The sequence below is a fragment of the Aquimonas voraii genome, from assembly GCF_900101825.1.
Lineage (GTDB): Bacteria > Pseudomonadota > Gammaproteobacteria > Xanthomonadales > Xanthomonadaceae > Aquimonas > Aquimonas voraii.
Map to the genome: position 1 here is coordinate 853,272 of NZ_FNAG01000001.1, position 57,671 is coordinate 910,942.

A 57,671-nucleotide genomic window follows, 5' to 3' on the forward strand; every position below is an offset into this window, starting at 1 on the left:
ACATCAAACTGCTCGCCCGCCTGCGGCACCCGCACATCGCAGCCGTACTGCTCGCCCAGACGCACCCGCAGGCCTTCGCGGGCTTCATCTTCGCCGTGGACCAGCAGCACCCGCGGATGCTGGGGGATTTGCCCGTACCACTGGCTGAGGCCGTTCTGGTCGGCGTGGGCCGAGAGGCCGCCGACGGTGTGCCGGCGGGCCTTGACGCGGATGCGCTCGCCAAAGATGTCGACGAAATCAGCACCATCAACCAGGCGCCGGCCGAGCGTGCCGCGGGCCTGGTAACCGACGAAGACGACATGTGCGTTCTCTCGCCACAGGTTGTGGCGCAGGTGGTGGCGGATGCGGCCGCCGTTGCACATGCCGCTGCCGGCGATGATCACGCAGCCGCCGCCACGCTGGTTGAGGGCCTGCGAATCCTGCACGCTGCTGACGAGACGCAGGTTGGGTAGGCCGAAGGGGTTGCCGCTGCCGTTCCAGGCGGCGCGGGCCGGCGCATCGAGCAGAGGCTTGTGGCGGGCATAGACCTCGGTGACCTTCAGCGCCATGGGCGAATCGAGATAGATCTGCCAGCGATCAAGGTGCCAGCGCTCGTAGTTCTCGGCCATCCAGTACAGAAGCTCCTGGCTGCGGCCCACGGCGAAGGCCGGGATCAGCACATTGCCGCGCTCGTGCGCCGCGATATCGAAGACTTCTCCAAGCTCATCAATGGTGGAATCGCGCGAACGGTGCAGACGATCGCCGTAGGTGCTCTCCAGCAGCACGAGATCGGCCCCGGGCACGGGCGCGGGGTCGCGCATGATCGGGGTGCCGCGCGGTCCGATGTCGCCGGAGAACACCAAGGTTCGCTTGCCCTTCGGAGTCTCGCCGGTCAGGCTGACCGAGGCCGAGCCAAGGATATGGCCGGCATCGCGCAGGGTCAGCGTGAGCCCGGGCAGGATCTCCGCGGGCTCGTCGTAGTCGAGCCCACGCAACAGGCGCAGCGCGTCGGCGACATCACCGAGCGAGTACAGCGGCTCGGCGTCGGGCTCTTCGCCCGCGCGCAGCTTGCGGCGGTTGTCGCGCTCCGCATCGGCCGCGGCGAGGGTCGCGGAGTCCTCCAGCATGATCCGCGCGAGATCGGCGGTGGCGCGGTGGGTGTAGACCGGGCCCGAATAGCCGCGCTTGACCAGCAGCGGCAGGCGCCCGAGGTGGTCGATATGGGCGTGGCTGATCACCACCGCATCCAGCTTGCGCAGGTCGAACGGGAACTCGTCGCGGTTGCGCTGGGTTTCCTCGTGCCCGCCCTGGATCATGCCCATGTCCAGAAGCACCTGCTGGTGGCCGAATTCGAGCAGATGGCAGGAGCCGGTGACTTCGCCGGCGGCGCCGTGGATGGTGATGCGCATATCGACCCCAGTGCGTGGAAACCCCGGCGATCATAGCGCCAGCGCCGCGGGTGCCGGGGCGCGGGGCCGCTACACTGTGCGCCCCCCGAAGTTCCCCCAGGTTGTTTCCGATGCTCCGCTCGCCCGCTCGTCTGTTGTCCACTGTGGCCTTCGTCCTGTGTGCTTTGCCGCTGGCTCACGCCGACAGTGCCCTGGACGCCCGCCACCGCGACGCCGCCACCGCGGCCTGCATGGATTTCTACCAGCACGCGAACGGCGGTTGGCTGGCAGCGACGCCGGTGCCGGCCGGCCAGGCCAGCATCGGCTACACCGACGAGCTCCGCGTCCTGCGTGCCGAGCAGCAGCGCGACCTGCTGAAGGGATTCGCCAATGCGCCGGCCAACGCGCTGGACGGCAGCATCGCCCGCCTGTACGCGCTCGGCATGGACACCGCGGCGATCGACGCGCTGGGCCTCGGCCCTGCGGCCCGCTTTCTGCAGCGCATCGATGGCCTTGAGAAGCCACGCGAGCTTCCGGCCCTGCTCGGCGAACTGCACGCCTGGGGGGCACCCATCCTGTTCGCCTTCTCGGTCGCCCCCGATCTCGACCGCCCCGAGCGTCTGATCGCTTATGCGAACCAGGGCGGACTGGGGTTGCCGGATCGCGACTACTACCTGCGCGAAGATGCGCCGGCACTGGAGTTGCGCGAGGCCTATCGGGCCTATGTCGAGCGCCTGCTTGGCCTGGCCGGCCGCGTCGATGCGGCCGCGGAATCGCAGCGGGTGCTGGCGATGGAAGCCGATCTGGCGAGCGCTTCGCTGTCGCTGGAGCAGCTGCGCGATCCCCGCAACAGCTACCGGCTGACGCGGGTGCGCGATCTCGAGCGCGCCCAGCCGGAGCTGCGTTGGCGCGATTACCTGAAGGCGCAGGGCCTGCGCAAGCTCGACGACATTTCGCTGGCCCACGCCAGCTTCTTCTCGGCATTGAACTCGCGCTTCACCACGCAGCCGCTGAGCGACTGGCAGGCCTACTTGCGTTTCCATGTACTGCATGCAGCCGCGCCCTACCTTGGGCAGCCCTTCGTCGAGGCGCATGATCGACTCTTCACCGAGACCCTGGGCGGCCAGGCGACTCCGAGCCGGGAGGCGCGGGTTCTGAACTTCCTGCAGACCAGCCTCGGCGAGGCCCTGGGCCAGCGCTACGCGCGCGCGCACTTCGACGCGCCGCGCCGTGAGGCGGTGCTGGCTCTGGCGGAAGGCCTGCGCGCGCAGCTGCGAGCGCTGGTCGAGGGGGCGACCTGGTTGCAGGCGGAAGGGCGCCAGGCGCTGCTGGCCGACATCGATCGCCTGAGCTTCGCGCTGGGCGGCCCCACTGAAACCGAGTGGGAGGGTTTCGAGCTGCAGGCGCAGAACTGGCCCGAGGCCGTGTTGGCGGTCAGTCGAGCCCGCCATCAGCGCGCGCTCGCCGCGCTGGGCGAGGCACCGCGCCGCGCTTGGCCGGTGTCGGCGTCGAGCCTGCAGGTCAGCTACCAGGCGGCGACGCACACGCTGTATGTGCCGGCTGCGGTGCTGCAGTCCCCGCTGTTCGAGCCCGCGGGCGATGTCGCACTCAATCACGGCGTCGCCGGCGTGCTGATCGCGCGCGGCCTGATGGGCGTGTTCGATCCGGCTTCGGGCGCGCGTCGAGGCCTGTTGAGCGACGGCGACCGCGCGGCCTACGCGGAACGCTCGCGAGGCTTGGTCGGCCAGTACTCGACCTTCACCGCCTTGGGCAACCTCAAGGTCGACGGCGCCGCCACCTGGAATGAGAACGTGCTCGACTTGGGCGCGCTGCAGCTGGCTTACACCGCCTTCCTCGCGGCCGGCGGCGAGGAAGGCGAGAGCCGCGACGGGCTGACGCCGGCGCAGCGCTTCTTCCATGCTTGGGCACGCCTCATGCGTCGCAACTACCAGGACGAGGCCCTGCGCCTCTTGCTGGTTGCCGACACCCGCGCGCCGGCGCGCTTCCGCGTCAACGGCCCGCTGCCGCATCTGCCCTCGTTCCAAGCCGCGTTCAGCTGCAAGGACGGTCAGACCCTGTATCTGCCGGAGCCGGCGCGGGCGAGGACGTTCTGAAGAGCCGGGAATCGGGAGTTGGGAGTTGGGAATCGGGAATCGTCAGAAGCCTTCGCGATCCTTCCCGTCATGGTGGGCCGCTGCACGGCGATCGCCGCGCTGTCATCGATTCCCGACTCCCCATTCCCGATTCCCGGCCCCTCATGACCACAGGCAGGGTGCCCGCTGCAGCACCCCGCCTATCATGCGCAGATGCTCGCCCGCCTGAATCCGATGCAGCTGCTGCGCTTCGCAGGCCTCTTCACCTGGGGCTGCATGGGCGTCCCGCTGCTGATCGATCTGTTTCAGCAGGACATCAGCGGCAGCGATCTGATCTGGTGGCGTTTCTGCTATCTCACCTTCGGCGTCTGCTACTGGCTGCTCACGCGCTCGCCGGGGCCGCGGCCGCGCGCCCGCTGGCTGCATCTGCTGCTGCTCGCCCTGCTGACCGTCTCGGCGATTGGCATTGGCCATTTCACCGAATCCGGCCTGTCCGGCGCCTTCCTGATCGTCATCGCCGGCCTGCTGCCCTGGTTCCTGTCGCTGGGCTGGGGCCTGGTCTGGCTGGTCGGCCAGCACAGCGCCCTGATCCCCGTGTTCCTGCAGATCGACGGGTTCGACTGGATCAGCGCGCCGCTGCAGGCCGTATTGCTGTTCGGCTATTCGAGCTTCGTGTTCCTGACCAGTGTGGTGGCGCGGCGGCAGATGGACGCCCGCGAGGAGCAGCGCCGGCTGAACTCCGAGTTGCGCGCCACCCGCGCCTTGCTGGCCGAGAGTTCGCGGCTCAACGAGCGCTCGCGCATCTCGCGCGAGCTGCACGACCTGCTGGGCCACCACCTCACCGCGCTCAGCCTGAACCTTGAAGTCGCCACCCACCTGTCGGACGGCAAGGCGCGCGAGCATGTGAAGCAGGCGCAGTCGCTGGCCAAGTTGCTGCTGTCGGATGTTCGCGAGGCGGTCAGCCAGCTGCGCCAGGACGACGCCATCGACCTGCGCGAGGCCCTGTTCAGCCTGGTCGATGGCGTGCCCTCGCTGGAGGTGCGGCTGGATGTGCCGGCCGACTTCCGCATCAGCGATCCGGGCCGCGCCCAGGTGCTGCTGCGCGCCACCCAGGAAATCATCACCAATGCCGCCCGCCATTCAGGTGCGCAGCGCCTCGACCTGCGCATCGCCAGCGATGCCGCGGGCGTTCGCCTCGAAGCGCGCGACGATGGCCGCGGCGCCGACGCGGTCAGCGCCGGCAATGGCCTGCGCGGCATGCGCGAGCGCGTGGCCGAGTTCGACGGCACACTTGAAATCGAAACCGCACCCGGCCAGGGCTTCGCCCTGCGCCTGCACCTTCCCGTGGAGACCCCCGCATGATCCGCGTCTGCCTGGTCGACGACCAAACCCTGGTGCGCCAGGGCATCCGCTCGCTGCTGGAGCTGTCCGACAACATCCGGGTGGTGGCCGAGGCCAGTGACGGCAAGCAGGGGCTGGAAAAAATCGACGAGGTCAAGCCCGACGTCGTGTTGCTGGACATGCGCATGCCGGTGATGTCCGGCATCGAGACCCTGCAGCACCTTAGCGAGCGCGGCTCGATGCCGGCGACGATCATCCTCACCACCTTCGATGACGACCAGCTGGTCCTGCAGGGCATCAAGCTGGGCGCTCGCGGCTACCTGCTGAAGGACGTCTCGCTGGAGCAGCTGGTCGACGCGGTGCAGACCGTCGCCGCCGGCGGCTCGCTGGTGCAGCCGGTGGTGACGCAGCGCCTCCTCTCGGGCCTGGAGCGCATGCAGAACGACTTCACCAGCCTTGATCGACCCGACCCGCTGACCGACCGTGAGACCGAGATCCTGCGGCTCATGGCGGGTGGCTACAGCAACAAGGAAATCGCCAACTCACTGGGCGTGGCCGAAGGCACGGTGAAGAACCACGTGTCCAACATCCTCAGCAAGCTCGGTGTGCGCGACCGCACGCGTGCGGTGCTGAAGGCGTTCGAGCTCAAGCTGGTGTGAGAGGGTGCGCGCGGCCGAACCTTGAGGCCTGCGCTCAGCCGATGTCCTTGGCCTCGCCCACGCCCGCGTTCTCGGCATGGGGGGGCTGGCGCGGGCGCCGCAGCAGGGGCTGCGCGAACACCGCCAGCAGCAGGATGGCGACACCGGCGTAGAAGCTGGCGTCCAGCTCGCGCTGTTCGTTGAACAGCAGCATCGCCAGCAGGATCGCGTAGACCGGTTCCAGGTTGATCGCCATCTGCGCTGAGAACGCGCTCATGTGACGCAGCGCGACCAGGCTCAGCGTGAAGGGCAGCAGGGTGCAGCCCAGCGCCAGCGCCAGCAGGAAGGCGAAGTCCTTGCCGTCGGGGATCAGGCCACCCTCGGCCGGCAGCGGAAACGCCAGCAGCAGCAGCGGCGCCAGCAGGGTCAGGGTGAGCGTGCCGGCGCCCAGCTCGATGGCGGTCACGGTCAGCGGCTCGCCGTCCTCGACGTAGCGTTTGTTGAGCGCCGAGAAGAAGGCGACGATGAACGCCGACAGCGCGCCCATGGCGATGCCCGCACGCATCTCGACAGGGACGCCGCCCACGACCAGCGCCACACCCGGCAGTACCGCGACACCCAGCGCCAGCTCGCCGCGCGAGAACGGCCTCTTGGCGATCCAGGGTTCGATGAAGGCCAGGAACACCGGCCCCAGGGCCATGCAGGTCGCGCCGACCGAGGCATTCGAAAGCTTGATCGAGCCATAGAAAGTGAGCCAGTGCAGGGCCACCAGCGCACCGATGCCGGCGTAGATCCAGATCTGTCGCGCGCGCATCCGGCGCAAGCTGCGCCAGACCGCCGGCACCAGCGCCAGCGCAGCCGTCACCAGCAGCATCCGCCACCAGACCAGCGGCAGCGCGGTCAGCGTGATCAGCTTGCCGAGGATGGCGGTAAACCCCCAGAGCATCACGCAGAAGTGGATCTGCAGCTGGGCGCGGGTTGCAGGGGTCAGGGCCACGGGAGGGGGAGATCGAGGGCCGCGGTCGCGGCGAAGCCGCATAGGCTGGGCATGCGCTGCAGGGCGCGCAATAGGTCCAAAGACAAAGGGCGACCGATGTCATGCACCGGCCGCCCTTTTCAGTGGATGAAGCGAGGGATCCCAGAGTTCCGAACCGCCGACGCTGGCCGCGCAAGCTGCTCCGAATCCCGAATCCCGAATCCCGAATCCCGAATCCCGAATCCCAGCCCTCACCCCATCTTGAAAACGCAGAGCTTGTTGCCGTCGAGGTCGCGGAAGTAGCCGGCGTAGAAGCCCGGGAAGCGCTCGCCAACGGCGCCCTCATCGGTACCGCCCAGCTCCAGTGCCTTGGCGTGAAGGGCGTTCACGGTTTCGCGGCTGTCCACCGCCAGCGCGGTCATGTTGCCGTTACCCGGGGTGGCGGGCTGGCCATCGAAGGGTTTGATCACGCCCACCGAGGGGCCGCGACCGGTGCTCCAAGAGATGAAGCGCGGCCCCTGCATGCCGCGCTTGGCGCCGATGCTGCCGAGCAGAGCGTCGTAGTAGGCCGCTGCGCGGTCGAGATCGTTGGTGCCTAGGGTGACGTAGCCGATCATGGAGCACTCCGGTGGGGGCGCCGCAGCCGCGGCGCGAGGTGGGAAAGGCCGCAAGTCTGCGGTCCCGCAGCATGGTGGAAGCGCGAAGGTCAGCGGAAGCGCGGATCCGGACCCGGGCCGGGTCGATTCCGCCATCTCCGCTGACACCCTGCGAACCCGTCAGATCTCGATGGTGGCGAGATCGCCCTTGGTTTCCAGCCAGGTCTTGCGGTCGGAGGCGCGCTTCTTCGACAGCAGCATGTCCATCAGGGCGCGGGTTTCCTCGGGCGCTTCGACGGTGAGCTGGACCAGACGGCGCGTGTCCGGGTGGATGGCCGATTCGCGCAGCTGCGAGGGGTTCATTTCGCCGAGACCCTTGAAGCGGGTGACGTTGACCTGGCCGCGGATCTTCTCGCGTTCGATCTTGTCGAGCAGCAGGCGCTTTTCCTCTTCGTCGAGCGCGTAGAAGACCTGCTTGCCGACGTCGACGCGGAACAGCGGCGGCATCGCCACGAACACATGGCCGGCGGCGACCAGCGCGGGGAAATGCTGCAGGAACAGGGCCGACAGCAGGGTGGCGATGTGCAGGCCGTCGGAGTCGGCGTCGGCCAGCACGATGATCTTGCCGTAGCGCAGCCCGCTGATGTCGGTGCTGCCCGGGTCGCAGCCGATGGCCACCGCAAGGTCGTGCACTTCCTGCGAGCCGAGCACCGCGCCGCTTTCGACTTCCCAGGTGTTCAGGATCTTGCCGCGCAGCGGCAGGATGGCCTGGAAGTCCTTGTCGCGGGCCTGCTTGGCGCTGCCGCCGGCGGAGTCGCCCTCGACCAGGAACAGCTCGGTGCGCGACAGGTCCTGGCTGGAGCAGTCGGCCAGCTTGCCGGGCAGGGCAGGGCCTTGCGTGATCTTCTTGCGGACGATCTGCTTCTCGGTCTTGAGTCGCGCCGACGCGCGCTCGATCGCCAGCTGGGCAATGCGCTCGCCCATCTCGACGTGCTGGTTCAGGAACAGCGAGAAGGCATCGTGGACCGCGTTCTCGACGAAGGCGGCAGCCTGGCGCGAGGACAGGCGCTCCTTGGTCTGGCCGGAGAACTGCGGGTCGGTGAGCTTCAGGCTCAGCACGCAGCAGACCCGGTCCCAGACGTCTTCGGGGGCGAGCTTGACGCCGCGCGGCAGCAGGTTGCGGAAGTCGCAGAACTCGCGCAGGGCTTCGGTGAGGCCCGAGCGCAGGCCATTGACGTGGGTGCCGCCCTGCGCGGTGGGAATGAGGTTGACGTAGCTCTCCTGCACCAGCTCACCTTCGGCGGCCCAGCACAGCGCCCAGTCGACGGCCTCGGTGTCGCGCTTCAGCGCGCCGACGAAGACTTCCGGCGGCAGGTACTCGCGATCGGCCAGCTGGCTCTTCAGGTAGTCGCGCAGGCCGTCCTCGTAGTACCAGCTGTCCTTCTCGCCGCTGGCCTCGTCGACCAGGGTGACCTTGAGCCCCGGGCACAGCACGGCCTTGGCGCGCAGCAGGTGGCGCAGGGCGCGCAGCGAGAACTTCGGCGTGTCGAAGTACTTGGGATCCGCCCAGAAGCGCACCTTGGTGCCGGTGTTGCGCTTGCCGACGGTGCCGATGATCTCGAGCGGGCTCACCCGATCGCCGTCGGCGAAGCTCATCCGGTACTCGTTGCCGTCGCGGCGGATGGTGACATCGACCTTCTTCGACAGCGCATTGACCACGCTGACGCCGACACCGTGCAGGCCGCCGGAGAAGGTGTAGTTCTTGCCGCTGAACTTGCCGCCCGCGTGCAGGCGCGTGAGGATCAGTTCGACGCCGGGGATGCCTTCCTCGGGATGGATGTCGACCGGCATGCCGCGGCCGTCGTCGGCGACCTCGCAGCTGCCGTCGGCGTACATCGTCACTTCGATGCTGCGGGCGTGACCGGCCAGGGCTTCGTCGACGGCGTTGTCGATCACTTCCTGCGCCAGATGGTTCGGGCGCGAGGTGTCGGTGTACATGCCAGGGCGGCGCTTGACGGGGTCAAGGCCTGAGAGAACTTCGATATCGGCGGCGTTGTAGCGGCTGCTCATGCGGAACGTCGAGGCAGTGGGCGGAAAGCGGATCCGCGGGGGCGCAAGGTTACCTGTTCATGGGCCTTCAGCGCGCTCCCGGAATTCCGCAGCGAGAACCTGATGCCGCGCGGGAATCCGTGCGCCAGCCGGCACTGGACAGAGCCGCATTCTTCACATCAGAGTCCCGCCCGGCCGCGGCGCTCTCGGGGGAGATCTGTCGCGTAGAGCTATCGCGATCGCGCGCGGCCGCGCCTCCACCCTCACTTTCGCTTCCGGGGAAACCATGTCCTTGCATTCCTTGCGCCGCCTTGCCGTCGGCGCCTTGGCGCTCGCCGTCTCGTCCGCGCTCAGCGCTTCCGAAGTTCCCGAGTACCGCCTGAGTGGCCCGGCCTCTGGCCAGCCCGCGGCAATCGCCAGCGCCTATCTGGAGCGCGACTTCGCCCGCTTCCAGCTGCGCGGCAACGAGCTGGAGCATCGCGTGCGCGATGTCGTGCCAACCCGCCACAACGGTCTGACCCACGTCTACCTGCAGCAGACCGTGGGCGGGATCGACGTCGATGGCGCGATCTCGACCGTCAATGTGATGCGCGATGGCGCGATCCTGAGCCTGGCCGATGCCTTCGTGCCGGAAGCGCCCTCGCGGATCAACCGCAGCGTCCCTCTGATCGATGCCGGCACCGCCTATCTCGCCGTGGCGGACTACTTCAAGGTTTCGATGGCGCGAGCACCGCAGTCGCATGCGGCGCGCGGCGGCCCAAGCCAGCACCAGGTGTTCTCCGGTGAAACCCTTTCGTCCCAGCCCGTGCCGGCCGAGCTCATCTATGTGAGTGAGGGCGATGCGCTGCGTCTCGCCTGGAACCTGACCGTCGACCGCTTCGAGTCCGACAATGTCTGGGCGGAAGTGCGCATTGATGCCGAGACCGGCGAGGTGATCGATCTCGCCAGCTATGTCGCCCATCTGGGCTCGCCGGCGGCGCCCAAGGGCGGCCCGTCCCTCGGCTACAGCGCGAGCTATCGCGTGCTGCCGATGCCTTTCGAGACGCCGCAGGATCCGGGCGCCAGCTTCCAGGTGGTCACCGATCCGCATGATCCCGAGGCCTCGCCGCGCGGCTGGCACGACACACGGGATCTGTCCGCCCTGGGATTCGAGTTCGCCGAAACCCGCGGCAACAACGTGGTGGCGCGCGCCGACCTGCTCGCGAACAACAGCGCCGACAACTTCCGCGCCCCGGCGACAGTCGACGGCACTGCGCTGGCCTTCGATTTCGCCTTCGATCCAGCGCAGCCGCCCACCAATGGGCAGAACCAGCCTGCCGTGGGCAACGTGCCGCCGGCCCTCGTGAACCTGTTCTATTGGAACAACGTGCTGCACGACGTGCTCTGGCACTACGGCTTCGACGAGCCGGCCGGCAGCTTCCAGGTCAACAACTACGGTCGCGGTGGTGCCGGTAATGATGCGGTGAACGCCGACGCGCTCGACGGGTCTGATCGCAGCCCGCCGAACACCAACAACGCCAACTTTGGCACTCCGCCGGATGGTTCGGCTCCGCGCATGCAGATGTTCCGCTGGACCGCGCCGGTGGTCGGCTCGGTCGCATTCACTGCGCCCCTCACCGCTGAGTATCAGACGAGTGCCGCCAGCTTCGGCGGAAGCCTGAGCGCGCCCTTGAGCGGCAGCTTCGCCCTCGTGGATGACGGCGGCGCCGATGGGGGCGTGTTGGGGTGCACGGCGCTGACCAACGGCGCCGAGATCAGCGGCCGGATCGCCGTGGTCAAGCGCGGCGTCTGCGAGTTCGGCGTCAAGGCGCTGAACGCCCAGAATGCCGGCGCGGTCGCCGTGCTGATGTGGAACAACCAGGGTGGCACTGCCTTGTTCACGCCGGCGCCGGGCGCGGCGGGTGCCCAGGTCACCGTGCCGGTCTTCGCGATTTCGCAGAACAACGGCGACAGCTTGGCGCTGGAATTGGCGGGCTCGTTCGGCGAGGGCACGCTGTCCCCGGCGTTGGCGATCGGTCCGGATCGCGACAGCGATTTCGATGCCGGCATCATCGCCCACGAGTACGGCCATGGCCTGTCCAACCGCCTGACCGGCGGACCCAGTGCGTCGACCTGCCTCAACAATGCCGAGCAGAAGGGCGAGGGCTGGTCCGATTTCGTCGGCCTGATGGTGACCCTGCGCCCGAACGCCTGCGCAGCGCCGCGCAGCATCGGCACCTATCCCAGCTTCCAGGCCGTGGGCGGGCCGGGGATTCGGCGCTTCCCGTACAGCCGCGACCGCGCGGTGAACCCCTTCACCTTTGCCGACACCAACAGCACGGTGCAGAGCCAGCCGCACGGAATTGGATCGGTCTGGGCGACCATGCTGTGGGACATGACCTGTGATCTGATCGACGAGCACGGCTTCGATCCCGATCTGGTCAGGGGGACGGGCGGCAACAACATCGCCATGCAGCTGGTGGTCGACGGTATGAAGGCCCAGCCCTGCCGTCCGGGCTTCGTGGATGCCCGCAACGGCATCCTCACCGCCGATGAGGCGAACAACGAGGGGGCCCACCGCTGCACCATCTGGCGCGCGTTCGCTGCGCGCGGTCTTGGCCAGTCGGCCAGCAGCGGGCTCAACGTGGATCGTTCGGATCAGGTCGAGGCATTCAACCTGCCGACCGACTGCGCCGACCATGTGGTGACCCTGCAGCTGGCAGGCGAGGGCACGGCCAGCCCGAATGCCTCGCAGGGCCTGCTGACCGGCGGCGTCGCGCGCTACACGCTGACGCCCGCCGCCGGCTATCGCTTGGAGTCGGTCGAAGGCTGCGCCGGCACGCTGTCGGGCAGTGTGTTCACCACCGGCGCGGTGACTGCCGATTGCACGGTGACGGTCAACTTCGAGGCGATCCCGATGGAGGTGTTCGCCGACGGCTTCGAGCCCTGAGGCCCCAGCGGGAGGTCCGGCCATGCCGGGCCTCCCGCCGTCAGTCGGGTCCTAGCCCAGCAAGTGGCGGCTGCCCGCTCCGGTTGCTCGGGCCAATGGCCTGTGCCCTCCGGGGGAACCGGGGTGCCCGGCCCGCGCCGGCCACTCTGTGTGCAAACGGAGTCAGCGAGGTTCGAGCAGCGCCGCCAGCACGGCCATGCGTACCGCGACGCCATTGCTGACCTGTTCGAGGATCACCGACTGTGGTCCATCGGCGACTTCATCGGTGATCTCGACGCCGCGGTTCATCGGGCCCGGGTGGGTGACGATCGCTTCAGGCGCGGCCCGCCGCAGGCGGCGTATATCAAGGCCGTAGTCGCGGTGGTAGTCGGCCAGCGAGCTGACCAGGCCTTCCTCCATGCGCTCACGCTGGAGCCGCAGCATCATCACCACGTCCACGCCCTCGATCGCCTCATCCAGGTGGTCGAAGAGACGGCAGCCCTCCAGCGTGCCGTCGACCGGCAGCAGCGACGCCGGGCCGCAAACGCGGACTTCGCCGGCGCCCAGGGCGCGCAGGGCGTGCAGATCGGAGCGTGCCACCCGCGAGTGCAGGATGTCGCCGACCAGCAGGAACCTGAGCCGCGAAAAATCGTGGCCCTTGAGCTGACGCACGGTGAGCATGTCGAGCAGGCCCTGGGTGGGGTGGGCAGCGCGGCCGTCGCCAGCGTTGATCAGGTGTACGTGCGGCTGCGCCGCTTGGGCAAGCTCAGCGAGCGCGCCGGATTCGGCGATGCGGATCACGAAGGCATCCGCACCCATGGCTTCGAGGTTGCGGAACGTATCGAGCAGGGTTTCGCCCTTGCGCGAGGACGAGTGGGCCACATCGAAGTTCAGCACCTCGGCGCCCAGCCTGCGCGCCGCCAGCTGGAACGAGCTGCGCGTGCGGGTGGAGGGCTCGAAGAACAGGTTCACCACGGTCTGTCCGGCCAGTGGGGCGAGCGCGGCGCGACCATCCAACGCCTGTGGTCGCAGCGCCTGCGCGCGATCCAGCAGCGCCTCGATCTCGATCCGGGTCAGGCCTTCGAGGCTGAGCAGGTGGCGCAGGCGGCCGTCGGGGTGGTGCTGGAGGCGTGTCATGTTCGCGTGGCGATGGACAAAGGGTCAGTCATGCTGGCCAAGCCAGCGTTCGAGGATGATCTGTGCGGCGAGAGCATCCAGTAGTTCGGCGTGCGAGCGCTTGGCTCGTCCCTCGCTGCGGGCCTGAGCGAAGCGGCGATCGGCCTCGCGCGAGCTGGAGCGCTCGTCGACCAGTTCGACCGGCAGGCGATAGCGCTGTTCGAGCGCGCGCGCGAAGCGCCGCGCGCGCTGGGTGGCCGGCTGCACTTCGCCCTCCAGGGTGAGCGGTTCGCCCACGATCAGACGCTGCGGCGACCACTCGCGCAGCAAACGGTCGCAGTGCGACCAATCTGGCTGGCCCTCATTGACGGCCAGCACGGCGAGTGCGCGGGCACTCATCGACAGGGTGTTGCCGACCGCGACGCCGGTGCGGCGCGCGCCGACATCGAAGCCCAGCACGCAGACCGGCGCGGGCGTGCCGCCAGTGCTCATGCGTGGCCCGAGTAGTCGGTCAGCAGGCGCAGATCGACACCCAGCAGAGCTGCCGCTCGGTTCCAACGCCGCTCCAGAGGAAGGTCGAACAGGATCGACTCGTCGGCGGGAGCGGTCAGCCAGGCGTTGGCAGCAAGTTCTTCCTCCAGCTGCCCGGGGCCCCAGCCGGCACAGCCGAGCGCAAGCAGCGCCTTGGCCGGCCCCTGACCCGCGGCCATGGCGGCCAGGACGTCGCGTGAAGTGGTCAAGCGGACCTGATCGGACACGCGGAAGCTGGAGTCCCACTCGCGGCCGTCCTCCAGATGCAGCACGAAGCCGCGCTCGGGATGCACCGGGCCACCGCTCAGCACTTCGCGTGCGCCGAGCTGGCCGGTGCGATCGTCCAGCCCGAGCTGCGACAGCACCTCGGCCATGTGGTAATCGGAGGCGCGGTTCAGGGTGACCCCCATCGCGCCCTCCTCGTCGTGCCGGCAGATCAGGGTGACCGTGCGCGCGAAGTTCGGGTCGTCCAGCCGGGGCAGGGCGATCAGCAGCTGGTTGCTGAGGGAGCTGGGGGACAAAGGCATATGTGCAATTCTAGCAGGGCGCCTCGTCCGCCCCGCGCGATGGCGACCCGGCCAGCGGTTTCAGCGGTTGCGCAGTACGTTCCCGGGCTGGAACTCCCAGGTGCGGGTGATGTGCAGGATCTCGATATCCTCCTTGGTCTCCGGCAGCGGCGGGTAGGGCTCGCCCAGGCGGACGATGCGCAGTGCGGCTTCGTCCAGCACCGGGTAGCCGCTGGAGCGGATAATGTCGATGCGCTCGATACTGCCGTCCCGGCGCACGGCCACGGTCATCAGGAGCTGGCCGAACAGGTTGCGTCTGCGTGCCTCGTCCGGGTAGTTGAGGTTGCCGATGCGTTCGACCCGCTGCACCCAGGCCCGCATATAGGCGGCGAATTCGTACTCGGCGGTGTTGGCCGAGATGAATTTGCGTCTCGGCCGCTTTGCGTACGACTGGCTGTCGCGCTCAATCTCCGCGGCGAGCCGGGCCATCTCCATGCTCTGCTCCAGCAGGTGTCGAGCGCTGGGCAGGGGCGTGTCCGGCGTCGGTGCGCGGTCGGCATCGGGCGCCTGTCGATCCGACGGCGCTTGCGTGCTGACGACCTGCTGGGTGCGTTCGGGCTGGGGCGGCGGCGCGGCCGGGCTGGCGGCCACCGGGGCCAGACCGGGCTGTGACTTCGGTACCGGCGAAGACACGGGTTCGCTCGGCCGTTCGGCCTTGTCGGATTCACCGCCGCCCTGCTGGCTGCTCTGTGCCAGGAAGTCTGGATTCTCGGGGCGCTGCTCGCTGCGGGTCTGGGTGAGGATCACGTCCAGCGTCGGTCGCAGCGGGGCCGGGTTGTCCACAGTGAACCCGATGCCCAGCGCCAGCACGGCGTGGGCGATCAGGGAAAACACCAGGGTCGCGCCCAAACGGTCGCCGTCACCGACCGTGACGGCCTGGTCCTTGTCTGCTTCCGTCACCGCAGGCGGGCCTCGATGGCGTCGAACAGCAGGCCGGCGATGTTGATGCCGAACTGGGCGTCCAGCTCGCGGATGCAGGTCGGGCTGGTGACGTTGACCTCGGTCAGCCAGTCGCCGATGACATCGAGGCCGACGAACAACATGCCGCGACGCTTGAGTTCGGGGCCAACCTGGGCGGCGATCCAGCGGTCGCGTTCGGTCAGTGGTCGGCCCTCGCCACGTCCGCCTGCCGCGAGGTTTCCGCGGAAGTCGTCGGCGGCCGGAATCCGCGCCAGCGCATAGGGCACCGGCTCACCGTCGACCAAGAGGATGCGCTTGTCGCCCTGGCGGATCTCGGGCAGGTAGCGCTGGGCCAGCGCCAGCTGGCTGCCGCCCTGGGTGAGGGTCTCGAGGATGACTTTGAGATTGTCATCGCCGGCGCGGGCGCGAAAGATCGAGCGGCCACCCATGCCGTCCAGCGGCTTCAGGACGCAGTCGCGCTCGCTCTCGATGAAGTCGCGCAGGTGGACAGGATCGCGGGAGACCCGTGAGGCCGGAATGCACTGCGGGAAGTGCAGGGCAAACAGCTTCTCGTTCATGTCCCGCAGTCCCTGCGGGTCGTTGACCACCAGCGCACCCTGCGCCTGCGCCAGGGTCAGAACCTGGGTGTCGTAGAGGTATTGGCTGTCGAACGGTGGGTCGCGACGCATCAGGATGGCATGCATCTCTGCCAAAGGCCGCCAGCGCGCCTCTCCCCGCTCGAACCAGCGGGTGGGATCGTCGAACACCTGCAGCGGCGCCAGCCGCCCCTGCGCTCGTCCGTTCTCGATCGCGAGGTCGCCGCTGGTGGCGTAATGCAGATGATGGCCGCGGCGCTGGGCTTCGAGCAGCATGGCGAAGCTCGAGTCCTTCTTGATGCGGATCCCCTCGATGGGATCCATGACGACGGCGATGTCCATGTCCTTGGGGGAACTCCAGTCGAGGCGTCGAAGCCGGGCTTGAAAGGCCTGCCCGGGCGCTGAGGGTCGGAAGCCTGGTGGCAGGGGGCTTTCACGCTGACACTGCGGGTCACGCTCCCTGCTGCCAAAACGTGGGCTGCTCGACGCTTTTCAACGGCATCATGCGAAGCCGGTGCACAAGCCGCCGGAGCCACGTGAACGCTGGCTATACTAGCAGCCACTCGATCCTGCCCAGCGGGCTCGGGTGGCCGCCGAAGGACGCCGATGACGGGCCCGCGCGGCGGTGGATGGGTAGACAGGCGGCTGCAGGGGAGCGCGCTCGTGCCTGGTAGCAGGCTTTGCTTGACAGTTCCGGCAACGGCTGGGATATAGCTTCGGATCGCGCGGCCCTCGTGTAGGCCAGCGCCCTGTGGGGAATGCGAATGGAAGAGAACCAAGGTACGGCCAGCCTGGAAGGCCTGAAGGTGATGGTCATCGACGACTCGAAGACCATCCGCCGGACGGCCGAGACGCTCCTCAAGAAGGAGGGCTGCGATGTGGTCACCGCCACGGATGGTTTTGAAGCGCTGGCCAAGATCGCCGACCACCACCCGCAGGTGATTTTCGTCGACATCATGATGCCGCGACTGGACGGCTATCAGACCTGCGCCCTCATCAAGAACAACCAGGTGTTCCGCTCGACGCCGGTCATCATGCTGTCCTCTAAGGACGGCCTGTTCGACAAGGCCAAGGGGCGAATCGTCGGCTCCGAGGAGTACCTGACCAAGCCGTTCACCCGCGACGAACTGCTCTCCGCGATCCGTCGTCACGTTGGTCGCGGCTGATATCGACTTATCCGCAAGGCCTTCAGGGGGCGCTTTGCAATGGCACGAATCCTCATCATTGAAGACTCACCGACGGATACCCGCGTGTTCAGCCAGATGCTCGAACGCGGCGGCCACTCCGTGCGCGCGGTTGGCAGTGCCGAAGAAGGCATCACGGCCGCCGAGGCGGAACAGCCTGACCTCATCCTGATGGACGTCATCCTGCCCGGCATCAGCGGCTTCCAGGCGACCCGCTCGCTGTCGCGCTCGCCCAAGACCCAGCACATTCCGATCATCATTGTCAGCACCAAGGGCATGGAAACCGATCGCGTCTGGGGGCTGCGCCAAGGCGCCAAGGACTACGTGGTCAAGCCGCCGGCCGAAGCAGATCTTCTGGGGCGCATCAACGCGCTGGTCGGTTCGCGTTCGGGAGCGGGTGCATGAGTGCAGCTGTTTCCCCGCACGACCCCTTCGCGGTTCTCGCCGACTACGAGGCGCGCAGCCTTTCGCATGTCGCCGGCCTGCCCGAGCAAGTCGATGCGGCCAGCGTCTGGCGCGGCCTGGGCTACCGTCTGGGCAGCCACCTGCTGGTGTCGGCGATCTCCGACATCGCTGAGCTGCTGACCCTGCCGCCACCGACGCCGGTGCCCGGTTCTCAGCCTTGGCTGCTCGGCGTGTCCAATGTGCGTGGCACCCTGCTGCCTGTGGCGGACCTGAAGCAGTTCCTCGAAGGTGAGCGCACGGTAGTGCACGAAAATACCCGGGCGCTGGTGATCAAGCAGCCTGGCGGTAACGTCGCGGTGCTGATCGACGAGTTGTTCGGCCAGCGCAACTTCTCCGATGAGCAGCGTGTGCCAGTCAGCGAGGATGCCGACAGCCGCTACGGTGCCTTCGTCACCGACGCCTACGCTCTGGCAGGAACCGTTTGGAAAGTGTTCGACATGGCCAGGCTGGTCCGCACAGCGGAGTTCCGGCAGGCCGCAGTGGCCTAGCCCGTGCGCGCGGAGTCGCCGCTGCGCGCGGCGCCAGGGGGCTGGCAGGGGTTTCGATGAGCAGGGCGGCTCGCGACTGGGCCGTTCGCGGTGACACAACAGGGGCCGCGCAGGGAATGCGCGGTCGTTGCGGTTCGGGCTCGTGCCCGAACCGCAGATCTCCGAGGCGGCGGGTGTCGTCGCGGGGGTGGTGGCTGCGGGGTGCGGGATGCATCGCGAGCCGGGTTTTCTGGGCGAGGGCCATATGAGTACGACCATCGGCGCGATCGGCGGCAAGGAACGACGCGGCATCCTGAACTTCTGGATCTTGATCCTCACGGTCGCGATCCTGCTCTTGGGTATCAACTTCTACTTCTCGACGCGCTACGCGCAGCAGGAGGCGGATGCCCGCGACATCGTCGCGACGATCCAGGTGCAGTCGCAGCAGATCGCCAAGTTCGCCCAGGAAGCCGCGGCCGGTGGCCTGGAATCCTTCGGAGAGCTGGAAGGCACACGCAGTTCGATCCAGAACAACCTGAACCGACTGGCGCAGGGGGACCCGGAAACCGGCTTGCCCTCGTTCGCGGAATCGCTGGGCGGCGTGAGCGCTGCCAACGAGCTGGCTGCTCTGCAGACCGCGTGGAGCTCGATCGACGAGAACGCCGCGCGAATCCTCGACCGCCGCGAGCTGATCGTGAACCTCGCCGATTCGGCCTCGGCCTTCTCGGCGAGCGTGCCGCAGCTGCAGGGGCAGATGGACGAAGTCGTCCGTGCGATGACCGATGGCGGTGCTGCGCCGACCCAGATCACGATCGCCAACCGCCAGCTCATTCTGGCTGACCGTATGCTGCGTTACGTCACCCAGATTCTGCAGGGTGGCGCGGCGGCCACCTCGGCAGCCGATCGTTTCTCGCGCGACTACGCCATGTTCGGCAACGTACTGACCGGCCTCGACGCGGGCAGTGCCGAGCAGGGCATCCGCCGACTCGATGCCCCTGCCGGTCGCGCGGCGCTGGCCCGTGTCGCCGAAGCCTTTGCCGGCGTGCGGCTGGACGTCGAGTCCATCCTAGGTGGCGCCACCGACCTGTTCGAGGTCAAGGAAGCCTCCGATTCGATCTTCCGCGAGTCCGAAGAGCTGCTGGAGCGCGCTCGCGCGCTGGGTCTGCGCATCAGCGCCATGGCCGGCGAGCGCACCTTCCCCAGCCTGATCATCGGCGTTATTGCCGCAGCGCTCGCAGTGTTCGCCCTGATCGGTCTGTTGCTCACCATCTATCGCGATCAGGCCCGCCGTTTCTCGGTCACCCAGGAGCTGAACCAGCGTAACCAGGAGGCGATTCTGCGTCTGCTGGACGAGATGGGATCGCTTGCGGAAGGCGACCTCACCGTCCGCGCGACTGTCACCGAGGACATCACCGGCGCGATCGCGGACTCGATCAATTTCGCGGTCGAAGCGCTGCGCTCGCTGGTCACCACGATCAACGAGACCGCCGTGCAGGTGGCCGCCGCCGCCCAGGAAACCCAGGCGACCGCGATGCACCTCGCCGAGGCCGCCGAGCACCAGGCGCAGCAGATCACCTCGGCTTCGGCCGCGATCAACGAAATCGCGGTGTCGATCGACGAGGTGTCGAAGAACTCAGCCGAATCCGCGGACGTTGCGCAGCGCTCGGTGCAGATTGCCGCCAAGGGCGCCGAAGTGGTGCGCCAGACGATCCAGGGCATGGACTCGATCCGTGACCAGATCCAGGAAACCTCCAAGCGAATCAAACGCCTGGGTGAAAGCTCGCAGGAAATCGGATCGATCGTCGAACTGATCAACGACATCGCCGAGCAGACCAACATTCTGGCGCTGAACGCCGCTATTCAGGCGGCATCGGCCGGTGAAGCGGGCCGCGGTTTCGCGGTCGTGGCCGACGAAGTCCAGCGCCTCGCGGAACGCGCCTCGAACGCGACCAAGCGAATCGAAACCCTGGTGCAGACGATTCAGGCCGACACCAACGAAGCGGTGAGCTCGATGGAGCAGACCACCGCGGAAGTGGTGGCCGGTGCCCGCCTCGCCGAAGATGCCGGCCTTGCGCTGGGCGAGATCGAAAAGGTCTCGAACGACCTGGCGGACCTGATTCAGAACATCTCCGAGGCGGCACGCCAGCAGTCGGCCGCGGCGACCAATATCTCGGCGACCATGAACGTCATTCAGGAGATCACCACGCAGACTTCGATGGGCGCCAGCCAGACGGCGGAGTCGATTGGAAACCTGGCGCAGCTGGCGGCGGACCTGCGTCGCTCGGTCGCCGACTTCAAGCTGCCGGGCTGAGACGGGCAAGGCTGCGAACGCCATGGCACTCGCGATCAGCTCGCTGCTGCCCGAACTGGATCCCGGCCGGATGGACGACGCCGAGTTCCAGCGCTGGGTGCGCCTGCTTGAAAGCCGTACTGGCGTGACCGTGCCGCCGGAGCGCAAGCCGTTTCTTGAAACGGGCTTGCGTCGGCGCATGCGCGAAGCGGGCTTCAGTTCCTACGCCGCGTACTACGAGGAGCTGATGGCGGGCGCTCGTGGGCAGATGGAATGGGTGTCGCTGGTGGATCACCTCACGGTCCACGAGACGCGCTTCTTCCGTCATCCGCCCTCGCTGTCGCTTATTCGCGACCAGTGGCTACCGACCTGGCTCGCGCAGGCGCCCGCCGACCAGTCACTGCACGCCTTGAGCGTGGGCTGCTCGACAGGCGAGGAGGCTTACACCTTGGCGATGGTGCTCGACGAAGCGCTGGACGCCCAGTTGCCGCCACGTCGCTTCGGGATCACCGCCACCGACGTCAGCCAGGCGGCGCTGGCCGTGGCTCGCACAGCCTGGTATCCGAAGGCGCGTCTCGCGGAAATCCCTGAGGCATACCGCGAGCACGCCGTCGAAAGCGCGGAGGCCGGAGGCTTCCGGGTGGTCGAGCGCTTGCGGCGGCGAATCGGCTTCGCCTGCGTCAATCTGCTGCACGCGACACGTGCGCCACTCCGTCAACTTGATCTCATCTACTGCCAGAACGTCCTGATCTATTTCGCCCGGGAACGCCGCGGCGAGCTTCTGGACGGTCTTGCACGCCTGCTGCGTCCAAACGGTCTGCTGGTGCTTGGCGCCGGCGAGGTCCTCGGTTGGAACCATCCGCAGCTCACCCGCACCAGTGGACGCCAGACACTGGCGTTCCTGCGCAATTCGTAACGAGAGCCCGGCATGAGGCTGCAAGACGACATCGACTTCACCACGCTCACCTGGGTCAAGGGCGAGCTCGACGAAACCCTCAAGCAGGCGCGGCTTGCGCTTGAGGCGTTCGTCGAGGATCCCGACGACGCCTCGCAGATGCGTTTCTGCGCGACCTACCTGCACCAGGTGCAGGGCACGCTGCGCATGGTCGAGCTCTACGGTGCCGCGATGGTCACCGAGGAGATGGAGCACCTGGCCACCGCCTTGCAGAACCGTCAGGTCAGTGCCCTCGATGAGGCCTATGCGGTCCTGATGCGCGGCATCGTCCAGTTGCCCGACTACCTGGAGCGCCTGCAGAGCGGCCACAAGGACATCCCCATCGTCCTGTTGCCCCTGCTCAACGACCTGCGCGCCGCGCGCGGCGAGAAGGGTCTCCCCGAGAGCGCGCTGTTCGCGCCGGATCTGTCCCAGCCGCTGCCCGGTTCGGCGGCCGGCCCGGCCGTACCCTTGCCCGAGCTGGAACTGCGCCAGCTTGGCGGCGTTGCGCGCAGTCAGTTCCAGATTGCTCTGCTGCGCTGGTTCAAGGGCCAGGACGAAGATGCCAATCTGGCCCGGATGGTCGAGGTCTGCGACCGCCTGGTCAGTACGATCACGCAGGAAGAAGGCCGTCGCCTGTTCTGGGTGGCCGGTTCGGTGATTCATGGCGTGCGCAGCGGCGAGATCGAAGCCAGCGCCGCGCTGAAGCAGACCGTCGGGCGCGTCGAGCGTGAGATCAAGCATCTCGCCGACGCCGGTGAGACCGGATTCCGGGTGGATCCGCCGCGCGAGCTCACCCGCAATCTGCTGTATTTCATCGCGCACGGCCGCGCCAGCAGCGATCGCTTGGTCGAAGTGCGTCAGGCCTTCCGGCTCGACATGTTCGTGCCTACCGCCGAGGAGTTCGAGGACGCACGGCGAAGCATCAGCGGACATAACCGCGCGCTGCTCGACACCGTGGCTGGCGCCATTCGCGAGGACCTGCTGCGCGTCAAGGATGCGCTTGACCTCTACCTGCGCAAGCCTGACGCCCAGCCCGGCGAGTTGTCGGGCCAGGTCGACGTGCTCGATCGCGTGGGTGACACGCTCGGCATGCTCGGGCTTGGCGTGCCGCGTCGCGTGGTAATGGAGCAGCGCGACGTGGTTTCGCTGGTCGCCCAGGGCCAGCGTCCGGCGGATGAGTCCACCCTCCTAGACATCGCTGGCGCACTGCTCTACGTCGAGGCCACGCTCGACGATCAGGTCCAACAGCTTGGCAGTCCTCACGCCCAGACCGGTGCTGCCGAGGCCTTGCCGCGCACTGAAGCACGCAAGGTGCTTGAGGCCGTGCTGAAGGAGGCCCAGAGCAACTTCGCCCAGGCAAAGCAGTGCTTCGTCGCCTTCGTCGAGAGCAACTGGGACCATGCCCAGCTCACGGACGTGCCGCGTCTGCTCGAAGAAGTCGCTGGTGCCGGGCGCATGCTCGATCTCGGCGACGCCGCAGCGCTGTTGCACGCTGTGGGGCGCTTCACCGCGGTTGAGCTGGTGCAGCATCGCCGCGTGCCGAACGGCCAGCAGATGGACACGCTGGCTGATGCCTTGGCCAGTCTGGAGTACTACCTGGAGTCCGTCCGCGAACAGCGTGGAGACCGCACCAAGATCCTCGATCTCGCCCGTGAGCGTCTGACCCAGCTCGGCTACTGGCCGGTGCCGGAACACGCGCTCAGCGCTCCGGAAGCCGAGATTCCGGTGGCTCCCCAGGATGCAGCCGAGCAGGCCGCAGCGGTCGAGGCCTTCAATACCGAAGCGGACGCTCCCGTGGTCGCCCACGATGGACACGCCGCCGAAGGTCTGGTGGTCGATTCCGGTGTGCCCGAACATCCGCAGGTGCCTGACCTTGCGAGCCTGGGCGCCGTCGACGTGGTGCCCGGTGAGGATCTCAGCGACCTCGTGGTCGGCGAGACCGCCGCGCAGGCCCTGCAGCCGGCGCGCGAGGTGCACGATCTGGCAGGTTTCATGCCGGCCGAGACAGAGTCCACGCGGCCGCCAGCGGCGCCCGCAGGCAAGGAGATCGTCGGCTTCCAGTTGGGCGCCGAGGACATCGACGAAGAAATCCGCGAGGTCTTCGTCGAGGAGGTGCAGGAGGAGATCGACAACCTTCGCCAGCTTCTGCCCGCCTGGCAGGCCAATCCGGAGGACGTCGAATCCCTCAAGCCGATCCGTCGGGTTTTCCACACTCTGAAAGGCAGTGGCCGCCTGGTCGGCGCGATGGTGCTGGGCGAGTTCGCCTGGAAGATCGAGAACATGCTCAACCGTGTGCTCGACAAGTCGATTGCGGCGGGGCCAGAGGTGGTGTCCCTCGTTGCCGAAACGCGCGATGTCCTGCCGCGCTTGCTGGCCGCACTCAGAGGGGAGACCGGCCAGTACGCCGACCTCGAGGGCATCGAGCAGGTCGCGGAAGCTCTGGCGAGTGGGCAGCTCGTCCAGTACCGCCCGCAGCCGCTGGTCGCAGAAGTTCCTGAAACTGAGGCGCCGCTTGGTCAGACGCTGGCAGGTACCGCATCCGGCGATGTCCAGGCCGAAGCCGAAGCCGAAGCGGCCGAGCTTGAGCCTGCCGAAGAGATCGTCGTCGCCGAGGAAGTGATCGACCTGTCGCCCGAGGATGCCGCTGCCATCGAGGCCCTCCTTTCTGGCGCCTCGGCCGGGCAGGAGCACGCTGACGACGTCTCGCCATCCGTCCTTGAAGATGCCCTGACGCCAGACGTTTCCTCGCCGCAGCCGGCCGAACCGGCAGCGGATGAGCGCAGTCCCGATGCGCATACGGAGGAGGCGACTGCGCTCACGGAGATGCCGCTGCCTGGCTTGGAGGAAGCTCCGCAGTCGGAGGCAGCGATTGGCCCCGAAGTGCCCGTGGAATCGTGGTCGATCGAGCCCGTGGTGGAGGATGCAGCCGACGCGCCGGACGCGGTGGAGGCTTCCGCCCTCGACGCTGGGGGCGCGATCGAGTCGCTCGTGCCGGCGGACCTGTCGGCCGGCTTCGAACTGGCGGAAGAGGAGCCCGCCGGCAATCTGGTTCTGATCGATCCCGATCTGTTCGAGATCCTCAAGGCCGAGGTGGCGGGGCACTTGGACACGGTCGAGGCCTACTTGACCCGCAGTGCGGGCGCGCCGCAGCCGGTGCAGGAATCGCTGCTGCGCGCTGTCCACACGATCAGCGGTGCCTTTGCGATGACCGAGGTCGAGGTCGGTACGGAACTGGCCTGGCCGCTTGAGGGATACATCAAGCGCCTGCTGGCGCAGTCCGCCGCGCCGTCGCAGATCGGCTTCGATTGCATCGAGGAGGCAGCGCAAGCCCTGCGTGCTCTGATGATCGAACTGGATCAGCCGATGCCACGGCCAGCGCGGCACACGCGCCTGGCCCAGCGCATCAGCGCGCTGCGCGACGCCCTCCCGGAGCCGACGCGTCCCGTCATCGACGTTGGCATCGAGGATGAACTCGCCGCGGAGACCCAGGCGATCCCGGGCATGGAGGCCACGTCCTCTGCGGGCGCGGATGTCTCCGCAGCGGCGCCCATGGAGGCCAAGACCGAGCCGGCGGTGCCGGTGGAACCGGTGTTCCTGGCCGAAGAGGCGAGCGCCTCCGAGATCGGCGACAGCGGCGAGCTGTCCTTTGCGTTCGAGCTGGAATCCTCTGAACCCTTCGATCCGGAGGCGCAGGCGCAGTCCGCGGATCTTGAAATCATCGAGACCGAGGGTGGGGCGCCTTCGCCCTACTGGTCGGATACCGAGTCCGTGTCACTCCAGCCCAGCGTCGATTCGAGCCTGACGCTTGACGAACTGGGCGAGGCCGAGGCGGCTGACGCGTGGCTGGCCGAGTTCGAGAAGCAGGTCGCGGGTGAGGCCGCGCAGGCGGCGCTGCCAGGTGAAACGAGCGCCGTCGACCTGGTTGCCGAGTCGGAAGCGGACCGCGCAGTCGCCGCGTCGGACATGTCTGAGACCCTGCTGTCCGACCATGAGGACGAGCTGCTCATCCGCAGCCTTCTGGCCGAGTCCGAGCCGACGCAGCCCGCATTCGAGGACATGGCGGCGGCGCAGCCGATTGCCGAAGCGAACGGCGGGAGCGACAGCCTCGACGGGGGAAGCGAGCTCGCAGCCGAGTCGGAGGCACATGAGGCCCTCGAACGCGTGGCCGGGCCGCAGGCGCCTGAGGGCGAGGCGTTGCCGGAGACGATCTCGCTGGAAGCTCTCGAGCTGATCGAGTTCGACGCACCAGGCGAAAGCACGCTCGAACCCGCATTGCGGGACGAAGTCATCGTTCCTGAATCGAACCTCCTGGAGCCCGACTCCAGCGAGGCGATGGGCGAAGACCTGACGCCTGCGACGCTTGAACACTCCGCGACGTCGGCAGAGGAGCTCGGTTTTGAAGCGCTAGAACTCGAAGAGCCGAACCTCGAGTCCTCTGCGACCGAGGCGGTCGCAGAGCTTGGCGAACAGGGGTTTGAAGCCGAAGGCTATCCCGAGGCGGAGTCGACAACCGCCGAGGAGGCGCCATCGGCCTTGCCGCCTGTGGCGCTGGAGACTGATGACATAGTCATCGTCGAGCAGGCTGTGCTGGAAGATCTGGACAGGATCGGCGGCGAGCCCGCTCTGCAGGAAGCGATTTCCGAGCCCTCGATCTCGGCACCGCCTGCCGCGGCGGCAGGGGGCAAACTCGCGATTCCGGCCGACGCCGACCCCGAGGGGCCGCTTGATCTGACCGACGTCGATGCCGATCTCCTTGATGTGTTCCTGGAGGAGGGTGTTGACATCCTCGACCACTCCGACGGCCTGATGTCGCGCCTGCGCGACGCGCCGCACGAGCAGGAGCTGGTGATCGGCCTGCAGCGCGACCTGCATACCCTGAAGGGTGGCGCGCGCATGGCCGGCCTGAACCCGATCGGCGATCTCGCGCACGCCACCGAGTCCCTGCTCGAAGCCGTCGCCGCGGGTGGCCGTGACCTGGGCACGGTCGGCGTGGAGGTGCTGGAGCGCGCGTTCGACCGCTTGCACAACCTCGTGTCGAGGGTGGGCGAGCGCCGCGCCATCGCGACGCCCGTGCACCTGCTGGCGGCGGTAGAGACCCTGCTGCGCGGCGAAACGCTGCCGACCGTCTCGACCGAGCCCAGCGCGGTCGAAGCGGCTCCGAGCGTGGTCGAAGCGCCTGCCGTTGCCGCCAAAGCACCGGCGCCGATCCGCTTCATTCCGACCGAAACGGCGCTGGACGAAGAGGAGACCGTCAGCCGTGCGCCGCAGGAGCAGATCCGCATCCGCGCCGACCTGCTCGATCGCCTCGTCAACTACGCAGGTGAGGTCGCGATCTACCGAGCGCGACTTGAGCAGCAGTTGGGTGCGTTCCGCGGCAACCTGGGCGAACTCGATCAGACCACCACGCGTTTGCGCGAGCAGCTGCGCAAGCTTGAAATCGAAACCGAGGCGCAGATTCTCTCGCGCTACCAGCGGCAGCAGGACGAGGGTGACGCCGAGTTCGATCCGCTGGAACTCGACCGTTTCTCGACCCTGCAGCAGCTGTCGCGTGCGCTGTCCGAGTCGGCGGCCGACATCATCAACCTCCAGCACACGCTGGAAGATCTGACCCGGCAGTACGAAACCCTGCTGCTGCAGCAGTCGCGCGTCAGCTCGGACCTGCAGGAAGGCCTCATGCGTACGCGCATGGTGCCCTTCGATTCGCTGGTCCCGCGCCTGCGCCGCATCCTCCGCCAGACCGCCGGTGAACTGGGCAAACAGGCGCAGCTGAAGGTGGAAGGCGCCCAGGGCGAAATGGACCGCAACGTGCTGGATCGCATGACCGCGCCGCTGGAGCACATGCTCCGCAACGCGGTGGCGCACGGCATGGAGTCGCCGGACGAGCGCCGTGCGGCGGGCAAACCCGCCGAGGGCACGATCCGCATCACGGTGGCCCGTGAGGCCTCCGAAGTGCTGATCCGCGTCATCGACGACGGCCGTGGCCTCGATCGCGACGCGATCCGCCGCAAGGCCATCGAGCGCGGCCTGATGAAGCCGGACGCCCAACTGGGCGACCGCGACCTCTACGGCTTCATCTTGGAGAGCGGCTTCTCGACGGCGCAGACGGTCAGCAAGATCGCCGGTCGCGGCGTTGGCATGGACGTGGTCTACAGCGAAATCCGCCAGCTCGGCGGCTCGCTGCACATCGAATCGGAGCGCGGCCGCGGCACCGAGTTCGTGATCCGGCTGCCCTTCACCCTGGCGGTGACGCAGGCGGTGTTCGTCAAGCAGGGCGAAACCTCCTACGCCATTCCCATCACCTCGGTGCAGGGCGTGTCGCGCATCGATCGTGCCGAACTCGACAAGCAGCTGGCCTCGGGCAGCCCGAGCTTCAGCTACGCCGGCGAGGACTACGCGATCCACGACCTCGGACTGCTGCTCGGCCAGCCCGCGGCGAAGGCGGCGGACAGCCTGCAGGTGCCCGTGCTGCTGGCGCGTTCGGGCGACCAGCGCGCAGCGATCTGCGTCGACAACGTGCTCGGCAGCCGCGAGATCGTCGTCAAGCCCACCGGCCCCCAGGTCAGCTCGATCCCCGGTATCTTCGGCGCCACCATCATGGGTGACGGCCGTGTCGTGGTGATCCTCGACGTCGCCCCGCTTGTTCGCCGTGCGGCTGCGATCGAGCACGCCATCGAGCCGGTCGCGCCGGAGGATCAGCGCGTGGTGCCGCTGGTCATGGTGGTCGACGACTCGATCACCATGCGCAAGGTCACGGGCCGCGTGCTGGAGCGCCACAACTTCGAAGTCATCACCGCGAAGGATGGTGTCGATGCCATCGAGAAGCTCGCCGAGCGCGTGCCCGACGTGATGCTGCTGGACATCGAGATGCCGCGCATGGATGGCTACGAGCTGGCCACCCACATGCGCAACGATGCACGCCTGAAGTCCGTGCCGATCATCATGATCACCTCGCGCACAGGCGACAAACACCGCCAGCGCGCCTTCGAGATCGGCGTCGATCGCTATCTCGGCAAGCCCTACCAGGAGGCCGACTTGATGCGCAACGTCCAGGAAATCCTGCAGGTTCGTCGTGAACGCGGTCGCTGAAGTCCGCACGGCCGTGTCGGTGGCCCTGCTCGGGCCGGCCGATGCCGCCCGCGAGCAGCTGCGCCAGGCCCTCGTGGGACTGGGCGCGGACCTCGTCTTCGAAGGCGAGGTCCGCCAGGGTGGGGCGCTGGTCGGTCGCGCTCCGCAGGTGTTGATCGTCAACCTCGAACCCGGCGTCGAGGACGACCTCGACGCCTTGCAGGACCTCTTCGATTCCCCGGACACCTCGGTTGTGTTCAACGAGGGTGAGGTGTCCAGTCAGCTGACTGGCTGGGATCTCGCGCGCTGGGCTCGCCACCTCGCGGCGAAGGTGCTCGGTGTGCGTGACACCCTGCCCCCGCCGCCCAGCGGCGCCGAGCGCCTGCCCGAGCTCAGCGTGCTGCCGGAGCCGGGCCGCCCGATGACGCCCTCGCAGCAGCAGGACCATCTGCGCTTCGATGACTACGCCGAGGAGGCCTTGGGCCACAGCGGCGAGGTGCCATCGAGCCCGAGGCTGGAACTGGCCACGCAGGAGCCGGCCGCGGCGCTGGAGGGCCTCGACTTCGATTTCAGCCCAGTGCAGGCGGCGGAATCGCCCCAGCATGCCGGCGAGGCGACTCCTTCCGTGGCGGAAGGCAGCGATACGCTGGAGTCCATGGATCTCTCCGCCCTGTTCGAGCAGGATCTGAGCGAGGTCTCGCCCGACGACATGCTGCTCAAGCTGCAGCAAGCCATGGGGCTCGACCCCATGCCAGTCGAACCCCTCGCGGGCGCGAGTGCGCCGATGGTGTCGCCCGACGATAGCGGGGCGACACAGGCGCGCGAAGTGCACGAGCCTCGTGGGGCCGAGCCCTTGTCCGTCGAGTCCGGGACAGCTGAGCCTACGCGGCTTGGCGAGACGCATGCCGGTGCCGAGGACATCGAACTGGCGACGCTGGTGCTTGAGGATTTCCAGGTCGACGAGTTCGCATTCGAGAAGGCGGCGCCGAACGAAACCAACCTCGAAGCGTCGGCGGGAGAGTTCGATGCCGCAGCCGATGAATCTGCAGTCACCGACTTCGCGGAGACCGGCTTCAGTTTCGATCCAGTGGCCTTTGAATCCGAACTCTCGACGGAAAGCGCGCCGGCGCCTGTCGACCGCGTGGTGCCCGAGCCCGTCGCTGACTCGATGGGGGGGGCTGAGTCGCTGGAGCTTGAAGCCTTCGATTTCAGCGACTTCGATGCCGCTGTCGAGCCGGAGTCCGCGGCTGAAGCGTCGACGTCCGCTCCGGTGGCGCGTTTCGACGCCGAGGACGCCTCGCTGGGCGGCACGCTGACCCTGGAGTCCGCGATCGATGACGAGGAAATCGCTCGGCTCGCCGCGGCGCTCGATGAGCAGCCGGAGCGCCCGGCCCCGGTGGACTTGCCGCCGCTGGACTTCGATCTGCCGCGGGACCGCGGTTCGGACGCGGTCGAGCCCGCGCCGAGCCGGGTGCCGGAGCCCGCGCCTCGCGTGCAGCCGGTGCCGGACGTTTCGCCCGCGCCGCGCAAGGGCTTCGGCGAGCTGTCGCTGCAGCCGCTCGACGACGGCTTCATCGATCCCGGCGTCAAGGCGCCTGAAGCGCCGACCCGCAACTTCGATTTCAGCCATCTCAGCCTGAGCCTGGAGCCCATCGAGGTCGACAGCCCCGCGCCTTCCGCTGGCGCAGCGGTCGAAGCTGCACCCGGCAGCATGCGCGAGGGGGCATGGCTGCGCGATCTCCACGAGCTGCCCCAGCAGGCCGTGCCGGCAGCCAGCGCCGCCGAGGCGGTGGAAGCGGAAGCGGCTGCCGCCCCGAGCGCAGCCGCGGTCGAAGAGGACCTCGGCGCCGGTTTCGATTTCACCCCCAGCAGCCCGACACCGCCACCGATTCCCGCGGCCGCTGTCTCCTCACATCCGCCGGCGCCGTTCGCCGAGGGCCTCAGTCGGGTCATCGTGCTTTGCGCCTCGATCGGTGGCCCGGATGCGGTGCGCAGCTTCCTCGCTGAAATCCCGCCAGGATTCCCCGCGCTGTTCGTGGTCGTGCAGCACCTTGAGAACGGTTACTTCGAGCGCCTGGCCCAGCAGCTGCAGAAGGCCAGCCGGCTGCCGGTGCGGGTGCCCATGGCAGGATTGGCGGCTCGTGACGGCGAGGTGTTGGTGGTGGCCTCGGGGGCGCGCTTCAAGCTGACCGCGGAGGGCGCCGTCGAGCTGGGCGAGTCCAATCCGGATACTCGCTATCGCCCGTGCATCGACGACGTGCTGAACGATGTCGCCGATACCTTCGGCCCGCATGCCCACGCCATCATCTTCAGCGGCATGGCGGCGGATGCGGTCGAGGGCTCGGTGTATCTGAACCAGCGGGGTGGTCTGGTCTGGGCACAGGATCCGGAAACCTGCGTGGTCAGTTCGATGGTGGACGGTGCGCGTGCGCGCGGCGTCGTCGACTACATGGGCAGCCCGGCCGAACTCGCACGTCGCTGCGTGCAGCGCTACGGCTGAGGCCGCCCACCCCATCCGCGCCGATCACGCGCGTCCGCAGTTTCCGCAAGGCCCGTCCATGAGCATCGAACGCAAAGACATCCGCGGCGTCACCATCTCTGTCACCGGTGGCCGCCTGCTTCTGCCGAACGCCAACATCGCGGAGATCATCACCTTCGCGGAACCGGAGGCCTTGCCCGAGGCGCCCGATTGGGTACTGGGGCGACTGCGCTGGCGCGGCTGGCGCCTGCCGCTGGTCTCGTTCGCGCGCCTCGCCGGCCTTGCCCGCGACGAGGGCGAACTGGGTGCCAAGGTGGCTGTGTTGCGCGCGCTGGGTGGCCACCCGCGTCTACCGTACTTCTGCCTGCTGACCCAGGGCTTTCCCCGCCTGACCACGGTGTCCGCGGATGCACTGCTACCGGCAGACGAAGGGGACTTGCCCGACGGCGCGCTGATGCGTGTGCTGTTGCGCGACGAATACTCCTTCATCCCCGATCTGATCGACATCGAACGCCGACTGGTCGACGTGCTGCAAATCGCGGCCTGACCGGCCGCACCGCCACCGCGAAGCGTGGGCGCCAGCCGGTATTTCCCAGCGCTGCCGCCGTGGCCGCGGAGTGGCGCGGCGCGGCCTCTCAGACCGTAGGCGCGGCAGCCATGGCCGCCCCGACGATGCCCAGCTGGCCGTGCTCGATCAGGCGCACCGGCACTTGTGCCAGCACGGGGGCCAGACCCCCCTTGTCGCAGAACCGGCGGGCAAACTCTCCGGCATCGAACAGGGGCATGAGTCTGGGCAGGATGCCGCCGGCCAGCAGCACGCCACCATAGGCGCCGAGGCTCAGCACCGAATTGCCGCAGATGCTGGCCAGCGCGCCCCAGAACACCCTCACGGCCTCAACCGCGAGTACGTCCTCGCCAGCGACTGCGGCCGCGCCAACCGCTTCCGGAGACTCCAGCGCAGCGACCTGGTCACGCAGCTGGCCGAGCGCGCGATACAAGCGCAGCAAACCGGGGCCCGACAGCACCGCCTCGGTGCACACGTGCCCCAATTCGTCGCGCAGCAGATCCAGCACCGCAGCTTCCAGATCGCTGGCCGGAGCGAAGCCCGCTTGCCCGCCCTCGGTGGGAACGACCACCTCGGCGTCGGCAACGGGCACTCGCAGGGCCGCGCCCAGGCCCGTGCCCGGGCCGAGCACCAACACCGGCGCCCGAGTCTCGCCCACGTCGCCAGCGAACAGGTTCACGCCAGCGTCCGCGGCAACCCAGCGGGTCGCGCGCGCCAGCGCCTCGAAGTCGTTGCTGAGGTGCAGCGGTGCCTCGCCGGCGAGGCTTTCCAGAGGGTCCAGCAGCAGCCGCCAGGGCAGGTTGCGATTGATCACCTCACGGCCGTGCCGGAGGCCGGCGCAGGCCAGCGCAAGCGCGGCGGGTCGCCCGGGGTGCTCGGACAGGAAGCGCTCGATGATCGCTGGCAGCCCGCTGAAGTCGGCGCAGCGGTAGGTCTTGGCCGACAGCACCATGGGCGCACTGCGGCCGCCGGATTCGACTTCGACCCAGGCGAGGCGCGCATTGGTGCCACCAACGTCGGCGGCCAAGGTGTGGATGAAGCCCATCGTGTGGCCCGGAAATCGCAATGCGAACAGGGCGCTAAGAGTAGCGGCAATTGATCGGTATTCCGCAGCAACCATGCCCCCGCCGGCGTGGCATACGTATTCAGGCGCATTGCCTGGGCTCAACGGAGGAGATGCCGGGCAAGGGAGCAGCGATCCGGCCGCGTATCATGGGCGCCCGCTCATGGATTCCTGCTTCCCGTGCCCATCCAGCTGCTGCCCGACACCCTGATCAATCAGATTGCTGCTGGCGAAGTGGTCGAACGCCCGGCCTCGGTGATCAAGGAGCTGCTGGAGAACGCCTTCGACGCCGGCGCCACGCGCGTCGAGATCGATCTGGAGGAGGGCGGCATCCGCCTGATCCGTATCCGCGACGACGGCTGCGGCATTCCGGCCGACGAGCTGCCGCTGGCGCTGTCGCGACATGCCACCAGCAAGATCGCCTCGCTGGAAGATCTCGAGCAGGTCGGCACGCTCGGTTTCCGCGGCGAGGCTTTGCCATCGATCGCGGCGGTGTCGAAGTTCAGCATCACCTCCAGGCCCGCGCGGCAGGCCACGGCGACGCGCGTGGAAGTGGAGGGCGGCCGCCTGCGCGCGCCCGAGCCCGCCGCACATCCGCCGGGCACCACCATCGAGGTGCGCGATCTGTTCTACAGCGTGCCGGCCCGGCGCAAGTTCCTGCGCGCCGAGCGCACCGAATACGGCCATGCCGAGGACCTGGTCCGTACGCTGGCGCTGGCGCGCATGCAGGTCGAGCTGAAGCTCAAGCACAACGGCCGCATCAGCAAGCACTATCGCCCGGTCGAGGACGAGTCCAGCCTGGACAAGCGGCTGTCGGAGGCGCTGGGCGAGGACTTCGCTCGCGGCGCGCTGCGCATCGAGCACGAGGCCTCAGGCCTGCGACTGCACGGCTGGGTCGGCCTGCCGACGGCCTCGCGCAGCCAGGCCGACCAGCAGTTCTTCTTCGTCAATGGTCGCCACGTCAAGGACCGGCTGGTCGCGCATGCGGTCAAGCAGGCCTATGCCGACGTGCTCTACCACGGACGCCATCCGGCCTTCGTGCTGTTTCTCGAAATCGATCCGCGCAAGGTCGATGTCAACGTGCATCCGGCCAAGCACGAGGTGCGTTTCCGCGATGGCCGCTTAGTGCACGAGTTCATCTTCCGCAGCCTGCATGAGGCGCTGGCTGGAACGCGCGCAGGTGCCGTGGCGGCGGGGCAGGGCGGAGAGCCCGCGAGCCTCCACGCGGGCGCTGCTCAGACGACAGCTGCCGGCACGCAGCCGTCAGCACTGGGCGGCTCAGCGGGGGCGTTTCCCGGCGCGGGCCACGGTGCCGGTCCCGTCGGCTATGGCCTGCAGTCGGCCGGCTTCGGCCAGCGTCCGCAACAGGTCGGCATGCCGCTGCGCGAGCAGATCGCCGCCTACAGTGCGCTCTATGGCGCAGCACCCGCCGCCGCCAATCCGCTTCCGCAGGAAGATCCCAGCCAGGCGCCGCCCTTGGGCTATGCGCTGGCCCAGCTGCACGGGGTCTATGTGCTCGCGCAGAACGCGCAGGGCCTGGTGCTGGTCGACATGCACGCGGCCCACGAGCGCATCACCTACGAGCGTCTCAAGGGCCAGCGCGAAGGCGAGGGCATCCGCTCTCAGCCCCTGCTCGTGCCGATCGAACTCGCGGTCAGCGAGCGCGAGGCCGATCTTGCCGAAGGCGAGGCTGAGGCGCTGGCGGCGCTTGGCATCGAGCTGCAGCGCACCGGCCCGCAGTCGCTCAGCATCCGCAGCGTACCGGTGCTGCTGGCCGGCGCCGACGCCAAGCAGCTGGTGCTTGACGTGCTGTCGGACCTCGCCGAACACGGCCGCACGCGGCGCATCGAGGAGGCCGGCAATGAACTGCTGTCGACACTCGCCTGCCACACCTCGGTGCGCGCCAACCGCCAGCTCACGGTGGCGGAGATGAATGCGCTGCTGCGCGACATGGAGGCCACCGAGCGCAGCGGCCAATGCAACCACGGCCGCCCCACCTGGACCCAGCTCAGCCTGGCCGAGTTGGACCGGCTGTTTCTGCGGGGGAGGTGAGGGTGGGCGTCGCTGCGCTTGGATTCACGCGGGATCGGGCGCTGTCTGCGGCCCTGATCCTTGCCGGGCTGGCGCTTGCCGGTGGTCCCGGCCCGCAGGCATTGGAGCCGGTTCCAACCGTCGCGACGCCTGCAGTCCCGTCGCACGATGCCGAAGTCCGGCCGACCGCGGCCTCCGATGCGCAGGCCTGGCTGGAGTCTCTGCAAGCCTTCCGCAGGGGGCGCGAGGAAAGCCTGCGCAGCCCCGACGGCTGGATGGCCCTGGTCGGCCTGCATTGGCTTGAGCCCGGCGAGCACAGCCTCGGCAGCGATGAGGCCAATGCGGTCCGGCTCGCGGTCGGTCCCGCTCGGCTTGGGCGGATCGAACTCCTGCCCGAAGCGATGTCCGTGCGGCTTGTGCTGGCCGAGGGCGCGCGCGTGCTGCGCGACGGCGCCGAGGTCGCGAGCCGCGAGCTCCTCATCCTCGCCGACAAGACCGAAACGCCGACGCGCGTCGACTTCGAGGGCGGCAGCCTCGGCCTGATCGAGCGCGGCGGTCGCTACGCGCTTCGCGTGCGCAGCCCAGAGGCGCCCACGCTGCGGGCCTTCAAGGGCCTCAACTGGTTCCCGCCGGCGCCGCGCTTCGTCACCGAAGCGCGCTTCGAGGCGCATCCTCCGGGCCAGACGATTCCGATCGTGAACGTGCTTGGCCAGATCGAGCCCACTCCGAACCCGGGTCGGCTCGTGTTCGAGCTCGAAGGCGCCACCCATACGCTCGAAGCGCTGGGTGATCCCGGGGATTCACTCTTCTTGATCTTCGCTGACCGCAGCAACCGCCGCGAGAGCTATGGCGCGGGCCGCTTCCTCTACACCGACAAAGTGGTGGACGGGCGCGTTCTGCTCGACTTCAACCGCGCCATCAATCCACCCTGCGCCTACACCGAGTACAGCACCTGTCCGCTGCCGCCACCGGAAAACCGCCTGCGCGCGCTCGTCTCGGCGGGCGAAGCGCGCTACGGTCACAGTGCCGACGTTCCTGCTTCCTGATGCGCCACCTGTCCCTGGAGTCCATTCGATGAATCGCCTGCTTGCCCGCACCCTTTTCCTTGCCGCTGGCCTGCTGTTCGGGGTCGCCGCGGTTGCGCGCCCTGTCCCGCTGCTGTGGTTAGCCAAGAAAGGTGAGACCGAGGTGCATCTACTCGGCAGCTTCCACATGCTGAAAGAGCAGGACTATCCGATGGACCCGAGCATCGAACTGGCCTATGCCGGCGCCGATGCGCTGGTGTTCGAGATCTCGCCGGCCGAGATGCAGTCGCCGGATCTCGCTCGTGGGCTGATGCAGGCTGCGCGCTTCGAAGACGGCGGCAGCCTGCGCGCCGTGCTGCCGGAATACACGCGCAAGAAGCTCGAAGCCTTCATGGGCGAGGCCGCGGTGCTGGGCTCCGACAGCATGAAGCCCTGGTTCATCACCTTGAATATGACGGTGTCGATGATCATGCAGGCAGGCTTCAACCCCGCCTTGGGCATGGACACGCATTTCATGCAGCGCGCGCAAGCCGACGGCAAACCCACCCGCGGCCTTGAGACTGTCGCAGACCAGATCGCCGCGCTGTCCGGTGCGCCAATGAATGAGCAGGTCCTAGGCCTTGAGGAAGCCCTGCGCCCGCGCGAGGAGATGCTGCAGCGCTTCGACGAGCTGCACGGCTTCTGGCGCGCCGGCGACATCGATGCCATCGAGCGCCTGATGGTCGAGGAGCTGGTCACCAAGACGCCGGTGACCGCCAAACTGCTCAACGAGGACCGCAATCGCCGCTGGCTGCCGCAGATCGAGGCCATGCTGGCCGGAAACGAGGACACGCTCGTCATCGTCGGCGCCCTGCATCTGGTCGGCGACATCGGCCTGGTCGAACTGCTGCGGGCGCGTGGCTACAGCGTCGAGCGTGTCGACCCGACGCCCTGAGCTGAACGTCGATCCGTCGCCAGCCCCACACCACGAAGGGACCATGGGGCGGGCGAGGGCCCAGCGTGATCACTACACAACCACGCGATCATAGGGTGGGCACTGGCCCACCATGCCAATGAACAGCGCGGTTTTCACCAACAGGGCCGCGCACTTGAAGGCGTGGCGCCCGGTGGGTGCGATGTCCCCGGCATCCGGAAATCTTCGGCGGGCAAGGGGTCGCCCTAGGCGGATTGGGAGCTGCGGCACCGCATCGACGTGTTCGCCGCACCCTCAGCGCTAGAGTTGACTGCCGTTATCCACCCGCAAGGAATCCTGTCCCGTGTCGCAGCCCGGCTCCGATCAAGACGAAGTGCTGATCCTCGGTGGCGGTGTGATCGGCCTGTGCAGTGCGCTCTATCTGCTCGAAGCGGGGCGCCAGGTGCGGGTGCTGGAACGCCGCCACGTCGGCGCCGGCGCCTCGCACGGCAACTGCGGGACCCTCACCCCCAGCCACGCGCCGCCGCTGGCCGCGCCCGGGGTCATCGCCAAGGGGCTGCGCTGGATGCTGAAGCCCGATGCGCCGCTCTACGTCAAACCTCGCATCGATCCTGCGCTGTGGCGCTGGCTGCTGCGATTCTCAGCGCGCTGCAACCGCCGTGACTGGCGCGACTCCGCCGCCAAGCGTGCCATCCTGCTGAATGCCTCGCGTCAGCTGCTGGCCGAAGCGGTGGTGCGCCACGGGCTCGACTGCGAGCACAGCGATACGGGCCTGACCTACGTTTTCCGCACGCAGCAGCTGTTCGACGAGGTCGCCGCGGATCTGCCAGCGCTCACCGAGTTCGGCATCCGCGCCGAGGTGCATGAGGGCATGCGCGTCGAGCGCGAAGAGCCTGCGCTGAAGCCTGGCGTGGCCGGCGGCATCTACTTTCCGGACGACGGCCACCTGCGACCGGATCGCTACCTCAAAGCGCTGGCGCAGCGCATCCGCGACTTGGGCGGCGAGATCGAAGAGGGCGTGAGTGTCGAGCGCATCGACACCGCGCAGGGCAGGGTGGCGGCCGTCCACACCAGCCGCGGCGAGCTGCGCCCGCGCGAGCTGGTTTTCGCCCTTGGCGCCTGGAGCCCCGCCTTCGCCGATCAGCTGGGCCTGAAGCTGCCTATCCAGCCCGGAAAGGGCTACTCGATCACCTACACCCGTCCCGGCCTCGCACCGCGACGCCCGATGGTGCTGAAAGAGCGCTCGGTCTGCGTCACCACCTGGTCCGATGGTTACCGGCTGGGCAGCACCATGGAGTTCAGCGGCTACGACGAGAGCCTGAACCGCGTGCGCCTCGCTGCGCTGGAACGCGGCGCTGCCGAGTTCCTGCACGAGCCGGTGGGCGGCAGCAAGCAGGAGGAGTGGTTCGGCTGGCGACCCATGACCTGGGACGATCTGCCCTTCATCGGCCGTGCCCCGCGCGCGCAGAACCTCGTCATCGCCGCCGGCCACGGCATGATGGGCGTCAGCATGTCGGCGGTCAGCGGCCACCTCGTCGCCGATCTGATCTGCGGCCGTGAGCCGATCATCGATCCCGCCATCGTCAGTCCAACACGCGTATAGGGTGGGCCCTGGCCCGCGAGTGCCTGGATCACATCGCAGGCTTCGATAGCGCCGCGCCCTCTGATGCCTTGCGAGTCTGATGCCTCTCACGCGTCACTCAGGCCCTGAGAACACTGCGCGAATGCGCAACGGGCCGCGACGGCCGTTGGTTCAGAGCACGCTTGCCAAGCGCTGGATCCATGCGTCGCACCGCGGTCGTTAGGCGCCCTCAAAGGATCAGCAACCTCGGCTCCGCATCGCACCATCCGCCGGCGAAGGTATTCATCCCGCCCCGCAACCCGCTAGGCTGTGCCCACCCTCGCCAACGCCCGCCGCCCTGCGTGAACCACTCCGCCAGCGACGTCTACGAGCTGCACCCCGGCAACGCGCCCCTGCTGATCAGCCTGCCACACGACGGCACCGCGATTCCCGACGACATCGCCCCGCACCTGCAGGACGCCGCCCGCCGCGTGCCCGATACCGACTGGCACGTGGCCACGCTGTACGATTTTGCCCGCGAGCTCGGCGCATCCATCCTCGTGCCGCGCTACTCGCGCTACGTCATCGACCTGAACCGCCCGCCCGATGGCGGCGCGCTGTATCCGGGGCGTGCCGAAACCGGGTTGTGCCCGACCATCGCCTTCAGCGGCGAGGCCATCTATCGCGAAGCCCATGCGCCGGATGCGGCGGAAATCGAACGACGACGGCAGCTCTACTGGCAGCCCTACCACTCGGCCTTGGCCGCGGAGCTCGCGCGATTGAGGGCCGCTCACGGCCATGCCCTGCTGTGGGAGGGCCACAGCATCCGCAGCGAAGTGCCGATGCTGTTCGAAGGTCGCCTTCCCGATCTGAACCTCGGCACCGCAGACGGCGCCAGCTGCAGCAGCGCGCGGCTGGAGCGGATCACTGCATTGCTCGGCCAGCAGACCGACTACAGCTGGGTCGCCAACGGCCGCTTCAAGGGTGGCTACATCACCCGCCACTACGGCCGTCCGAGCGAAGGCATCGATGCGATCCAGCTCGAACTCGCGCAGGTCACCTACATGGACGAACGCAGCCATCGCTACGACTCGGTGAGGGCGGGGCGGCTGCAGGGGCTGCTGAGGAAGATGCTGCTCGCCGCTCTGGCTTGAGGGCATCCCAGCCCCGCACCGCGGCCCCGGTGTTCTGGAAGAAACGTGGATCCACTGGCTTGCGCTGTGATTCTCCCGCTCGCGCTGTGTGTAGGAGCTTGCTGGCAGGCGACCGCAGCCTGCGCCCTGCACCACACTGCGGGTCGTGAGGAAGCTCGCTCCTGCAAACAGCCGGCCTTCGGGCGCCGGGCAACGGCTCCAAAGGTGGTTGAGGGGTCTGTTTCTTGAGAGCGCCTCGAACTCCGGCTTTCCACTCGGCGAGTCAGGCGGAGGATGAAAGTCGCGCCAGCCGCTCTACCACCGAACTGAAGCCGATCCGCTCCTGCTCCAGCCGCAACCTGGGCTGGTAGTGATCGAAGCGGAGATCGTCGTACAGAGCCCGCTCTGATGGCGTCAATCTGGTCAACTCATGGCGAAGGGGGGCGGGTTCCTCGCCCCACTGCTCTCGATGTGCGAGCAGCGTTTCGCGATCCATCAGCAGAGAGGCGGCCTGCGGATGCATGGCGCGCAGCTGGTCGAGGATAGCGAAGCCGTGAGTGTCGATGTCGCCCCAGTAGTGCAGGGCGAAGCGCTTCAGCCACGCCGCCTGCGCCAAGGCTTCCCAGCCGTAGCCGGCGCCGAACACGACCATGGCGCGAGGCACTTCAGGAAAGGCCAGGAAGTTGGTCTCGTTCTCGGTGATGAAGACGCGCTCGATCGGTAGCTCCAATGCCGCGAAGCTCGCTGCGTCCAGCGTGATGTCCGCAAGCCCTTCGCAGCCCGGCAGCGTCGGCACGCGTGCATCCAGCAGGCGAAACCGAATACGCACCGGCTTGTCGCGAAAGCCGTAGCGTCGAGCGAACTGGGCGACGCCACTCGCTGATGGATCGACAGCCTCAGCCGGCAGCGCGAGATCCAGCAGTTCGATCAGCACGCCCCGATGCGCCTCGATGAACTTGCTGTCCACGCCCGGCACATCGACCTGACGCAGGTATACGCCGGGACGCGGATGCATCTGCAGCCAGTCGATCACGGCCAGCAGTCGCGGCCAGCGATCGGCCAACTCCAGCGCATGCAGGGGGCGCCGGAGCAGCCAGCTCTGCAGCGCTGGCTGCACGAGTCCCGTCTGCTGCCAAAGCGCCACGAATCGCTGCGCTTCGCGGGACTTCCCGATCAAGCCCAGGGCAGACGACAGGTCGTCCAGCCACACGGAACCAGGCAGGCGCTGCGCGCCCTGCACGCGGTGGTTCCACTCTCGCCACTCGATGCGGATCTGCGGCGTGTCGGCCAGCGCGCGCACCCACTCGCGCACCGCCTCGAAGCGGTCGGACAGATCGCCTGCACTGGGCGCCTTCAAGCTCAAGCGCAGCGGCCAGGCCATGGCATCCGAAACCGCCGCACGCAGCAGTTCGCCGCGCTCCCACAGCCGCTGCACCTGCGCGCGCAGGTCCGCTGGCGTGGTCCAGCTCATGATGCGCTGGCGCCTCCAGAAGCACCTTCTGCCTTCTGCGCGCGATAGTCCTCGATCGACAGGCAGCGCAGGCGCGAGTCGCGGCCGCCCTCGTTGTGGACGAAGCCGACGCTGGCCACGAAAGGCTCGATGATGTGGATCTTCTGCAGCGGCGTGACGATCAGCAGCTGCAGGTTGAGCTGCTGGAACAGGCGCAGTCCGTACTGGGCGGATTCGTCCGAGCCGCGACCGAAGGCCTCGTCGATCACCACGAAGCGGAAGCTGCGCGAGCGCACCGCGCCCCATTCCAGCCCGAACTGGTAGGCCAGGCTGGCAGCGAGCACGGTGTAGGCGAGCTTCTCCTTCTGCCCGCCGGACTTGCCGCCGGAGTCGGAGTAATGCTCATGCTCGACGCCATCAGCGCGCCAACGCTCGCTGGCCGAGAACAGGAATCCATTGCGCACATCGGTGACCTTGGCGGTCCAGCGGCGGTCGGCATCGGCGAAGCCCTCGCGGCCGCGGAAGCGATCGATGATCGCCTTGACCTGCAGGAACTTGGCTTCGGAATACTGCTCGTCGCCCGAGCCGGTCAGCGCGCCCTCGGTGCAGGCACGCAGGTCCTGCTGGAAGTCGCGAATCTCGGCATCGGGGCTCGGCTGTGCCACCAGCTTGATGTAGCGGCCGGGGTTGTAGTCGATCGCCTCCAGCGACTGGTTGATGAAGTCGACGCGTTCCTTGATGGTCTCGCGCTCGCGCGCCAGCTGCGCGTTGAAGTTGGCAATCTCGTTGATCGTGTTGACGTTCAGCAGCTCCTTGAAGCGCGCCTCGAAGCGCGGCAGGTCGTCGCCGCGCAGGCCGGCCAGCATGCGCTCGTACTCGGGTAGCGCAGCCAGGCTGACGTCGGTCTCGACGGTCTCGGCCTTGAACTCTTCCTTGAAGCCGCGCATGGCGTTGACGATACGCTCGGTCAGACGCTTGGCCTTCAGCACCGCCTGATGCGCGCGGTCCAGATCGTCGAAGTGGCGGATCAGGGCCTCGATGCGGCTGCCGACATCGAAGGGCTCCAGCATGTGGCTGCGTACGAAGTCGGTGAGGTTGCCCACCGACTTCATCGACACCGTCTGGTGGAACAGTTCCAGGGCCTGTTCGTGCTCGATGCCGAAGCGGCGACGGAACCAGGCGCCGTAGGGCGGAAAGCCGTCGAACAGCTCGCCGCCGCGGGCGCGTAGCTTCTTGCGCAGGCCGGTGATGTCGCTGCCAAAGCCGCTGAAGTCCTCGGCGATGCCGAGCGCACGCTCGGCCGCCACGAACAAGCGCGCCGGTGGGCCGCCCGGGTCCTTCAGCCAGAACACCTGGGCCAGGGTCACCGCCTGGTCGTAGCCCTCGTTGCGGAACACGCCGAGGATGACCGAGTAGCTCGAGGCATCGCGCAGGGCCACCGGCTTGGCGCTGCCGGTGACCTCGTTGCGCTCGCTCTTGTAGTGGCCCAGTACATAGGAGCGCAGCGAGCGCTCGCGCGCGTCGGCGCCGGCCGCCTTGTTGTAGGCCACGCGCTGCGCGGGCACCAGCAGTGTGGTCAGGGCATCCACCAGAGTCGACTTGCCCGATCCGATGTCGCCGGTGAGCAGGCCGTTGCGGCCATCGAGCGCGTAGCGCCAGACGCGCTTGTCGAAGGTGCCCCAGTTCAGCACTTCGAGCGTCTGCAGACGAAAGCCGACGCGGCTGTCGTCGGAGACAAAGCTCAGGCCGAGTGTGGGCGCCTCAAGCATCGGAGTCGCCCTTGCTGTCGCCGGCAGAAAGGGCAGTGCGGTAGACCTCCAGGCGCGCATCGAACTCGGCCAGCCACTGCGCGTCGACAAAGGCCTTCAGGATGCGCCGCACCTCGTAGTGGCCGCGATCCTGCGTACTGCCGGCCGCGGGCTTCAGCTTGCGCAGAAAGCCCAGGTCGACCACCTTGGAAATCGTTGCGTCGACCTGGTCGATCAGGCGCGCCTCGTTGCTGCCATCGGGCAGGAAGACCCGCATGAGTTCGGCGATGTCTTCGCGCGACAGCACCAGACGCGTATCGCCGCCACCGGCGTCGAACTCGGCCAGACGCTTGCGCAGCAGGGCCAGCATCAGGCTGACCGGATACGACAGCGGGCGTCGAGCGATCAGCCGCGGCAGGCGCGGCGCGGCATCGGACTCGTCCGGATCGGGCCGGCTCTTGAGATAGGCATAGCCCTCGGCCTCGTCCAGCACCAGGTCCAGCAGCAGCACCACCGCCTGCTCGCGCACGCGCGCCTGCAGGCGCAGCAGGCTGGCCCAGAGCTTCTCGTCGTCATCGCGGTAGAGCACGCCCTTCAGCAGGTGCACCAGCAGCTGCGAGAGCTCGGGGACGGCAGGCGCCGGCGCATTCGCGGCCTCAGTCGTGTCGATGTCTTGCAGGTCTTCGCTCATTGGGTTCCCGTTCGCGCTGCTCATTGTGGTGAGCGCGCAAAGATCACGCGCGGCAGGAGCGCCTCGCGCGTCACTGCCTCGCCGGCTGCATTGGTGGCCTGCCAGCGGATCGGCTCGTTCACCGTCTCATCCACGAGCGCGCGCAGGCCATCGAGAGTGTCGCCGCTGCTGTCGGCGTGGGCCAGCTCCAGATAGGCCACCAGTTCCGCCAAACCCTGCTGCAGGGGCGCGCCGTCGAGCAGCTCGCGCAGGCTGATCTGCGACTGCTGGCGCAGGGCGCGCTGCAGGGTGGAGCGCAGGCGCGTCTTGTCGACCACGATCTGATCGAACAGACGCCGAGTGTCGACCTCGTCCTCGCCCAGCTCCAGCGCCAGCGCGGCGAGACGCGGCTTGACGCTGGTCGTGAACAGCGGACGCTCCAGCGGCAGCTCGATCTCTGCGCCCATGTCGTCGATGTGCATCACGATGCCGGAGGGCGTGGCCTCGCGCAGGCCGAGCGCCTTGCTCTCGATGCCGTGCAGCAGATCGAGAATGCGGCGATTCTCCAGGAAGGCGCGGTCGTCCAGAAAGCGGCGCAGCTGCTGGGAGAGCTGGGCCACCGTGCGCTGCGTATGCTCTCCGGCTTCCAGCCAGTCGTGGTGCACGCGACGCGTGCGCGGCTCGGGCTTCAGCTCGCTGACCGCCGGCAGCGCCAGCACGGTATCCAGACGCTGCGACAGCTCCTCCTGGCGACGGCTGGACATCAGGAAATCCCAGAAGGCGCGGAAGCTGCGGCCCTGGTCGGAATCACCGATCGCATCGCGCTCGCCCATGATCTCGTCGAGCAGGGCGCCCTTTGAGCCCTCCCACAGCGCGATCTTCTCGCGTACCTTGCGATCGAGCAGACGGAAGTTGTGCTCCACCTCGCGTAAGTCGGCCAAGAGCTCGCGCGCCAATTGCTGGAACTGCTGGAAGCGATCGCGCACCGCGGTGTCGTCCATCATCGCCACATCGCCGGCTTCGACGCGGGCGATCTCGGCATCGATCTCGGCGCGCTTGCGGCGCAGCTCTTCCACGCGTTTCACCGGGTCGACCTCGGTGCCCGCGCTGATCTGCTCCAGCAGCGCGAACAGGGTGAGCAGGCGCGACTCGGTGCCGACGAACGCACGCTCGGTCAGCGACTGCAGCCAGGCGATGGCCTTCTCGGTGGCCGGCGTCAAATCGAACTGCGCCTCGTCCGTGCCCGGCTTGTAGAACTTGCGTAGCCAGGCCTTGTCCGGCGTCGCCCAGTCGTTCAGATACTCCAGCGCCGCCTTGGGGTAGGCCTCCTGCCCGTACTGCTCGCGCAGGGCGAACAGCTCGTCCTCCAGCGACTCGGCGAGATCGGCTTCGCTCATCACCCGCACATTCGGCGCCACGAACGCGCGGTGCAGGAAACTCGCCACCAGCGGCGCATGCTTCGAGGCCAGCAGGCGCCAGGCGGGGTGACGGTCGCGGAGGGTGGTGAGGGTGGTGTGCTGCATGCCGAGATTCAGCGCTTCGCGCTTTCAGCCATTAGAAAGCCCAACTCGGTGCCGAGATCGAAGGCCAGGCCGCGACTGCTGCGGCTGACGGCATCGAGGCGGTCCCACAGGTCGGAGTGCGGCGGCTGGGGAAGGCCCTCAACAGCCTTGATTGCCTGCGCAAACATGCGCACAAGAGCATCCGCATAGCCTTCCTCCTGCAGGCCCACCTCCTTGGCGAAGCCGGTCGCCCGTTCGCAGTAGAACACCATCAACTCAGCCAGCCCTTCCGCTTGGCCTACGGCCCTCTTGTAGTCCGTAATGGCTTTTTTCGCCTTGGCCACCGACGTGTCCTGCTTCTTGCGATAGTCCGGCCAGAGCCAGCGGTCGATAGTGGCCTTGTAGGGCTTCAGCACATCCTCGCCCAGTGCGAAACGAGCATGCAGGAAGGCCTGATTGTCGCGATTGGCGGCATACAGAGCCTGCACCAGGCCGATGAGTTCGGCGCGATCGAGGTCTGCGAGTTTGACCTTGAGGTCGGACCAACTGGGTGCGCTGCGTTTCGATGACACGGTCAGGTTCTCGCTTCTTGTGATGATGTGCGGGTCGTTCGCCGCTGGTCAAAGCGTGCTAACTGGAGTCGGCGAAGAGCATGCCCGGCCAGACAACTTACCGGCCCGCATGCCCCGGCAGCCAAGACGCCGACAGCACCTCGGCCTGCTGCAACACGGTCTGCACTGCGGCGTCCTGCAGGTCGGGCGGGTAGCCGTACTTGCGCAGGATGCGCTTGACCAGCACGCGCAGCCGGGCGCGGGCCGACTCGCGGTGCGCCCAATCGACGGCGACATTCTCACGCAGCGAGACCAGCAGCTCATGGGCGATCACCCGCAGCTTGTCATCGCCCATCACTTCCACCGCGGACGCGTTTTCCGCCAGCGCGTCGTAGAAGGCGATCTCGTCGTCCGACAAGCCCTGCTCCTCGCCGCGACTGCGCGCCGCGCGAATGTCTCGGGCCAGTCGGATCAGCTCCTGCAGCACCTCGGCGGTGGTGATGGCGTTGGCGTGGTAGCGGGCGATGGCGTCTTCCAGACGCTGCGAGAACGCGCGCGTCTCGACCACATTGGTGCGCGTGCGCGAGCGGATGCTGTCATTGAGCAGCTTGCGCAGCGCTTCGAGCGCCAGGTTCTTCTTCTCCATCTGCTGCACTTCGAGCAGAAACTCGTCGGAGAGGATCGAGAGATCCGGCGTCTGGATGCCGGCCGCCGCAAGAATGTCGACGATCTCGGTGGACACCACCGCACGGCTGACGATCTGCTGGATGGCCAGCTCACGATCCTGCCGGGCAAGGCCCGGGCCCGCCGACGACTTGACGAGGGCCGCGCGAATCGCCTGGAAGAAGCCGACCTCCTCGCGGATGCCGCGCGCCTCATCCGAGCTCGCAGCCAGGGCGAAGGCTTTCGACAGCGCCAGCACGCCATCGGCGAAGCGCCGCTGGGCCTGCTTCTTGCCCTCAAGCGTCTGCTCGGCAGCCGCCCACTGCTGCTGCTTGTCGAGTATCCACTCGATGGCGCCAGCCATCATGGTCAGCCGTTCGCCGGGCGTGCCGCTCAAGGCTGAGCGGTATTCGAAGCCATGGAACATGGCGCCCACGATCTCGTACTTTTCCAGCAGCACCGCCACCGCTTGCGCCTCATCAATGCCGGTCTTGTCCTGGTCGGGCTTCGAGTACTGGGCCAGCGCGGATTTCAGGTTCTGGGCGATGCCGATGTAGTCCACGATCAGGCCCGCCGGCTTGTCGCGAAACACACGGTTGACGCGGGCGATGGCCTGCATCAGGCCGTGGCCGCGCATCGGCTTGTCGATGTACATGGTGTGCATGCTCGGCGCGTCGAAGCCGGTCAGCCACATGTCGCGCACGATGACCAGCTTGAGCGCGTCCTTCGGCTCGCGCGCACGCTTGGCCAACAGATCGCGCCGCGCCTTGTTGCCGATGTGCTGCTGCCACTCAACCGGGTCCGACGCCGCACCAGTCATCACGATCTTGAGGCTGCCGGCGTTGTCGTCAGGGCTGTGCCAGTCGGGCCGCAGCTTGATGATCTCCTCGTACAGGGCCACACAGATGCGTCGGCTCATGCACACCACCATGGCCTTGCCCTGCAGCGCGGCTACGCGATCCTCGAAGTGCTGCACCAGATCGGCAGCCACCAGCGCCAGTCGCTTCTCGCTGCCGACTAGGGCTTCGACCGTGCTCCATTTCTGCTTGACGCGCTCGGCCCTGGGTTCGTCCTCGTCTTCCAGCAGGGCTTCGATCTCGGCATCGATGTGCGGCCGTTGGTCGGCGTCCAGTTCGATGCGGGCCAGCCTCGACTCGTAGTAGATCGGCACGGTGGCGCCGTCTTCCACTGCGCGGCTGATGTCGTAGATGTCGATGTAGTGGCCGAACACCGCCGGCGTGTTGACGTCGCTGGCCTCGATCGGCGTGCCGGTGAAGCCGATGAACGAAGCCTGGGGCAGGGCATCGCGCAGGTACTTGGCAAAGCCGTAGGCGATCTCACCGGTCTTGCCGGCCACCTTCGCCTTGAATCCGTACTGGCTGCGGTGCGCCTCGTCGGCGATCACCACGACGTTGGCGCGGTTGGTGAGCATCGGGAAGTCCGCCTCATCCGCCGCCGGCGAGAACTTCTGCAGCGTGGTAAAGATCACCCCGCCCGACGCACGCGAAAGCAGGCTGCGCAGATGCTCGCGATCCTGCGCCTGCACCGGCGTCTGCCGCAGCAGATCGCGGCACATCGCGAAGGTGGCGAAGAGCTGGTCGTCGAGATCGTTGCGGTCGGTCAACACCACCAGGGTGGGGTTGGCCATGCGCGGCTCCAGCACCAGCAGGCCGGCATAGAACGCCATCAGCAGGCTCTTGCCGGAGCCCTGGGTGTGCCAGATCACGCCCGCCTTGCGGTCGCCTGCGGGCTGGTCCTTGACGCTCGGCAGGCCGTACAGGGCCGGGTCTTCGGCCTGCCATTTCGCTCGGCTGGCCCGCAGCGTCGAGGCCACCGCGCGCTTGACCGCGTGGAACTGGTGGTAGCCGGCGATGATCTTGATCAGCCCGCTGCTGGCTTCGCCGAACACGGTGAAGTGGCGCAGCAGATCCAGAAAGCGCCCTCGCTCGAACACGCCTTCGACCAGCGTGGCCATCTCGGGGCTGCCTTTGGGCTCGATGCGCGCGCCATCGGTGGTGCGCCAGGGCATGAAGCGCTCGAAATCCGCCGACAGCGAGCCCACCCGCGCCGACAGCCCGTCGGAGGTCACCAGCAGCGCATTGCTGCGGAACAGTGCCGGCACCTGCTGCTTGTAGGTCTGCAGCTGGTTGAACGCGCCAAGAAGCGTCGCGCTCTCCCCACCCGGGGCCTTCAACTCCAGCACCGCCAGCGGCAGACCGTTGACGAACACCACGACATCCGGCCGGCGCTTGTTGGGGCCGGCCACCACGGTCAGCTGCTGCACCGCCAGCCAGTCGTTGTTGTCCGGGCGCTCGAAGTCGATCAGCCGCACCTTGCCGGCGCTCAAGGTGCCGTCCTCGGCGTAGTACTCCACGTCTGCGCCTTCAGTCAGCAGACGATGGATGCGGCGGTTTTCCTCCAGCAGGGCAGGGAACTCCGACTGCGTCAGCTGCCGGACGGCATCGGCAAGAGCCTCGGGCGGCAAGCTGGGGTTCAAGCGCGCCACCGCCGCACGCAGGCGCGCGCTCAGCAGCACTTCGTCGTAGGCCTCGCGCTCCGGCTGCTTGCCGTCGGGACCGATGAGCTCATCCGAAGCGACGGCGTAGCCCAGTGCGCTGAGCTGCTGCAGCAGCGCGGCTTCGAGTTGGGCTTCGGAGAGAAAGGCCATCAGCGAGTGTCCTTTGGTATGTCCGGGGCGAGCACGTGCCAGTGGCCGCCCTTGTCTGGCCCGATGCGCTGCAGCCGACCTGCTTCGCGCAGCTTGCGGATGGCGCGCTCGATGGCGCTCTCGGACTTGCCGATGTGTTGCGCCAGCTCGGGAATCGACAGGGCAGGGTCGTCGGCAAGCAGGGCCAGAATGCGCTCGGGTGTTTTCCCCGGCGTTTTCACCCGCGTTTCCCCCGGCGTTTCGTGGCCCTGCAGCGGCCGGATGGCTTCCCGCAGGCTCTCTTCGATCGCGGTCAGGATGAACTCGATGAACCCTGAGCAGTCGGCCCGCGCATCGGCCGCCGCCAGCTGGTCGTAGTAGGCCTGCTGGCGCTGCTTGATCACGGTCTCTACCGGCAGGTAGGCCAGCACGGGCTGCCAGCGGCTCAGGATCAGGCTCTGCCACAGCCGCCCCATGCGCCCGTTGCCATCGCTGAACGGGTGAATGAACTCGAACTCATAGTGGAAGGCGGCCGAGGCAATCAGAGGGTGCGCTTCCGTGTTCGCCAGCCAGTGCAGCAGCTCCTGCATCAGGCGCGGCACCTGGCTGGCCGGGGGTGCCATGTGCACGACCTTGTCGCCCGCCATCACGCCCACGCCACCGCGTCGCCACTGCCCGGCATCGTCCACCAAGGCCGCCATCATCACGGCATGCGCGGCCAGCAGATCCTCCACACGCTCCGGCTGCCACTGGCCCATCGACTCGTAGGCGGCAAAGGCGTTGCGCACCTCCTGGATCTCGCGCGGTGAGCCAAACACGGGCCTACCCTCCAGCACCGCGGTGACCTGCTCCAGCGTCAAGGTGTTCTGCTCGACCGCCAGCGAGGCCTGGATGCTGCGGATGCGGTTGCCGCGCCGCAGCTCCGGCCGCAGGGCGTCTGCGTTCACTGCCTTCCACGCGCCCAGCAGCTCGGCGATGCCGGTCATCGCCTCGGTCATGCGGTGGGTGAGCTGGAAGGGTGGGGAGTAGCGCTTGGTCACGCGCTTCCTCCCCGGGCATTGCCGCACCGGCACAGAGACCGCCACGCCGACAGCGCGCGTGCGTCAAGCCCGGCGCGCTCGCGCGCCCGGGTCAACCGCTTGGGAGTGGCGGGGATTTGGGTCATTTTGCTGCGCGCTGCAGGAAAGCCTTAAATAAGCAACCGTATGTTTTCACTAGATAATTCTCCGTCCGCTCAGCGTCCTGGCGGCATGGGCTTAAATGACGGTCATGCCCAAAACGGCACGTATCGGGCGAACTTGCGGGACTTGCCGACCGACTCGTCCGCCTTGATCTGTCCGGCCTCGATCGCCGCCGCGATGATCTGTGAGGCGATGGCCGCCTTGTCTTCGCCAAGGTGAAAACGCTCGCGCAGCGACTGGTTGGTCATCTTCTCCGCCATCACCCATTTCAGCGCGCAATGTTGGTAGCAGGCGCGCACCCGGTCGTTGCGGTCCATCTCCTCGAAGGGCTTCGGTCCGTACAAGGTCACTACCGTGCGGCGGTGCGCGGCACGGAAATCCGGCGCTGGCAGCTGGTACAGCTCAGCCGCCTGGATTACCCGGTCGATACCGCTACTTTTTTCCTCGCAGATGCCGAAGCGGCGCATCAGATCGGCCAAGCGCTCATTGCGCGACTGGTAGCCGTCGATGAAACGTTCCACCGGCACGATCGGCTCGCCGGGGTTGGAGAACTCCACCCGATTGGCATACACCTCGATCATCACCGAGGCACCGCCCACGGCGAAGTCCTGATGGACCAGCGTATTGGCGGTCAGCTCGCGCACCACCACCTCGGGCACCAGCTTGACGGCTTTGCGCAGTGCATCTTTGATGACCTCGTTTTGGGGCAACTGGCCCATCACGAACTGCACCAGCCCTTGGAAGCCCACCGCGTAGCCTTTGCTGCCGGTCTGGTCCAGCCGCGTCTCCAGCTTGCTGTTGCCGGTATAGACCACCACCCGCGGCGCCTTGCGGGCCAGCTCGGGAAAATCGTCCAGCCGACGCGCCAGCAACAGTGCACCCAGGCGGCGCACGGCATAGCGCCCGCCTTGATCGTCGATCAGCCGTTCGCGCAGCAGGCGGTCGATCACGCCGTTGCGATCGGTCGGGTAGGGCAGCTTCAGCAGCTCGAAGAAGGTCTGTACGTCGAGCAGTTCCACCACTTGCTGCGCATCCGCCCCGGCGATGGTGTGCTCCTCCAGCCAATCCGGCTCGCCCTCAGCGAAGATGCGCCGCAACTGGTCCTCGCTCATCGGCACCAGCGCCTCGCCGGCGCGCATCAGGTACTTGCCGTCCAGGTGCCAGGCCGTGCCGCGCGGACGCGAGGGAATGTGGAACACCACGACGCGCCCCTCGGAGTGCGCGACCGCCTCCACATCGACGCGAAAGCCGATGGCGTGGAACAGGTCCTGCGCGGTTCTGACCGCATCCGGAAAGGCCTGACTGCCGACCACCGGCCGTGGCGGTTTGTCGGCAACGCCCAGTAGCAGGGTTCCGCCGCCCTCGTTGGCCAACGCCACGCAGTATTGCTGCAACTTGCCGAAGTCGAACTGGTTCTTTGCCTCCTTGAACTCCAGTCGCTGGTTTTCAGAGGGCGCCCGGCGCCAGAGGTCGACCTGTTCGGGCGTGGTCATGTCACGCGCTCACGGAAGGTCTCGGCATCACTGATTCGCAGTTCGCCGGAGATCAGTTTGGGGAGCAGGGTGTCGCGGAGGTTGGCGAGAGAGCTGCATTCATCTTCGTTCTTCTTCTGCGCCTTACGCATCGGCATTAATTGTGCATCGAAAGCGTCGATCAGTCTCGAAGGAGGAGCGATGATCTGCAAGTTGTGGACATGATTTCGGTTGAGCGTCGGCACTGCGGATCCCGCATTGAACATCTCGAAATCCAGGCCGCGAAGTAGCTCGAATGCGTAGTATGGAGAAACTCTCTTGAACTCTTTGACCCACAACGAGGTGTTGAGCGGCCAAAAATCACCATCGATCAGGAAGACCCGGCCGAGCACGCCACTTCTTCCGGTGGTGACTCCCGGCCCTTTGACCATGTACTTGTCGTGATAGCCGTTGATGCCACTCGCTGCCACGACTGGATACGGGCCTTGCGTTCGCGAAGAGGCAGGGAGATCAAATCCTCTCTGCAATACAAGCGCATCGTCAAGGCGAACAGAACTCCAACCATCGGGCTTTCCTTCGTCATCAAGGCGGTCGGGGAAGAGCTGCCAGAGGTCGGCAGGGAGGTAGGGTTCGCGGCCTTCCATCTTGGCGCGGACGGGGCCGAAGTCGACGAACCAGTCCTTGAACAGGGCGCGGGCCATGGCCTCCAGGGTCTGGTTCCGGCGGCGGTTGAGTTCGATCTTGTCGTCCAGCGTCCCGAGGATGTGGGCGATGGCGCGTTGTTCGACCACCGGTGGAATATCGACCGGCACCGGATGGATGAAATTCCGGTTGAGTGACGGCTGGGCGCTTCCCGAGTTGTAGCCGGTGAAGTCGAACTGCTTGAGGAAGTAATACGCGAAGCGTTCGTCGTTCCCGTGGAAATCGATGACGTAGAGGGCGGTGTTGAGCGGCCAGTAGTCGGCGCTTGTGTAGCTCACAACCCCAAAGGACGCGCCGCTTCGGCCGACCGTAACGCCGGGGCCCCTAGCCTTTGCCTCGTCATGCCAGCCGGTGATACCGAAGGATCCAAGGACAGGTGTGCAGCCAGGCCTTCGCTTCTCGTCCGGAAGATCATGTCCACGCTGAAGGGTCACGAACTTACCGAGTGATGTGCGCCTCCACTCACCCCCCATACCCAAGCTCCCTCAGGTTGGCCTCAATCGCCGCATCCAGCCGCGCCGAATTCGGTAGACTCACCCCAGCTCTCAAGACGCGTCGCCCATGAAAGCCAAGATCCAGCACAAAGCGCCCAGCCGCCAAGCCATTGTTCGCGCCGTGGCCAGTTCCACTGCTATCGAAACCGGCCAGCGCATCGCCGCGATTGAGGCCATGTTGCACGGCGGTCGGAAATCGTTTCCTCATCTGTCTCTCGCCCTCAAGCCTGCGCCGACGCCAGCGCGCGGATGACCAGTTCCTGCATGGGTGCGTAGTCCCTGCCCATGCCACGTTGTATCGCGGCGAAGTAGGCCGGCGTGTCGGCATCCCAGGCGCTGTAGTCGAGCGGGCCGCGCCCAGCCTGTACCGCCATCACGTCTGCCAGCAGGCGCGCGAGTCGGCCGTTGCCCTCGCGGAAGGGGTGGACGAGGATCAGCTCGACATGACACACCGCGATGGCCTCGGCCAGCGCGTCGCCACCCAGGCCGTCGCAGGGCGTGTAGCGATGCAGGCAGTCGCGCTCAAACTCTGTCAGCAGGCGCGGAACCTGCGCCGCCGCCGCGAAGTGGAAGTCGCCCTTGGCGATGTTGACGCTGCGTTCCTCGCCGGCCCAGTCGTACACATTGCCCAGCCACAGGCGATGCCATTCCTTCAGATCGGCCGCTTTCAGGCGGCGCGCAGGAAAGTGCTCTTCGCTCAGCACGTGCTCGTAGAGCTGCAGCAGCAGCTGCAGCTCGACCTCGTCCATCTGCGCCGGGTCCGTAACGCCTGGCAAGTTGCGCAGCACCTGTTCGCCGGAACCCGGCTGCCACTCACCTTGCGCGCCGCTGGCCTGGTAGCGATCAGCCGCCATACCCGAGCGCTCTGAGATTGGCCTCGATCGCCGCATCCAGCCGCGCCGCTTCCCGCTGCTGCTCGCGCCACTGCGCGCTGAGCCGCTGCATCTTGTCGGCGAAGGCTTCGCCGTCGTCCTCGGCGGCCTCACTGCCGACGTAGCGGCCGGGAGTGAGTACGTGGCCGTGCTTGCGGATTTCGTTGAGCGTGGCGGATTTGCAGAAGCCGGGGATGTCTTGGTAGGGGTGGGGCGAGTGCGCCCCCTCTCCCCGGCCCTCTCCCCGGCCCTCTCCCACGAGGGGAGAGGGGGAAGAGCCGGCGCCGCGCCACGCGTGGTAGGTGTCGGCGATCCGCTGGATGTCGGCGTCGGAGAGTTCGCGCCGGGTGCGGTCGACCAGGGTGCCCATGTTGCGGGCGTCGATGAACAGGACTTGGCCGCGGCGGTCGCGTAGTGCGGCCCCCTCTCCCCCGGCCCCTCTCCCACGGGGGGAGAGGGGAGATCGGCCGGATTTGTCTCGGGCGAGGAACCACAGGCAGGCGGGGATTTGCGTCGAGTAGAACAGTTGGCCGGGCAGGGCGACCATGCAGTCGACGGCGTCGGCTTCGACCATGGCACGGCGGATTTCGCCTTCGCCGCTCTGGTTCGAGCTCATCGAGCCATTCGCCAGCACCACGCCGGCGCTGCCCTGCGGGGCGAGATGCCAGTAGATGTGCTGCAGCCAGGCGTAGTTGGCATTGCCCACGGGCGGCACGCCGAAGATCCAGCGCGGGTCTTCGCGCAGGCGGTCGCCGCCCCAGTCGGAGATGTTGAAGGGCGGGTTGGCCAGGATGTGGTCGAAGCGCAGGTCGCGCAGTTCGTCCTTGTGGAAGCTGCCTTCGTTGTTCCAGCGGATGTCGCTGTCGATGCCGCGCACGGCGAGGTTCATCTTGGCCAGGCGCCAGGTGGTGTAGTTGCTCTCCTGGCCGTAGATGGCGATGTCGCCGATGCGCCCGCCGTGTTCCAGCACGAACTTCTCGCTCTGCACGAACATGCCGCCTGAGCCGCAGCAGGGGTCGTAGACGCGCCCGCTGTAGGGTTCGAGCATCTGCACCAGCACCTGCACCACCGAGCGCGGGGTGTAGAACTCGCCGCCGCGCTTGCCTTCGGCGCCGGCGAACTGGCTCAGGAAGTATTCGTAGACGCGGCCGAGGATGTCGTGGGAGCGGCTGCTTCGCTCTGTGTCGCCCCTCACCCCCGGCCCCTCTCCCGTGGGGAGAGGGGAGGCGGGCGCGGTATCTTCCGAGGTCGTGGGCGGGCCCATCTCGATGCCCGAGATCAGGTCGATCAGTTCGCCGAGCATCAGCTTGTTCAGCGCGGGGCGGGCGTAGTCCTTGGGCAGCACGCCCTTCAGCGACTCGTTGTCCTTTTCGATGGCGCGCATGGCGTCGTCGATCAGGGTGCCGATTTCGGGGCGCTTGGCGTTGGCCTTCAGATGCGACCAGCGCGCGTCCTTGGGCACCCAGAACACGTTGTCAGCGAGGTACTCATCCTTGTCTTCGGCGACCTGCGGATCCTCGGCCAGCAGCTGGGCGTGGCGGGCCTCGAAGGCGTCAGAGATGTACTTCAGAAAGATCAGGCCCAGGGCGACGTGCTTGTAGTCGCTGGGCTCCATGTTGCCGCGCAGCTTGTCGGCGGCCTTGAAGAGTTCGGCTTCAAAACCGAGGCTGGCGGCGTGGTTCTTGTCGTTGGCCTTGGCCATTGTCGTCCCTGTGGTGCATGCATGCGGCCGGAGCCGAACCCTGCCTGATACGGCAAGCACAGGCAAGAAAAAGGGCCCGGAGATCATCCGTGCCCGGGCAAGCAAAAAGAAAGGGCCCGGAGATCATCCGGGCCCTTTGAGGTGTTGGTGGAGGCGGGGGGAATCGAACCCCCGTCCGAAGGCATTACATCTTTGGCCCTACGTGTGTAGTGCGTTGTCAGGTCTCGTTCCGGGGCAACACAGCGCACGAAGAGCACCCCGGAACCAGTCTGGAAGTTTTAGGCCTTGGCTGTCAGACAGCAGCCTTCGGACGATCCCGTAAATATGACCGACTGATCCACCGTTACAGGCACCGATGGGAGTCGGACTCGCCTATTTAGGCGGCGAGTGCGTAGTTGTCGTCGTTCGCAACTAGCTTGTTTGCCGCTGGATTAACGAGGAAAGCTGCCCCCTCGACACGCACCTCCGGTTTCACACCCCCGTCGAAGCCTGGTCGCCCCCGGGGTCGCTGCTGCGCGGCGGGCTTTCGATCAGCCGGTGCCGCGCGCCAGGCCAGTATATGGAGCCGCGCACTCCGGCCACAAGGAGCGAAGTGCCGAGCGATTCAGGTTGTTCGTTTCTTACCTGCTGACCCTCTTGCGCAGTCTGAGCCCAAGCGCGATCGAACGACTCGTCAGGCGGCGGGATTGTGCCTGCGCATCACCCGCTGCTTATCACGCTGCCAGTCGCGCTCCTTGGTGGCGGCGCGCTTGTCGTGCTCCTTCTTGCCCTCGGCCAGCGCGATCTCACACTTCACCCGGTTGTTCTTCCAGTACAGGGCGGTGGGGATCAGCGTATAGCCCTCGCGCTCGACCGCGCCGATCAGCTTGTTGATCTCGCGCTTGTGCAGCAGCAGCTTGCGGGTGCGGCGATCGTCGGCCAGCACATGCGTGGAGGCCGAGTTGAGCGGGGTGATCTGCGCGCCGAACAGGAATATCTCGCCACCGCGGACGATGGCATAGCTCTCATTGAAGCTGATGCGCCCCGCGCGCAGGGCCTTGACCTCCCAGCCCTGCAGCTCGATACCAGCCTCGTAGCGGTCCTCCAGCTTGAATTCGAAGCGCGCCTTCTTGTTGAGGGCGATCGTGCCGCTTCCGCTATCCTTGCTCTTCTTCTTGCTCATGGCCTGGTCCCACGCTCGAACCCGCGATTGTGGCGCAGGTGGGCGGCCACGGCGAGCCCCACGCAGTCCGGCCATTTATCCGTCCCCATGACCCAGATCGCCCGCAGCGCACTCGTGCGACGGCCCGCTTCGCACATGTTCGACCTCGTGAATGAGGTCGAGGGCTATCCGCAGCGCTTCGGCTGGTGCGAGGGCGCGCGCATCCTGGAGCGCAGTGACACCGAGATGCTGGCGCGGCTGGAGCTGAAGATGGGTGGCCTGCGCACCGCTTTCACCACCCGCAACCGGCTGCTGCGGCCGCAGAGCATCGAGCTGCAGCTGGTGGAAGGTCCGTTCACGAGGCTCAGTGGCTCCTGGATCTTTACCCAGCTGGCGGAAGACGCCAGCAAGGTCGCATTGAACCTCAACTTCGAGACAGCCGGCCGGCTGATGGGAAGCGCTTTGGCGCTTGGCTTTCAGGGCCTGGCCGACCGCATGGTCGATGACTTCGTGCGCGAGGCGCAGCGTGGGGGCTGAGTCGAAAGGTGAGGACGGGGCAGGGCATGCGCGGCTCGCAGGGCCCAACGCGGCTCCTCCCTCTGGCCATTCCGCCGGCAGCATCCACGTCGAGGTGGTGTACGCGCTTCCCGAGCGGGTTTGGAGAATTCAGGTCGAACTGCCTTCAGGCAGCACTGCTCTCCAGGCCTTCGAGGCCTCGGGCTTCCGTACGCGCATCCCCGGCATCGCGGAAACCGCTCCCGATCTGGGCATTTTCTCGCATCCAGTGGCAGCCGATCGTGTGCTACGCGATGGCGATCGCGTCGAGGTCTATCGGCCGCTCTTGATCGATCCCAAGGACGCCCGTCGTCTGCGTGCCGCTCAGGGATGATCGCGAGTTTGCTGCCGCTGCCGCAGAAGGCGCTCATCCGAGTCCGTGCGCCATGGTCGTGCCATTGGTGCGGTTGAGCGCGGATCGGTTCGCTCCGACTGAAGCGTTGGCTCCAACCATGCGCTGTATCAGGGCTGCAGCCTGCCAAGGCGCATGGCGCGCCAGGCGCCGACTGCCACCACGCCCAAGGCAACCAGCCCCAACATTGCTCCCCAGAAGATGTGACTGAAACCCAGGGCTTGGGCGATCTGGGCGGTGTCCGAGGGCAGGGTGCCCGCACCCGTTGCCGCGCCTGCGGTGAACAGGTAATCCATGCGGGTAAAGGCCGACAGGCTCATCTCTACTGCAATGAAGGCGCTGAGCAAATAGACGGCACGCTCGCTGCCGCGCCAGGCCACCCCTGTCAGCCAGAGAGCCAGAGCAGCGATGAATCCCAAGGCGAAGGCATTGCGTACCCAGAGCAGTACGGCGACCGCTAGACCAGCGCCGAGCATTGCCAAAGCCAGGCGCGCGGCATGCCGATGCCCAAGCGAGAAGAACAGCAGCAGGCCGGCGATCGGCGCGCCCAAAGGACCTGCGGCTGCCACCAGCGCGCGGTCCATCGTCGAAGACACGCCTTGATAGGTCGCCAGGCCCGATCCGTCCGGGTAGATCGCCAACTGCACGAGTTCGCCGCCCACCATGATGGCTGCAATCCCATGGCCCAATTCATGGAACAAGGTCCCAAGCCAGATGAGTGGTCGCGCCAGCCATCCAAACTGCGGCCACCATGTGTCGATGCCGAACAGCGCCAGCGACATCAGGGCTGCCAACCAGATGTAGGGTGCAGCACTCGCCGGTTTTAGTGCGAGGCGGTGTGGTGTGGGCAGGGGTTGCATGAGCGAAAGCATACGGTGCTCCGTCCGCCTGCTCTGCCATAAATATGCGCATAATGTATATTATGTCCAATCTGAAGGGCGCGCCCGCAAAGCCCGGAAACCCTCAAGCGATACACTTCCCGCCCTGCGTGCTTCCCCGTTGGAACCCATGACCCGCATCCTGCCTGCGACACATGCCACGATCACCCAAGCGGCCGATCTGCTCCGTTCCGGCGGGCTGGTGGCGATGCCGACCGAAACGGTCTATGGGCTGG

General features: G+C 67.3%; 44 protein-coding genes, 1 other RNA gene and 2 pseudogenes (2 of these 47 cut by a window edge). 22 read left to right on the forward strand and 25 right to left on the reverse strand.

Features of this window, described 5'->3' with window-relative positions:
* A protein-coding gene (locus BLP83_RS03610; protein ID WP_091238921.1) for an MBL fold metallo-hydrolase RNA specificity domain-containing protein crosses the window boundary here: on the reverse strand, positions 1 to 1,388 show its 5' portion. Its footprint begins 4 nt before the window's first position; 1,388 of the gene's 1,392 nt are visible here — the first part of the coding sequence; the start codon lies at positions 1,386 to 1,388; its stop codon lies off the left edge, out of view.
* 110 nt (positions 1,389 to 1,498) lie between these two features.
* Between BLP83_RS03610 and BLP83_RS03615 the strand changes: the two genes are divergently transcribed.
* The 3 genes from BLP83_RS03615 to BLP83_RS03625 all read left to right on the forward strand — a co-directional run bounded on the left by BLP83_RS03615 (position 1,499) and on the right by BLP83_RS03625 (position 5,460).
* Positions 1,499 to 3,481, forward strand: coding sequence for a M13-type metalloendopeptidase (locus BLP83_RS03615; protein ID WP_091238923.1), 1,983 nt, complete (start codon positions 1,499 to 1,501; stop codon positions 3,479 to 3,481).
* 192 nt (positions 3,482 to 3,673) lie between these two features.
* Positions 3,674 to 4,822: a sensor histidine kinase gene (locus tag BLP83_RS03620; RefSeq protein ID WP_091238925.1), complete on the forward strand. Its 1,149-nt coding sequence runs from the start codon at positions 3,674 to 3,676 to the stop codon at positions 4,820 to 4,822.
* A complete protein-coding gene (locus tag BLP83_RS03625; RefSeq protein ID WP_091238928.1) occupies positions 4,819 to 5,460 on the forward strand; it encodes a response regulator in 642 nt (213 codons plus the stop codon). The genes BLP83_RS03620 and BLP83_RS03625 overlap by 4 nt, the downstream gene beginning before the upstream one ends.
* A 34-nt stretch (positions 5,461 to 5,494) precedes the next feature.
* On the opposite strand, the gene BLP83_RS03630 is transcribed toward BLP83_RS03625, so the two are convergent.
* The 3 genes from BLP83_RS03630 to parE form a co-directional block, all read right to left on the reverse strand.
* Positions 5,495 to 6,430 carry a DMT family transporter gene (locus BLP83_RS03630; protein ID WP_245679961.1) on the reverse strand — a complete coding sequence of 312 codons (936 nt, stop codon included), beginning with the start codon at positions 6,428 to 6,430 and terminating at the stop codon, positions 5,495 to 5,497.
* A 236-nt stretch (positions 6,431 to 6,666) separates the two neighbouring features.
* On the reverse strand, positions 6,667 to 7,032 hold the full coding sequence (locus BLP83_RS03635; RefSeq protein WP_091238931.1) for a VOC family protein: 366 nt from the start codon (positions 7,030 to 7,032) through the stop codon (positions 6,667 to 6,669).
* 159 nt (positions 7,033 to 7,191) lie between these two features.
* Entirely contained in the window at positions 7,192 to 9,081 is a 1,890-nt protein-coding gene (parE, locus tag BLP83_RS03640; protein ID WP_091238932.1) for a DNA topoisomerase IV subunit B, read from the reverse strand.
* A 265-nt stretch (positions 9,082 to 9,346) separates the two neighbouring features.
* Between parE and BLP83_RS03645 the strand changes: the two genes are divergently transcribed.
* Positions 9,347 to 11,989 (forward strand): M36 family metallopeptidase, encoded by a 2,643-nt coding sequence (locus BLP83_RS03645; protein WP_091238935.1) that lies wholly within the window; start codon positions 9,347 to 9,349, stop codon positions 11,987 to 11,989.
* Positions 11,990 to 12,151: 162 nt separating this feature from the next.
* On the opposite strand, the gene BLP83_RS03650 is transcribed toward BLP83_RS03645, so the two are convergent.
* The 5 genes from BLP83_RS03650 to gshB are packed head-to-tail and all read right to left on the reverse strand — an operon-like array spanning position 12,152 to position 16,001.
* Complete coding sequence (locus BLP83_RS03650; RefSeq protein WP_091238937.1) at positions 12,152 to 13,105, reverse strand: aspartate carbamoyltransferase catalytic subunit; 954 nt, start codon at positions 13,103 to 13,105, stop codon at positions 12,152 to 12,154.
* 24 nt (positions 13,106 to 13,129) lie between these two features.
* Complete coding sequence (gene ruvX / locus BLP83_RS03655) at positions 13,130 to 13,576, reverse strand: Holliday junction resolvase RuvX (protein WP_091238940.1); 447 nt, start codon at positions 13,574 to 13,576, stop codon at positions 13,130 to 13,132.
* Complete coding sequence (locus BLP83_RS03660) at positions 13,573 to 14,142, reverse strand: YqgE/AlgH family protein (protein WP_091238944.1); 570 nt, start codon at positions 14,140 to 14,142, stop codon at positions 13,573 to 13,575. The genes ruvX and BLP83_RS03660 overlap by 4 nt, the downstream gene beginning before the upstream one ends.
* A 60-nt stretch (positions 14,143 to 14,202) precedes the next feature.
* On the reverse strand, positions 14,203 to 15,081 hold the full coding sequence (locus tag BLP83_RS03665; protein ID WP_091238948.1) for an energy transducer TonB: 879 nt from the start codon (positions 15,079 to 15,081) through the stop codon (positions 14,203 to 14,205).
* Positions 15,078 to 16,001 (reverse strand): glutathione synthase, encoded by a 924-nt coding sequence (gshB, locus tag BLP83_RS03670; RefSeq protein ID WP_425388955.1) that lies wholly within the window; start codon positions 15,999 to 16,001, stop codon positions 15,078 to 15,080. Before gshB ends, BLP83_RS03665 begins: the two co-directional genes overlap by 4 nt.
* Between gshB and BLP83_RS19340 the strand changes: the two genes are divergently transcribed.
* The 9 genes from BLP83_RS19340 to BLP83_RS03710 all read left to right on the forward strand — a co-directional run bounded on the left by BLP83_RS19340 (position 15,936) and on the right by BLP83_RS03710 (position 31,111).
* Positions 15,936 to 16,082 (forward strand): LEPR-XLL domain-containing protein, encoded by a 147-nt coding sequence (locus tag BLP83_RS19340; protein ID WP_425388960.1) that lies wholly within the window; start codon positions 15,936 to 15,938, stop codon positions 16,080 to 16,082. The two genes, gshB and BLP83_RS19340, sit on opposite strands and share 66 nt — an antisense overlap.
* 359 nt (positions 16,083 to 16,441) lie before the next feature.
* Complete coding sequence (locus tag BLP83_RS03675; RefSeq protein WP_091238954.1) at positions 16,442 to 16,843, forward strand: response regulator; 402 nt, start codon at positions 16,442 to 16,444, stop codon at positions 16,841 to 16,843.
* A 39-nt stretch (positions 16,844 to 16,882) separates the two neighbouring features.
* Positions 16,883 to 17,266, forward strand: coding sequence for a response regulator transcription factor (locus tag BLP83_RS03680; RefSeq protein WP_091238958.1), 384 nt, complete (start codon positions 16,883 to 16,885; stop codon positions 17,264 to 17,266).
* The gene (locus BLP83_RS03685; RefSeq protein WP_091238961.1) at positions 17,263 to 17,814 is read left to right on the forward strand and encodes a chemotaxis protein CheW; all 552 of its coding nucleotides are present in this window, start codon (positions 17,263 to 17,265) and stop codon (positions 17,812 to 17,814) included. The genes BLP83_RS03680 and BLP83_RS03685 overlap by 4 nt, the downstream gene beginning before the upstream one ends.
* A gap of 244 nt (positions 17,815 to 18,058) precedes the next feature.
* Positions 18,059 to 20,104, forward strand: coding sequence for a methyl-accepting chemotaxis protein (locus BLP83_RS03690; protein WP_091238964.1), 2,046 nt, complete (start codon positions 18,059 to 18,061; stop codon positions 20,102 to 20,104).
* 70 nt (positions 20,105 to 20,174) lie between these two features.
* Positions 20,175 to 20,999, forward strand: coding sequence for a CheR family methyltransferase (locus BLP83_RS03695; protein ID WP_176763993.1), 825 nt, complete (start codon positions 20,175 to 20,177; stop codon positions 20,997 to 20,999).
* A gap of 12 nt (positions 21,000 to 21,011) precedes the next feature.
* Positions 21,012 to 28,106 carry an Hpt domain-containing protein gene (locus BLP83_RS03700; RefSeq protein WP_091238970.1) on the forward strand — a complete coding sequence of 2,365 codons (7,095 nt, stop codon included), beginning with the start codon at positions 21,012 to 21,014 and terminating at the stop codon, positions 28,104 to 28,106.
* Entirely contained in the window at positions 28,090 to 30,585 is a 2,496-nt protein-coding gene (locus tag BLP83_RS03705; protein ID WP_091238973.1) for a chemotaxis protein CheB, read from the forward strand. The genes BLP83_RS03700 and BLP83_RS03705 overlap by 17 nt, the downstream gene beginning before the upstream one ends.
* A 58-nt stretch (positions 30,586 to 30,643) precedes the next feature.
* Positions 30,644 to 31,111 carry a chemotaxis protein CheW gene (locus BLP83_RS03710; RefSeq protein ID WP_091238975.1) on the forward strand — a complete coding sequence of 156 codons (468 nt, stop codon included), beginning with the start codon at positions 30,644 to 30,646 and terminating at the stop codon, positions 31,109 to 31,111.
* An 88-nt stretch (positions 31,112 to 31,199) separates the two neighbouring features.
* On the opposite strand, the gene BLP83_RS03715 is transcribed toward BLP83_RS03710, so the two are convergent.
* Entirely contained in the window at positions 31,200 to 32,174 is a 975-nt protein-coding gene (locus BLP83_RS03715; RefSeq protein ID WP_176763994.1) for a glucokinase, read from the reverse strand.
* 198 nt (positions 32,175 to 32,372) lie between these two features.
* Between BLP83_RS03715 and mutL the strand changes: the two genes are divergently transcribed.
* The 5 genes from mutL (at position 32,373) to hutG (ending at position 38,876) form a co-directional block, all read left to right on the forward strand.
* A complete protein-coding gene (mutL, locus tag BLP83_RS03720) occupies positions 32,373 to 34,244 on the forward strand; it encodes a DNA mismatch repair endonuclease MutL (protein WP_091238981.1) in 1,872 nt (623 codons plus the stop codon).
* A gap of 2 nt (positions 34,245 to 34,246) precedes the next feature.
* Positions 34,247 to 35,269, forward strand: coding sequence for a DUF1684 domain-containing protein (locus BLP83_RS03725; RefSeq protein ID WP_176763995.1), 1,023 nt, complete (start codon positions 34,247 to 34,249; stop codon positions 35,267 to 35,269).
* Positions 35,270 to 35,297: 28 nt separating this feature from the next.
* The gene (locus BLP83_RS03730) at positions 35,298 to 36,182 is read left to right on the forward strand and encodes a TraB/GumN family protein (RefSeq protein WP_091238986.1); all 885 of its coding nucleotides are present in this window, start codon (positions 35,298 to 35,300) and stop codon (positions 36,180 to 36,182) included.
* A 322-nt stretch (positions 36,183 to 36,504) separates the two neighbouring features.
* Positions 36,505 to 37,764 carry an NAD(P)/FAD-dependent oxidoreductase gene (locus BLP83_RS03735; RefSeq protein ID WP_091238988.1) on the forward strand — a complete coding sequence of 420 codons (1,260 nt, stop codon included), beginning with the start codon at positions 36,505 to 36,507 and terminating at the stop codon, positions 37,762 to 37,764.
* Positions 37,765 to 38,084: 320 nt separating this feature from the next.
* Positions 38,085 to 38,876, forward strand: a complete 792-nt coding sequence (hutG, locus tag BLP83_RS03740; protein ID WP_245679938.1) for an N-formylglutamate deformylase — start codon at positions 38,085 to 38,087, stop codon at positions 38,874 to 38,876.
* Positions 38,877 to 39,138: 262 nt separating this feature from the next.
* Here hutG and BLP83_RS03745 read toward each other — a convergent pair whose 3' ends face one another.
* The 10 genes and pseudogenes from BLP83_RS03745 to BLP83_RS03785 all read right to left on the reverse strand — a co-directional run bounded on the left by BLP83_RS03745 (position 39,139) and on the right by BLP83_RS03785 (position 51,875).
* Positions 39,139 to 40,326, reverse strand: a complete 1,188-nt coding sequence (locus BLP83_RS03745; RefSeq protein WP_091238993.1) for a DUF3322 domain-containing protein — start codon at positions 40,324 to 40,326, stop codon at positions 39,139 to 39,141.
* Positions 40,323 to 41,279: pseudogene (locus tag BLP83_RS19345) on the reverse strand (SbcC/MukB-like Walker B domain-containing protein); the annotation flags it as partial. The pseudogene BLP83_RS19345 and the gene BLP83_RS03745, both read right to left, overlap by 4 nt.
* A 561-nt stretch (positions 41,280 to 41,840) precedes the next feature.
* A pseudogene (locus BLP83_RS19350) lies at positions 41,841 to 42,134 on the reverse strand (ATP-binding protein); the annotation flags it as partial.
* Positions 42,067 to 42,744, reverse strand: coding sequence for a DUF4194 domain-containing protein (locus BLP83_RS03755; RefSeq protein ID WP_091238997.1), 678 nt, complete (start codon positions 42,742 to 42,744; stop codon positions 42,067 to 42,069). The pseudogene BLP83_RS19350 and the gene BLP83_RS03755, both read right to left, overlap by 68 nt.
* A gap of 20 nt (positions 42,745 to 42,764) precedes the next feature.
* Complete coding sequence (locus tag BLP83_RS03760) at positions 42,765 to 44,246, reverse strand: DUF3375 domain-containing protein (RefSeq protein ID WP_091239000.1); 1,482 nt, start codon at positions 44,244 to 44,246, stop codon at positions 42,765 to 42,767.
* An 8-nt stretch (positions 44,247 to 44,254) separates the two neighbouring features.
* Complete coding sequence (locus BLP83_RS03765; RefSeq protein WP_218121173.1) at positions 44,255 to 44,797, reverse strand: hypothetical protein; 543 nt, start codon at positions 44,795 to 44,797, stop codon at positions 44,255 to 44,257.
* Positions 44,798 to 44,894: 97 nt separating this feature from the next.
* Positions 44,895 to 48,107, reverse strand: coding sequence for a type I restriction endonuclease subunit R (locus BLP83_RS03770; protein WP_091239007.1), 3,213 nt, complete (start codon positions 48,105 to 48,107; stop codon positions 44,895 to 44,897).
* On the reverse strand, positions 48,107 to 49,126 hold the full coding sequence (locus BLP83_RS03775; RefSeq protein WP_218121174.1) for a Fic family protein: 1,020 nt from the start codon (positions 49,124 to 49,126) through the stop codon (positions 48,107 to 48,109). The genes BLP83_RS03770 and BLP83_RS03775 overlap by 1 nt, the downstream gene beginning before the upstream one ends.
* A gap of 227 nt (positions 49,127 to 49,353) precedes the next feature.
* A complete protein-coding gene (locus BLP83_RS03780) occupies positions 49,354 to 50,760 on the reverse strand; it encodes an ATP-binding protein (RefSeq protein WP_091239011.1) in 1,407 nt (468 codons plus the stop codon).
* Complete coding sequence (locus BLP83_RS03785; protein ID WP_218121175.1) at positions 50,757 to 51,875, reverse strand: restriction endonuclease subunit S; 1,119 nt, start codon at positions 51,873 to 51,875, stop codon at positions 50,757 to 50,759. Before BLP83_RS03785 ends, BLP83_RS03780 begins: the two co-directional genes overlap by 4 nt.
* Before the next feature lie 127 nt (positions 51,876 to 52,002).
* Between BLP83_RS03785 and BLP83_RS03790 the strand changes: the two genes are divergently transcribed.
* Positions 52,003 to 52,188, forward strand: a complete 186-nt coding sequence (locus tag BLP83_RS03790; protein WP_091239017.1) for a hypothetical protein — start codon at positions 52,003 to 52,005, stop codon at positions 52,186 to 52,188.
* On the opposite strand, the gene BLP83_RS03795 is transcribed toward BLP83_RS03790, so the two are convergent.
* The 4 genes from BLP83_RS03795 to smpB form a co-directional block, all read right to left on the reverse strand.
* Positions 52,157 to 52,789 (reverse strand): Fic/DOC family protein, encoded by a 633-nt coding sequence (locus BLP83_RS03795; RefSeq protein ID WP_091239019.1) that lies wholly within the window; start codon positions 52,787 to 52,789, stop codon positions 52,157 to 52,159. The two genes, BLP83_RS03790 and BLP83_RS03795, sit on opposite strands and share 32 nt — an antisense overlap.
* On the reverse strand, positions 52,779 to 54,509 hold the full coding sequence (locus BLP83_RS03800) for a class I SAM-dependent DNA methyltransferase (RefSeq protein WP_091239021.1): 1,731 nt from the start codon (positions 54,507 to 54,509) through the stop codon (positions 52,779 to 52,781). The genes BLP83_RS03795 and BLP83_RS03800 overlap by 11 nt, the downstream gene beginning before the upstream one ends.
* 145 nt (positions 54,510 to 54,654) lie before the next feature.
* Positions 54,655 to 55,010, reverse strand: a transfer-messenger RNA (tmRNA) gene (ssrA, locus tag BLP83_RS03805).
* A gap of 172 nt (positions 55,011 to 55,182) precedes the next feature.
* The gene (smpB, locus tag BLP83_RS03810) at positions 55,183 to 55,671 is read right to left on the reverse strand and encodes an SsrA-binding protein SmpB (protein WP_091239024.1); all 489 of its coding nucleotides are present in this window, start codon (positions 55,669 to 55,671) and stop codon (positions 55,183 to 55,185) included.
* A gap of 87 nt (positions 55,672 to 55,758) precedes the next feature.
* Here smpB and BLP83_RS03815 point away from each other — a divergent pair, with 87 nt between their 5' ends.
* Positions 55,759 to 56,187: a type II toxin-antitoxin system RatA family toxin gene (locus tag BLP83_RS03815; RefSeq protein ID WP_091239025.1), complete on the forward strand. Its 429-nt coding sequence runs from the start codon at positions 55,759 to 55,761 to the stop codon at positions 56,185 to 56,187.
* 82 nt (positions 56,188 to 56,269) lie between these two features.
* On the forward strand, positions 56,270 to 56,539 hold the full coding sequence (locus BLP83_RS03820) for an RnfH family protein (protein WP_281187100.1): 270 nt from the start codon (positions 56,270 to 56,272) through the stop codon (positions 56,537 to 56,539).
* A 128-nt stretch (positions 56,540 to 56,667) separates the two neighbouring features.
* Here BLP83_RS03820 and BLP83_RS03825 read toward each other — a convergent pair whose 3' ends face one another.
* Positions 56,668 to 57,429 carry a M50 family metallopeptidase gene (locus tag BLP83_RS03825; RefSeq protein WP_091239030.1) on the reverse strand — a complete coding sequence of 254 codons (762 nt, stop codon included), beginning with the start codon at positions 57,427 to 57,429 and terminating at the stop codon, positions 56,668 to 56,670.
* 136 nt (positions 57,430 to 57,565) lie between these two features.
* On the opposite strand from BLP83_RS03825, the gene BLP83_RS03830 reads away from it, so the two are divergent.
* Positions 57,566 to 57,671, forward strand: the beginning of a protein-coding gene (locus BLP83_RS03830) for an L-threonylcarbamoyladenylate synthase (protein ID WP_091239031.1). 860 nt of this gene lie beyond the right edge of the window; the window shows 106 of its 966 coding nt (coding positions 1–106); its start codon is at positions 57,566 to 57,568; its stop codon lies beyond the right edge, outside the window.

What these genes read in the sequence shown, in the direction of transcription:
- BLP83_RS03635 (WP_091238931.1), bottom strand. Translation starts at nt 7,032, where the DNA reads ATGATCGGCTACGTCACCCTAGGCACCAACGATCTCGACCGCGCAGCG.
- BLP83_RS03745 (WP_091238993.1), bottom strand. Translation starts at nt 40,326, where the DNA reads ATGAGCTGGACCACGCCAGCGGACCTGCGCGCGCAGGTGCAGCGGCTG.
- BLP83_RS03795 (WP_091239019.1), bottom strand. Translation starts at nt 52,789, where the DNA reads ATGGCGGCTGATCGCTACCAGGCCAGCGGCGCGCAAGGTGAGTGGCAG.
- BLP83_RS03780 (WP_091239011.1), bottom strand. Translation starts at nt 50,760, where the DNA reads ATGACCACGCCCGAACAGGTCGACCTCTGGCGCCGGGCGCCCTCTGAA.
- BLP83_RS03685 (WP_091238961.1), top strand. Translation starts at nt 17,263, where the DNA reads ATGAGTGCAGCTGTTTCCCCGCACGACCCCTTCGCGGTTCTCGCCGAC.
- gshB (WP_425388955.1), bottom strand. Translation starts at nt 16,001, where the DNA reads ATGGATCCCATCGAGGGGATCCGCATCAAGAAGGACTCGAGCTTCGCC.
- BLP83_RS03695 (WP_176763993.1), top strand. Translation starts at nt 20,175, where the DNA reads ATGGACGACGCCGAGTTCCAGCGCTGGGTGCGCCTGCTTGAAAGCCGT.
- BLP83_RS03645 (WP_091238935.1), top strand. Translation starts at nt 9,347, where the DNA reads ATGTCCTTGCATTCCTTGCGCCGCCTTGCCGTCGGCGCCTTGGCGCTC.
- ruvX (WP_091238940.1), bottom strand. Translation starts at nt 13,576, where the DNA reads ATGAGCACTGGCGGCACGCCCGCGCCGGTCTGCGTGCTGGGCTTCGAT.
- BLP83_RS03760 (WP_091239000.1), bottom strand. Translation starts at nt 44,246, where the DNA reads ATGCAGCACACCACCCTCACCACCCTCCGCGACCGTCACCCCGCCTGG.
- BLP83_RS03800 (WP_091239021.1), bottom strand. Translation starts at nt 54,509, where the DNA reads ATGGCCAAGGCCAACGACAAGAACCACGCCGCCAGCCTCGGTTTTGAA.
- BLP83_RS03690 (WP_091238964.1), top strand. Translation starts at nt 18,059, where the DNA reads ATGAGTACGACCATCGGCGCGATCGGCGGCAAGGAACGACGCGGCATC.
- BLP83_RS03710 (WP_091238975.1), top strand. Translation starts at nt 30,644, where the DNA reads ATGAGCATCGAACGCAAAGACATCCGCGGCGTCACCATCTCTGTCACC.
- BLP83_RS03700 (WP_091238970.1), top strand. Translation starts at nt 21,012, where the DNA reads ATGAGGCTGCAAGACGACATCGACTTCACCACGCTCACCTGGGTCAAG.
- BLP83_RS03730 (WP_091238986.1), top strand. Translation starts at nt 35,298, where the DNA reads ATGAATCGCCTGCTTGCCCGCACCCTTTTCCTTGCCGCTGGCCTGCTG.
- parE (WP_091238932.1), bottom strand. Translation starts at nt 9,081, where the DNA reads ATGAGCAGCCGCTACAACGCCGCCGATATCGAAGTTCTCTCAGGCCTT.
- BLP83_RS03715 (WP_176763994.1), bottom strand. Translation starts at nt 32,174, where the DNA reads ATGGGCTTCATCCACACCTTGGCCGCCGACGTTGGTGGCACCAATGCG.
- BLP83_RS03625 (WP_091238928.1), top strand. Translation starts at nt 4,819, where the DNA reads ATGATCCGCGTCTGCCTGGTCGACGACCAAACCCTGGTGCGCCAGGGC.
- BLP83_RS03615 (WP_091238923.1), top strand. Translation starts at nt 1,499, where the DNA reads ATGCTCCGCTCGCCCGCTCGTCTGTTGTCCACTGTGGCCTTCGTCCTG.
- smpB (WP_091239024.1), bottom strand. Translation starts at nt 55,671, where the DNA reads ATGAGCAAGAAGAAGAGCAAGGATAGCGGAAGCGGCACGATCGCCCTC.
- BLP83_RS03660 (WP_091238944.1), bottom strand. Translation starts at nt 14,142, where the DNA reads ATGCCTTTGTCCCCCAGCTCCCTCAGCAACCAGCTGCTGATCGCCCTG.
- BLP83_RS03675 (WP_091238954.1), top strand. Translation starts at nt 16,442, where the DNA reads ATGGAAGAGAACCAAGGTACGGCCAGCCTGGAAGGCCTGAAGGTGATG.
- BLP83_RS03825 (WP_091239030.1), bottom strand. Translation starts at nt 57,429, where the DNA reads ATGCTTTCGCTCATGCAACCCCTGCCCACACCACACCGCCTCGCACTA.
- BLP83_RS03650 (WP_091238937.1), bottom strand. Translation starts at nt 13,105, where the DNA reads ATGACACGCCTCCAGCACCACCCCGACGGCCGCCTGCGCCACCTGCTC.
- BLP83_RS03770 (WP_091239007.1), bottom strand. Translation starts at nt 48,107, where the DNA reads ATGGCCTTTCTCTCCGAAGCCCAACTCGAAGCCGCGCTGCTGCAGCAG.
- BLP83_RS03620 (WP_091238925.1), top strand. Translation starts at nt 3,674, where the DNA reads ATGCTCGCCCGCCTGAATCCGATGCAGCTGCTGCGCTTCGCAGGCCTC.
- BLP83_RS03755 (WP_091238997.1), bottom strand. Translation starts at nt 42,744, where the DNA reads ATGAGCGAAGACCTGCAAGACATCGACACGACTGAGGCCGCGAATGCG.
- BLP83_RS03790 (WP_091239017.1), top strand. Translation starts at nt 52,003, where the DNA reads ATGAAAGCCAAGATCCAGCACAAAGCGCCCAGCCGCCAAGCCATTGTT.
- BLP83_RS03815 (WP_091239025.1), top strand. Translation starts at nt 55,759, where the DNA reads ATGACCCAGATCGCCCGCAGCGCACTCGTGCGACGGCCCGCTTCGCAC.
- BLP83_RS03680 (WP_091238958.1), top strand. Translation starts at nt 16,883, where the DNA reads ATGGCACGAATCCTCATCATTGAAGACTCACCGACGGATACCCGCGTG.